This is a genomic window from Kitasatospora sp. NPDC094015, assembly GCF_040304075.1.
Lineage (GTDB): Bacteria > Actinomycetota > Actinomycetes > Streptomycetales > Streptomycetaceae > Kitasatospora.
In genome coordinates this window covers 1-57437 of sequence record NZ_JBEOUL010000019.1, presented here as the reverse complement: position 1 = coordinate 57437, position 57437 = coordinate 1, and the positions used below count along the sequence as shown (strand labels likewise).

46 protein-coding genes, 2 tRNA genes, 1 rRNA gene and 1 riboswitch (1 of these 50 running past the window's edge) are annotated in these 57437 nt (G+C 72.4%); of the genes, 12 read left to right on the top strand and 37 right to left on the bottom strand.

Features of this window, described 5'->3' with window-relative positions; genetic code table 11:
• The 5 genes from clpX to ABT014_RS22160 all read right to left on the bottom strand — a co-directional run.
• Positions 1 to 1165: the 5' portion of an ATP-dependent Clp protease ATP-binding subunit ClpX gene (gene clpX / locus ABT014_RS22180; RefSeq protein WP_350640740.1), read on the bottom strand. Its footprint begins 125 nt before the window's first position; the window shows 1165 of its 1290 coding nt (coding positions 1–1165); it begins with the start codon at positions 1163 to 1165; its stop codon lies beyond the left edge, outside the window.
• Between the two features lie 311 nt (positions 1166 to 1476).
• Positions 1477 to 2136: an ATP-dependent Clp protease proteolytic subunit gene (locus ABT014_RS22175; protein ID WP_033821850.1), complete on the bottom strand. Its 660-nt coding sequence runs from the start codon at positions 2134 to 2136 to the stop codon at positions 1477 to 1479.
• Between the two features lie 56 nt (positions 2137 to 2192).
• Positions 2193 to 2810 (bottom strand): ATP-dependent Clp protease proteolytic subunit, encoded by a 618-nt coding sequence (locus ABT014_RS22170; RefSeq protein ID WP_484624734.1) that lies wholly within the window; start codon positions 2808 to 2810, stop codon positions 2193 to 2195.
• Between the two features lie 318 nt (positions 2811 to 3128).
• Positions 3129 to 4526: a trigger factor gene (gene tig / locus ABT014_RS22165; protein ID WP_350640738.1), complete on the bottom strand. Its 1398-nt coding sequence runs from the start codon at positions 4524 to 4526 to the stop codon at positions 3129 to 3131.
• 406 nt (positions 4527 to 4932) lie between these two features.
• Positions 4933 to 5006: transfer RNA gene (locus ABT014_RS22160), tRNA-Pro, on the bottom strand.
• Between the two features lie 177 nt (positions 5007 to 5183).
• Here ABT014_RS22160 and ABT014_RS22155 point away from each other — a divergent pair.
• Positions 5184 to 5257, top strand: a tRNA-Gly gene (locus tag ABT014_RS22155).
• 63 nt (positions 5258 to 5320) lie between these two features.
• On the opposite strand, the gene ABT014_RS22150 is transcribed toward ABT014_RS22155, so the two are convergent.
• Both ABT014_RS22150 and ABT014_RS22145 read right to left on the bottom strand, forming a co-directional pair.
• Complete coding sequence (locus ABT014_RS22150) at positions 5321 to 5986, bottom strand: hypothetical protein (protein ID WP_350640737.1); 666 nt, start codon at positions 5984 to 5986, stop codon at positions 5321 to 5323.
• Positions 5987 to 6233: 247 nt separating this feature from the next.
• Positions 6234 to 7178 (bottom strand): M23 family metallopeptidase, encoded by a 945-nt coding sequence (locus ABT014_RS22145; RefSeq protein ID WP_350640736.1) that lies wholly within the window; start codon positions 7176 to 7178, stop codon positions 6234 to 6236.
• 3 nt (positions 7179 to 7181) lie between these two features.
• A riboswitch (cyclic di-AMP (ydaO/yuaA leader) is annotated at positions 7182 to 7344 on the bottom strand.
• 496 nt (positions 7345 to 7840) lie between these two features.
• Here ABT014_RS22145 and ABT014_RS22140 point away from each other — a divergent pair.
• Positions 7841 to 8578, top strand: a complete 738-nt coding sequence (locus ABT014_RS22140) for a DUF6348 family protein (RefSeq protein WP_350640735.1) — start codon at positions 7841 to 7843, stop codon at positions 8576 to 8578.
• 165 nt (positions 8579 to 8743) lie between these two features.
• Here ABT014_RS22140 and ABT014_RS22135 read toward each other — a convergent pair whose 3' ends face one another.
• Together ABT014_RS22135 and ABT014_RS22130 are read right to left on the bottom strand one after the other, a co-directional pair.
• Positions 8744 to 8938, bottom strand: a complete 195-nt coding sequence (locus ABT014_RS22135) for a hypothetical protein (protein WP_350640734.1) — start codon at positions 8936 to 8938, stop codon at positions 8744 to 8746.
• 472 nt (positions 8939 to 9410) lie between these two features.
• Positions 9411 to 10553 (bottom strand): PP2C family protein-serine/threonine phosphatase, encoded by a 1143-nt coding sequence (locus ABT014_RS22130; protein ID WP_350640805.1) that lies wholly within the window; start codon positions 10551 to 10553, stop codon positions 9411 to 9413.
• Positions 10554 to 10878: 325 nt separating this feature from the next.
• Between ABT014_RS22130 and ABT014_RS22125 the strand changes: the two genes are divergently transcribed.
• Complete coding sequence (locus ABT014_RS22125; RefSeq protein ID WP_350640733.1) at positions 10879 to 12159, top strand: GNAT family N-acetyltransferase; 1281 nt, start codon at positions 10879 to 10881, stop codon at positions 12157 to 12159.
• A gap of 61 nt (positions 12160 to 12220) precedes the next feature.
• Here ABT014_RS22125 and ABT014_RS22120 read toward each other — a convergent pair whose 3' ends face one another.
• Both ABT014_RS22120 and ABT014_RS22115 read right to left on the bottom strand, forming a co-directional pair.
• A complete protein-coding gene (locus ABT014_RS22120) occupies positions 12221 to 12706 on the bottom strand; it encodes a ribose-5-phosphate isomerase (RefSeq protein ID WP_350640732.1) in 486 nt (161 codons plus the stop codon).
• A 110-nt stretch (positions 12707 to 12816) separates the two neighbouring features.
• The gene (locus ABT014_RS22115) at positions 12817 to 13419 is read right to left on the bottom strand and encodes a biotin transporter BioY (RefSeq protein ID WP_350640731.1); all 603 of its coding nucleotides are present in this window, start codon (positions 13417 to 13419) and stop codon (positions 12817 to 12819) included.
• Between the two features lie 276 nt (positions 13420 to 13695).
• Between ABT014_RS22115 and ABT014_RS22110 the strand changes: the two genes are divergently transcribed.
• Entirely contained in the window at positions 13696 to 15105 is a 1410-nt protein-coding gene (locus ABT014_RS22110) for an amino acid permease (protein WP_502895063.1), read from the top strand.
• Positions 15106 to 15219: 114 nt separating this feature from the next.
• On the opposite strand, the gene ABT014_RS22105 is transcribed toward ABT014_RS22110, so the two are convergent.
• Positions 15220 to 15855 carry a mycothiol-dependent nitroreductase Rv2466c family protein gene (locus ABT014_RS22105; RefSeq protein ID WP_350640730.1) on the bottom strand — a complete coding sequence of 212 codons (636 nt, stop codon included), beginning with the start codon at positions 15853 to 15855 and terminating at the stop codon, positions 15220 to 15222.
• Between the two features lie 169 nt (positions 15856 to 16024).
• Here ABT014_RS22105 and pepN point away from each other — a divergent pair, with 169 nt between their 5' ends.
• Complete coding sequence (pepN, locus tag ABT014_RS22100) at positions 16025 to 18589, top strand: aminopeptidase N (protein ID WP_350640729.1); 2565 nt, start codon at positions 16025 to 16027, stop codon at positions 18587 to 18589.
• Between the two features lie 70 nt (positions 18590 to 18659).
• Here the strand turns inward: pepN and ABT014_RS22095 are convergent, their stop codons facing one another.
• The 5 genes from ABT014_RS22095 to acnA form a co-directional block, all read right to left on the bottom strand.
• The gene (locus ABT014_RS22095) at positions 18660 to 19604 is read right to left on the bottom strand and encodes a carbohydrate ABC transporter permease (RefSeq protein WP_350640728.1); all 945 of its coding nucleotides are present in this window, start codon (positions 19602 to 19604) and stop codon (positions 18660 to 18662) included.
• Positions 19605 to 19618: 14 nt separating this feature from the next.
• Positions 19619 to 20551 carry a carbohydrate ABC transporter permease gene (locus ABT014_RS22090; protein WP_350640727.1) on the bottom strand — a complete coding sequence of 311 codons (933 nt, stop codon included), beginning with the start codon at positions 20549 to 20551 and terminating at the stop codon, positions 19619 to 19621.
• 76 nt (positions 20552 to 20627) lie between these two features.
• Positions 20628 to 22034: an N-acetylglucosamine/diacetylchitobiose ABC transporter substrate-binding protein gene (ngcE, locus tag ABT014_RS22085; protein ID WP_350640726.1), complete on the bottom strand. Its 1407-nt coding sequence runs from the start codon at positions 22032 to 22034 to the stop codon at positions 20628 to 20630.
• A 370-nt stretch (positions 22035 to 22404) separates the two neighbouring features.
• Positions 22405 to 23724: a glycoside hydrolase family 18 protein gene (locus ABT014_RS22080; RefSeq protein ID WP_350640725.1), complete on the bottom strand. Its 1320-nt coding sequence runs from the start codon at positions 23722 to 23724 to the stop codon at positions 22405 to 22407.
• A gap of 170 nt (positions 23725 to 23894) precedes the next feature.
• Positions 23895 to 26543 (bottom strand): aconitate hydratase AcnA, encoded by a 2649-nt coding sequence (acnA, locus tag ABT014_RS22075; RefSeq protein WP_350640724.1) that lies wholly within the window; start codon positions 26541 to 26543, stop codon positions 23895 to 23897.
• Between the two features lie 285 nt (positions 26544 to 26828).
• Between acnA and ABT014_RS22070 the strand changes: the two genes are divergently transcribed.
• Positions 26829 to 27230: a type II toxin-antitoxin system VapC family toxin gene (locus ABT014_RS22070; RefSeq protein WP_350640723.1), complete on the top strand. Its 402-nt coding sequence runs from the start codon at positions 26829 to 26831 to the stop codon at positions 27228 to 27230.
• A gap of 173 nt (positions 27231 to 27403) precedes the next feature.
• A complete protein-coding gene (locus tag ABT014_RS22065; RefSeq protein ID WP_350640722.1) occupies positions 27404 to 28000 on the top strand; it encodes a superoxide dismutase family protein in 597 nt (198 codons plus the stop codon).
• 63 nt (positions 28001 to 28063) lie between these two features.
• Here ABT014_RS22065 and argF read toward each other — a convergent pair whose 3' ends face one another.
• From argF to ABT014_RS22050, 3 genes are all read right to left on the bottom strand, one after another.
• On the bottom strand, positions 28064 to 29062 hold the full coding sequence (gene argF, locus ABT014_RS22060; RefSeq protein ID WP_350640721.1) for an ornithine carbamoyltransferase: 999 nt from the start codon (positions 29060 to 29062) through the stop codon (positions 28064 to 28066).
• 268 nt (positions 29063 to 29330) lie between these two features.
• Positions 29331 to 31931, bottom strand: a complete 2601-nt coding sequence (locus ABT014_RS22055) for a polynucleotide kinase-phosphatase (RefSeq protein WP_350640803.1) — start codon at positions 31929 to 31931, stop codon at positions 29331 to 29333.
• A 122-nt stretch (positions 31932 to 32053) separates the two neighbouring features.
• Positions 32054 to 33667, bottom strand: a complete 1614-nt coding sequence (locus ABT014_RS22050; protein WP_350640719.1) for a 3' terminal RNA ribose 2'-O-methyltransferase Hen1 — start codon at positions 33665 to 33667, stop codon at positions 32054 to 32056.
• Positions 33668 to 33800: 133 nt separating this feature from the next.
• Between ABT014_RS22050 and dapD the strand changes: the two genes are divergently transcribed.
• Positions 33801 to 34790: a 2,3,4,5-tetrahydropyridine-2,6-dicarboxylate N-succinyltransferase gene (gene dapD / locus ABT014_RS22045; RefSeq protein WP_350640718.1), complete on the top strand. Its 990-nt coding sequence runs from the start codon at positions 33801 to 33803 to the stop codon at positions 34788 to 34790.
• A 263-nt stretch (positions 34791 to 35053) separates the two neighbouring features.
• On the opposite strand, the gene ABT014_RS22040 is transcribed toward dapD, so the two are convergent.
• From ABT014_RS22040 to ABT014_RS22005, 8 genes are all read right to left on the bottom strand, one after another.
• Complete coding sequence (locus ABT014_RS22040; protein ID WP_350640717.1) at positions 35054 to 36112, bottom strand: DUF6099 family protein; 1059 nt, start codon at positions 36110 to 36112, stop codon at positions 35054 to 35056.
• A gap of 187 nt (positions 36113 to 36299) precedes the next feature.
• Positions 36300 to 36731 (bottom strand): nucleotide pyrophosphohydrolase, encoded by a 432-nt coding sequence (locus ABT014_RS22035; RefSeq protein ID WP_350640716.1) that lies wholly within the window; start codon positions 36729 to 36731, stop codon positions 36300 to 36302.
• Between the two features lie 108 nt (positions 36732 to 36839).
• Positions 36840 to 38108: an AAA family ATPase gene (locus ABT014_RS22030; RefSeq protein ID WP_350640715.1), complete on the bottom strand. Its 1269-nt coding sequence runs from the start codon at positions 38106 to 38108 to the stop codon at positions 36840 to 36842.
• Between the two features lie 130 nt (positions 38109 to 38238).
• Positions 38239 to 39111, bottom strand: coding sequence for a putative RNA methyltransferase (locus ABT014_RS22025; RefSeq protein WP_350640714.1), 873 nt, complete (start codon positions 39109 to 39111; stop codon positions 38239 to 38241).
• A 42-nt stretch (positions 39112 to 39153) separates the two neighbouring features.
• The gene (locus tag ABT014_RS22020) at positions 39154 to 39573 is read right to left on the bottom strand and encodes a fic family toxin-antitoxin system, toxin component (protein ID WP_350640713.1); all 420 of its coding nucleotides are present in this window, start codon (positions 39571 to 39573) and stop codon (positions 39154 to 39156) included.
• Positions 39570 to 39812: a toxin-antitoxin system HicB family antitoxin gene (locus tag ABT014_RS22015; protein ID WP_350640712.1), complete on the bottom strand. Its 243-nt coding sequence runs from the start codon at positions 39810 to 39812 to the stop codon at positions 39570 to 39572. The genes ABT014_RS22020 and ABT014_RS22015 overlap by 4 nt, the downstream gene beginning before the upstream one ends.
• Positions 39813 to 40098: 286 nt before the next feature.
• Positions 40099 to 41394 (bottom strand): class I SAM-dependent RNA methyltransferase, encoded by a 1296-nt coding sequence (locus tag ABT014_RS22010; protein ID WP_350640802.1) that lies wholly within the window; start codon positions 41392 to 41394, stop codon positions 40099 to 40101.
• Positions 41395 to 41910: 516 nt separating this feature from the next.
• Positions 41911 to 43974 (bottom strand): APC family permease, encoded by a 2064-nt coding sequence (locus ABT014_RS22005; RefSeq protein WP_350640801.1) that lies wholly within the window; start codon positions 43972 to 43974, stop codon positions 41911 to 41913.
• Between the two features lie 255 nt (positions 43975 to 44229).
• Between ABT014_RS22005 and ABT014_RS22000 the strand changes: the two genes are divergently transcribed.
• Both ABT014_RS22000 and ABT014_RS21995 read left to right on the top strand, forming a co-directional pair.
• Complete coding sequence (locus tag ABT014_RS22000; RefSeq protein WP_350640711.1) at positions 44230 to 44898, top strand: potassium channel family protein; 669 nt, start codon at positions 44230 to 44232, stop codon at positions 44896 to 44898.
• On the top strand, positions 44898 to 45569 hold the full coding sequence (locus ABT014_RS21995) for a potassium channel family protein (RefSeq protein ID WP_350640710.1): 672 nt from the start codon (positions 44898 to 44900) through the stop codon (positions 45567 to 45569). Before ABT014_RS22000 ends, ABT014_RS21995 begins: the two co-directional genes overlap by 1 nt.
• 89 nt (positions 45570 to 45658) lie before the next feature.
• Here ABT014_RS21995 and ABT014_RS21990 read toward each other — a convergent pair whose 3' ends face one another.
• The 4 genes from ABT014_RS21990 to ABT014_RS21975 all read right to left on the bottom strand — a co-directional run bounded on the left by ABT014_RS21990 (position 45659) and on the right by ABT014_RS21975 (position 50213).
• Complete coding sequence (locus ABT014_RS21990) at positions 45659 to 46459, bottom strand: DUF3159 domain-containing protein (protein WP_350640709.1); 801 nt, start codon at positions 46457 to 46459, stop codon at positions 45659 to 45661.
• Complete coding sequence (locus tag ABT014_RS21985) at positions 46456 to 46866, bottom strand: OB-fold nucleic acid binding domain-containing protein (RefSeq protein WP_350640708.1); 411 nt, start codon at positions 46864 to 46866, stop codon at positions 46456 to 46458. Before ABT014_RS21985 ends, ABT014_RS21990 begins: the two co-directional genes overlap by 4 nt.
• A gap of 99 nt (positions 46867 to 46965) precedes the next feature.
• Positions 46966 to 47646, bottom strand: coding sequence for a response regulator (locus tag ABT014_RS21980; RefSeq protein WP_350640707.1), 681 nt, complete (start codon positions 47644 to 47646; stop codon positions 46966 to 46968).
• Positions 47643 to 50213, bottom strand: coding sequence for an ATP-binding protein (locus tag ABT014_RS21975; RefSeq protein WP_350640706.1), 2571 nt, complete (start codon positions 50211 to 50213; stop codon positions 47643 to 47645). Before ABT014_RS21975 ends, ABT014_RS21980 begins: the two co-directional genes overlap by 4 nt.
• 196 nt (positions 50214 to 50409) lie before the next feature.
• Between ABT014_RS21975 and ABT014_RS21970 the strand changes: the two genes are divergently transcribed.
• Positions 50410 to 51612, top strand: coding sequence for an ROK family protein (locus ABT014_RS21970; RefSeq protein ID WP_350640705.1), 1203 nt, complete (start codon positions 50410 to 50412; stop codon positions 51610 to 51612).
• Between the two features lie 121 nt (positions 51613 to 51733).
• On the top strand, positions 51734 to 53071 hold the full coding sequence (locus tag ABT014_RS21965; RefSeq protein WP_350640704.1) for an LLM class flavin-dependent oxidoreductase: 1338 nt from the start codon (positions 51734 to 51736) through the stop codon (positions 53069 to 53071).
• Positions 53072 to 53139: 68 nt separating this feature from the next.
• Here the strand turns inward: ABT014_RS21965 and ABT014_RS21960 are convergent, their stop codons facing one another.
• The 5 genes from ABT014_RS21960 to rrf all read right to left on the bottom strand — a co-directional run bounded on the left by ABT014_RS21960 (position 53140) and on the right by rrf (position 57403).
• Positions 53140 to 54024, bottom strand: coding sequence for a TauD/TfdA dioxygenase family protein (locus ABT014_RS21960; RefSeq protein WP_350640703.1), 885 nt, complete (start codon positions 54022 to 54024; stop codon positions 53140 to 53142).
• Positions 54025 to 54166: 142 nt separating this feature from the next.
• Positions 54167 to 55042, bottom strand: a complete 876-nt coding sequence (locus ABT014_RS21955; protein ID WP_350640702.1) for an ABC transporter permease — start codon at positions 55040 to 55042, stop codon at positions 54167 to 54169.
• On the bottom strand, positions 55039 to 55863 hold the full coding sequence (locus ABT014_RS21950) for an ABC transporter ATP-binding protein (RefSeq protein ID WP_350640701.1): 825 nt from the start codon (positions 55861 to 55863) through the stop codon (positions 55039 to 55041). Before ABT014_RS21950 ends, ABT014_RS21955 begins: the two co-directional genes overlap by 4 nt.
• A 4-nt stretch (positions 55864 to 55867) precedes the next feature.
• Positions 55868 to 56917: an ABC transporter substrate-binding protein gene (locus ABT014_RS21945; RefSeq protein ID WP_350640700.1), complete on the bottom strand. Its 1050-nt coding sequence runs from the start codon at positions 56915 to 56917 to the stop codon at positions 55868 to 55870.
• Positions 56918 to 57286: 369 nt separating this feature from the next.
• A 5S ribosomal RNA gene (gene rrf / locus ABT014_RS21940) occupies positions 57287 to 57403 on the bottom strand.
• Positions 57404 to 57437: the final 34 nt, after the last annotated feature.

The window sequence follows — 57437 nt, the reverse complement described above, 5'->3', positions numbered from 1 at the left end:
CGTACATCACGGACATCAGCACCTCCTCCATGATGGCGCGCAGACCGCGGGCGCCGGTGCCCCGCAGGATCGCCTGGTCGGCGATGGCCTCCAGCGCGTCCCGGGTGAACTCCAGCTCCACGCCGTCGAGTTCGAACAGCTTGCGGTACTGCTTCACCAGCGCGTTCTTCGGCTCGGTGAGGATCTGCAGCAGCGCCTCGCGGTCCAGGTTGTGCACGCTGGTGATCACCGGGAGGCGGCCGATGAACTCCGGGATCATGCCGAACTTGACCAGGTCCTCCGGCATCACCTGACGGAAGTGGTCGCTCGCGTCCTGCTCGCGCTTGGAGCGGATGTTGGCGCCGAAGCCGATGCCCTTGGCACCCGCGCGGCCCTCGATGATCCGCTCCAGACCGGCGAACGCACCGCCCACGATGAACAGCACGTTGGTGGTGTCGATCTGGATGAACTCCTGGTGCGGGTGCTTGCGCCCGCCCTGCGGCGGCACCGAGGCGGTGGTGCCCTCCAGGATCTTCAGCAGCGCCTGCTGCACGCCCTCGCCGGAGACGTCACGGGTGATCGACGGGTTCTCGCTCTTGCGGGCGACCTTGTCGATCTCGTCGATGTAGATGATCCCGGTCTCGGCCTTCTTGACGTCGTAGTCCGCCGCCTGGATCAGCTTGAGCAGGATGTTCTCGACGTCCTCGCCGACGTAGCCGGCCTCGGTCAGCGCCGTGGCGTCCGCGATCGCGAACGGCACGTTCAGCATCCGGGCCAGGGTCTGCGCCAGCAGCGTCTTGCCGGAGCCGGTCGGGCCCAGCAGCAGGATGTTGGACTTGGCGAGCTCGATCGCGTCCTCACGGCCGGTGCCGCCGCTGCGGCCGCTCTCGCCCGCCTGGACCCGCTTGTAGTGGTTGTAGACGGCGACCGACAGCGCCTTCTTCGCCAGCTCCTGGCCGACCACGTACTGGTCCAGGAACTCGTAGATCTCGCGGGGCTTCGGCAGCTCCTCGAAGCGCACCTCGGAGCTCTCGGCGAGCTCCTCCTCGATGATCTCGTTGCACAGGTCGATGCACTCGTCGCAGATGTACACACCTGGCCCGGCGATCAGCTTCTTCACCTGCTTCTGCGATTTGCCGCAGAACGAGCACTTGAGCAGGTCGCCGCCGTCTCCGATGCGTGCCACGAGGTGCTTCCCCTTCGCCAGGGGCCCCGCAGGAGTTCCGGGGCCTGGTGCTGTGGACCGGCTGCGCCGAACGGCGGCCGGTCTCGCTATCCGACGGTACTCTGCCGCGCCGGGAATTCCGTCGTCTTCGGCAGCTCTGCCCTACGCCCTGGGCGAATTGATACCGAACAGATGCCGTCCTGCGGGCATGGACCCGCACTGCAATTGTGCCGGGTCCGCGCCCCGACCGGAACGGCTCGGGGCGGGGCGCAAGGTCACATCCCGTACGGAGGATGCGCCCGCGACCCGCCCCGGAGCCGCCGGTGCGACCGTCAGTCGGTCAGCGAGGTCTTGCGGGTCGAGATGATCTGGTCGATCAGCCCGTACTCCAGCGCCTCCTCGGCGGTGAGGATCTTGTCGCGCTCGATGTCGTCGCGGACCTGCTCCACGGCCTTGTTGGAGTGCTTCGCCAGCATCTCCTCCAGCTGCTCGCGCATCCGGAAGATCTCCTTGGCCTGGATCTCCAGGTCCGACACCTGACCGCGGCCGGTCTCGGTGTACGGCTGGTGGATCAGGATGCGGGCGTTCGGCAGCGCCATCCGCTTGCCCGGGGTGCCCGCCGCCAGCAGCACGGCGGCGGCCGAGGCGGCCTGGCCCATGCAGACGGTGGTGATGTCGGGCTTCACGTACTGCATGGTGTCGTAGATGGCCGTCAGGGCCGTGAACGAGCCGCCGGGCGAGTTGATGTACATCTGGATCTCGCGGTCCGGGTCCATCGACTCCAGGCAGAGCAGCTGGGCCATGATGTCGTTGGCCGAGACGTCGTCCACCTGGGAGCCGAGGAAGATGATGCGCTCCTCGAACAGCTTGGCGTACGGGTCGTACTCGCGGATGCCCTGCGAGGTGCGCTCGACGAAGCGCGGGACGATGTAGCGGCCCTCGGCGCGGGCGCCGTAGTACTCACCGCGCGGCATGTTGGGGGTGGTGTTCATGGGTTGGTCCGTCCTCCGACGAAGCGTGCGGTCTGGGGGTCTCTTACGGGCGGCGCTCAGGCGCCCGTGCCGCCGCCGCCGGGAACGTCCGCGGCGCTGTGCATGATCTGGTCGATGAGGCCGTACTCCTTGGCCTCCTCCGGGGTGAACCAGCGGTCCCGGTCGGAGTCCGCGGTGACCCGGTCGAAGGTCTGGCCGCTGTGGTGCGCGATCAGCTCCGACATCCGCTTCTTGGTGCGGAGCAGCTGCTCGGCCTGGATCTTGATGTCGGTGGCGGAGCCGCCGAGGCCGGCCGAGGGCTGGTGCATCAGGATGTTGGCGTTGGGCAGCGAGAAGCGCTTGCCCGGGGTGCCGGCCGTCAGCAGGAACTGGCCCATCGAGGCCGCCATGCCCATCGCGATCGTGACCACGTCGTTCTTGATGTACTGCATGGTGTCGTAGATCGCCATGCCGGCCGTGATCGAGCCGCCCGGGGAGTTGATGTAGAGGTAGATGTCCTTGTCCGGGTCGGCCGCCAGCAGCAGGAGCTGGGCCGTGATCTTGTTGGCGATGTCGTCGTCGACCTGCTGGCCGAGGAAGATGATCCGCTCGTTGAGCAGCCGGTTGTAGACCTGGTCGCCCAGGCCGCCGAGCACGTCACCAGCGGCGGCGTGCGGCGCCATCAGGCCAGGCATCTGCATCTGCGGGAACGTCACTTAGCCACCTGCTCAGTCGATCTGCTTGTGTGTCGCTGTCTATGGACCCTAACGCGAGGGCGGGGCCGCAGAATCCCCCACGCAGAACTGTTCGCTGTGAGCGCAGGTCCGGTGGTGCCAACGGAGGACGAACGGCTGCGGACGCCCGGGGGCCGGGCGGTGAGCGGGCGGCGCACGCGGAGACCCGGCCGGCCGGGCACCCGGGCGGCCGCAAAACGAGCGGGCCCGGACACCGTGCGGTGTCCGGGCCCGCTACCGCCTGTCGAGCAGGCGTCACGCCGGGGTGTCGTTCGGGGCTCAGGCCTCGGTGGACTCGCCCGCCTCGGTCTCGGCAGCGGCCTCGGCCTGCTCCGCCGACTCCTCGGCCTCCTCGTCGTCCTCGAAGGAGACGACCTCGCCGTTGGTGTCCTTCACCGCGGCGGCCTCGACCACGAGGGCCAGCGCCTTGCCGCGGGCGACCTCGCCGACCAGCAGCGGGACCTGGTTGCCCTGGACGACCTGCTGGGCGAACTGGTCCGGGGTGAGGCCCGAACCGGCGGCGCGGCGGATCAGGTGCTCGGTGAGCTCCTCCTGGTTGACCCCGAGCTCCTCCTTCGCCACGATCTCGTCCAGCACGAACTGGGTCTTGATGCCCTTCTTGGCCTGCTCCTCGGTCTCCGCCAGGAAGTCCTCGAGGGACTTGTCCTGGGTGGCGAGGTACGCCTCCAGGTTCAGGCCCATGGGCTCCAGCTGGTGGTGCTCCAGGTTGTGGCGACGGGTCTCGATCTCGTCCTTGAGGAGCTTCTCCGGGTAGTCCATCTCGACCAGCCCGAGCAGCTCGTCCAGGACCTTCTCCTGCGCCTGGGTGGCCTGGTCGAACTCCTTCATGCGCTCCAGGCGCTTGCGGGAGTCGCCACGCAGCTCCTCCAGGGTGTCGAACTCGCTCGCCAGCTGGGCGAACTCGTCGTCCAGCTCGGGGAGCTCCTTCTCCTGGACGGCGGTCACGGTGACGGTGACCTCCGAGTCCTTGCCGGCCTGGGTGCCGCCCTTGAGGGTGGTGGTGAAGGTCTTGGTCTCACCGGCGGACAGGCCGATGACGGCCTCGTCGATGCCGTCCAGCAGGCGGCCGGAGCCGATCTCGTAGCTCACGCCGGTCGCGGTGCCGTCCTCCGGCACCTCGCCGTCGACCTTGGCCTCGAGGTCCACGACCACGACGTCCTCGGCGCCCGCGGCGCGCTCGACGTCCTTGACCGAGGAGAAGCGCTCGCGCAGCTGCTCCAGCGACTTCTCGATGTCCTCGTCGGAGACGACGACCGGGTCGACGACCACGCTGATCGAGGTGAAGTCCGGGAGAGCGATCTCCGGGCGGACGTCGACCTCGGCGGTGAACTTGAGGTCACCACCGTCGGCGAGCTTCTCGACACCCTCGATGTCGGTGATGTCGGGCTGGCCCAGGACGTCGATCTTGCCCTCGTCGACGGCCTGCGTGTAGAAGCGCGGCAGCGCGTCGTTCACGGCCTCTTCGAGCACCGCGGCACGGCCGAAGCGCTGGTCGATCACCTTGTTCGGGATCTTGCCCTTACGGAAGCCCGGGACGGTGACCTGCTGGTTGATCTTCTTGTACGCCGCGTCGAGGCTGGGCTTGAGCTCCTCGAAGGGCACCTCGACGGTGAGTCGAACCCGGGTCGGGTTCAGAGTCTCGACGGCGCTCTTCACGGTTAGGTCTCCTAGGGGCTTGCGGTCTGGTTGTCTCCGCCGGGACCGGGACGGCCGGGACGGCCGAGCTGGCTGGCGAGACGGGCGATGGGCGGTTGGAGCTGCATCTCCCGTACGGGGGTGGACGGTGAGCGTGACTCCTCGCCCTCGGGCGGCTGACCTGCGAGCATGCCACAGGTACTACCGCCAGCTGCCCATCCTACCGGTACGGCGAAAGCCCGACGCCAGGGCGCTGCCGCGGGGCCCCGCCGGAGGCCCGGACCGACCGGTCCGCGCACCCCTGGGCGGGCGGCCGTAGCCGCCGGGGCCGGGCAGGCCCGGTCACCGGGGACGGGCGGGCGCGACTGCCGGGCCGGACGACGAAACAGGGCCCCGTCCGCCGGACGAGACCCTGTCGCACACGATGTCGGGGTGACCGGATTCGAACCGACGGCCTTCCGCTCCCAAAGCGGACGCGCTACCAAACTGCGCCACACCCCGTAGTGCCGAGAGGAAGAGTACACGGCGGCCTCCCCCGGCCCGGCGCATTATGAACCCCCCGCCGGAGCGAAAGCGACGTGCACTCCACCGCCCCGACCAGGTACGCTAGCCCCGTCCTCCCGGCCGCACCCGGCCGAGGGGTCGCGTACAGTCGGACGTACCGTCAACTGCGCGCATGCGGGTGTAGCTCAATGGTAGAGCCCCAGTCTTCCAAACTGGTCACGCGAGTTCGATTCTCGTCACCCGCTCCACCACCTCGGCCCCGGGCCGGCGATCAACTCGCCGACCCGGGGCCGAAGTCGTGTGAGGGCCGGTCAGGTCTCCGGGCCCGTCCCGTGCCCGATCGGGCGGCCGTCGTCGCCGAGGTGCTCGCGACGCCAGATCTCCTTCCAGCCCCACGGGGTGGCCGGTACGAACCCGTGCCCGCGCCCGCACGGACACGGCGCCGGTGCCCATCCGCATCCGGCGCACAACTCGACCGAGCCGTGACCGGTCGGCAGCACCACCTGCGGCTCCTCGCTCCCGCAGGCCGGGCAGCCCGGTAGGTCGGCGCCGCCCAGGAGGGCGTTCTGCCGCCGGACGTAGTCGGGCAGCCGCAGCGACGGATGACGGCACGGATCGTCGTACCAGGCGCCGGTCGGGCCGCCCGCCCACCACCAGCCCCGCAGCCACCACGGCCGGGGCTCCGGTACGGCCCGGCGCCCGGCCCGCTTCTGCGCACGGCGCTGCGCCTCGAACTCCGCCGCCCGGGTACGCAACAGCTCCCGCGCCTCGTGCAGTTCCTCCACCGCCCGGACCAGCGCGGCCGGGTCCGCCGCCAGCCGCCGGGGGATCCGGGCGGTGAGCGTGAGGTGGTGGTAGGTCGCCCGCAGGCCGTACGGCGCGAAGAGGGTGAGGCAGGTGCGCAGCGCGCTGTGCCGGCGGTGGACGGGGAGCCGGGCGTCGTGCACGCGTGCCCGGTGGGTCAGGAAGCTGGTCATCCGCCGGGGGCTCCGGTCCTGACCGTCGGTGGATCGGTCAACTCGCCGGCCGGAGAGAGGAACTGGGACCTGGGTGGCATCACCCGGCGATCATGCCGGACCGGGACGCCGGCGCGCGACGGCATTGTGCTCCGCCCCGGCAAGGCCGTGCGCGACGCGGCGGCGGGTGTGCCGGAGGCCCGGCCCGGGACTTGGGGTCCTGGGCCGGGCCTGCGGCGGGTGTGGCGGGTGGGGTTCGATCCGGGGATCAGACCTTGACGCCGTGGGCGGCCAGGTAGGCCACCGGGTCGATGTCCGAGCCGTACGCCGGGCCGGTGCGGACCTCGAAGTGCAGGTGCGGGCCCGTGACGTTGCCGGTGGCGCCGGAGAGGCCGATCTGCTGGCCGGCGGTGACGGTCTGGCCGACCGTCACACCGATCGAGGACAGGTGGGCGTACTCCGAGTACTTGCCGTCGGCGTGCTTGATGACGACCTCGTTGCCGTAGGCGCCACCGTTGCCGGCGGAGACCACGGTGCCGGCCGCGATGGACTTCACCGAGGTGCCGGTGCCCACCACGAAGTCGACACCGGTGTGGTAGCCGGAGGACCAGTTGGAGCCGGCCTGGTGGTACGGGGTGCCGAGCGGGCCGTTGACCGGCGCGACGTAACCCGAGGTGGCGGGGGCCACGGCCGGGGCGGAGGCGGCGGGCGCCTCGGTCTTCGGGGCAGCCGGCTTGGGGGCGGCCGGCTTCGGGGTCTCGGCCTTGGGGGCCGGGGTGACCGGGGCGCGGTGCTCGGAGCGGGAGGCCGGGGCCTCGCTCTTCGGGGCGGCGGCCGGGGCGGCGGCCTGCTGGCCACCGACGGTCAGCTTCTGGCCCGGGAAGATCAGGTTCGGGTTGCCGCCGACGACCTGGCGGTTGTCCTGGTACAGCTTCTGCCAGCCGCCGTCGACGTGCTGGGCAGCGGCGATCTTGGACAGGGTGTCGCCGTGGACGACCTGGTAGCTGTGGTCGGCGGGGGCCTCGGCAGCGGCCGGCGCGGCCGGGGCGGCCTGCTCGGCAGCGGCGGAGACGGTGCCCTGGGCGTCGGCGGAGGTGTGGGCCGAGGCGGCGGTGACCGGAAGAGCGACGGCAGCGGTGACGACACCGGTGGCGACGGCAATTCGGGTCAGGCTGGACAGACGGGGACGACGGTGCTTGCCCTTACCGGACATTGAGCGGTTCCTCTCCGACGCCTACGAGGTGAGCTGTCGGGTTCGGACGGGAGATCGCCCGGCCGTGAAAAAGACACGGCTTCACCCCAAGCCGCACCGGAATTCCGGAAACGGCACTTACCTTGGGTCCCCCGCTCCTGCCGTGCACGGATGGTGTGCGTCGGCCCCGGGCAGCGGCAGGACTCGGCGTTCCACCCGGTGGCCCCGCCCGGCGTTTGCCGGGCAGGTCACGAAGCAAAACCTATGAGGCGCATACGGAGCAAGTGACGGCACGTAAGGAACGAAAGCGGACATAAGATCAACAAGGACGAAAGTCACGCTCTGCTGTGGCCGCAAGGCCCACCGCAGCCGAATTGCTCACCCGTCGCACATTTCCCGATGCACAGCGTGGCGAATTTCGCTTTCCGCACGTGCGGTACGACCGAGAGCGACGAAAACCCGCGGTTCGCGTGACTCCGGTCACCCCCTCCGGGCCCGGTCGGCCGCCGTCCACCGCTCCGCAGGCGCCGTTCGGAGCCGGTCCCGGCGCCCGCCGGCCCGGTTCGGGTTTCCCGCCGGGAGGCGGCGGCCGATAGCCTCATCGGTGTTCGATTTCCCCCACGCTTCGAGCTAGGAGCCGGCCTGTGGGCCCGCAGCACCGACTGGACGTCATACAGCGCAGCGTGATCCGCGAAATGGCGCGCTTCGGGCAGGGGTTCACCGTCGACGGCGAGCTGCTGCGGGGCCCCGGCAGTACGGCCGTCGCGGTCCGCGAGCACCCGGGCGACGGCGGCGCCGGTCATGTCGACCTCGGCTACGTGCTCCAACTCGGCCGCGCCGACGGGCCGGTGGTGTGGGACTGCGCGGCCGGGCTCGGGCGGACCGAGGAGGAGCAGCTCGCCAACGCCGTCCGGATGTGGGCGACCACCACCGCCGGCGCCGTGGTCGAACTGCTGGAGCGCCGGGGCGAGTACGCCGACCACTACCGGTCGGCGGAGCTGCCGGGCTGGCACGCGCTGCAGGGGCCGGCCGCCGTGTTCGGCTTCGGCTCCCGCGAGTTGGCCCACTGGCTGGCGGCGAACCAGCCGCTGACGGCGCTGGCCGAGAGCCTGCGAACGGAGCTGACCGGACCGCAGGTGAACGGGGTCAAGCTGTTCCTCGGCGGCCGGGTCGGCGAGGACGTCGCGGAGGTCCGGGTGAACGGGGTGGTCTGCGACCGCGCCTCGGCCGCGCTCCGCGCGCTGGACTGGCCCCGCGGCGAACGGCTGTGCTGGGCAAGGCTGTTCATCCTGCTGGTCGCGGAGGTGGCGGAGCAGCCGGCCGCTCGGCCGGAGCCCGTCGAGGTGCCCGGACCGACCGCCGTCACCCGGCGGGCGGGGCTGCTCGCCCGGCTGCGGCGGGTACGGCCGCAGCGCCGCTGAGGTCCGCGGCGCCACCGGCGTCCCCGTCGGTTCGGCGGTCCGCACCGTCCGCACCGGAGCACGCCGCGACCGTCCCGCGCGGGACGGCCCTGGACCGGGGCGCGGGCAGGGGGAAGGGCCGGACGGCACAGGCGCCGACCGGCTCGACAGCGGACCCGGGAGGGTTCAGCCCGCGACGGAGGAGATCGTCGAGGCCAGCTGGGTGAGGAAGTCCTGGATCGGCTTGGCCGCCGTGGACTGGCTCACCATGAAGCCGAACAGCGCCGCGATGATCGCGTGGCTCGTCTTCAGCTGCTTGTTACGGATGAAGATGACGACGATGATGCCGAACAGCACCAGCGCGGACACGGAGAAGGCCACCCGGACTCACTTCCTCATTTCATGGCGGGTTCGAGACGGAACCGGACGGTCCCTGGCGGACAGGCCGTCCCGCCGCGACCGGAGCGCCACAGGGGCGTCCGAGGTCGCCAGACGACAGCCGCGTGGCGCACGATTCGCCCCCCATCCCCCGAGTCTCGACCAGCCCACCCGGACTCAGTGTGGTCGCTCGTGCGGACTCCGTAAAGGACTTGTCGGAAGCCCAGGAGCAAGATCCCGCGATGTGGGACGAATTTCCGCCGTCCGCGACCTTAGCGGAGCCCTTCTGACGGTGCGTCGACGGGTGCCCGGGCATCGGCACCGGGCTGGGCCGCAGGGCGGCAAACCGGCAGGCCGACCGCACTGTGATCCACTCCGGCGGCCCGGGCGCGGGGAATGGCCGAAGATCACCACTCCTGATTGACAGTCCGGGCAGCGGTCCACCGGCGCGCCGAAGTCGGCCGGGGCTCCCGGCTCAGCGCCGCCAGAGCAGCAGCACGGCCCGGTCGTCGTTGACGTCCTTGGCGACCGACTCGATCAACCGGCCGGCCACCCCCCGGCTGCCGCTGCCGAACTGGGCGCCGGCCACCAGCCGGTCGGCCTCCCCCATCAGCCGGTCCATCCCCTCGGTCAGGTCGCGCCCCGGCACCTCGACCATGCCGTCGGTGCACAGCAGCAGCACGTCGCCGTGCACGAGCCGGCCGCGTACGCCGTCGAACTTGGCGCCGTCGTACACGCCGAGCAGCGGGCCCTCCGCCTCCTGGACCTCCCAGCGGCCGGAGCCCGCCAGCCGCTGCATGCCCGGCAGGTGGCCGGCCGAGAGCAGCTCGTACTCGCCGGTGTCCAGGTCGAGCACCAGGTGGACGGCGGTGGCGAAGCCCTCCTCCCAGTCCTGGCGCAGCAGGTAGCCGTTGGCGGCGGGCAGGAACTCGTGGGCAGGCAGCGAGCCCAGCAGGCCGCCGAAGGCACCGGAGAGCAGCAGCGCCCGGGAGCCCGCGTCCATGCCCTTGCCGGAGACGTCCGCGAGGACGGCCTCCAGGACCCGGCGCCCGGGGCCGGTGCGGGCCGCCACCACGAAGTCCCCGGAGAAGGACTGGCCACCGGCCGGGCGCAGCGCCATGTCGGCGTGCCAGCCCTCGGGCAGGGCCGGGATCCGGCCCTGGACCCGGATCCGCTCGCGCAGGTCGAAGAGCATCGAGCCGCCGCCGCGCCAGGGCACGCCGACCCGGCTGCGGAACTGGGCGACCAGGAGCCCGGCGACGCCGACCGCGCCGACCACCAGGGCGGCGCCGGGGGTGACCCCGTAGACGTACTCCTCGGGATGGTCGCTGGCGACCCGCTCGCCGGTGTGGATCAGGGACTCGGTGGACAGGCCGAGGGCGGCGGCGCCGTAGAGCAGGACCAGGGTGCCGGGGCGCAGCAGCATGGCGCCGGCCAGGATCGGCAGCACCAGGGCGGTCGGCGGGGCCCAGGCGGGGATCCAGACGTTGAGCAGCACCAGCAGCGGGATGGCGATCAGGAAGGCGGCGAAGGCGAGCCAGTCGGCGCCGTCGCCGCGGAAGTAGTCGACGCCGGCCCGGCGGATCCGCCGGCGGGTGCGGTACAGCCTGGCGCGCAGCAGTGCCGCGGCGGGCTCCGCGACCGTCGCGGCCGGGCCCGTCGCAGTCGTCTGGGGCGGTGCGCCCGGCTCTCTGCCAGCCATGGGGTCCGACCTTATCCACCGCTCGGGCCCGGCGTCGACGGGGTGGGGAGGCCGGGCCGCGGGGTCGCACCGGGGGCCGGGTGCGTTTCGGCCGCTCGCAGGGGCCGGTCCGGGGGCCTCGGGGCCGGCCTGCGGGAGCGTGCGGAGGGCCGCCGCGCGCCGCCCGCCGGGCGAGCGGTTTCGACCGGACATGTCGCAAAAGTCGGTCGCGCCCGCACGGCCGAGCTGATAGCTGTGCTGTATGACTGCCGACCCGTCCGCACGGCGGACCAAGGATGCATCGCAGGCCCTGACCGTCCGGCCGCTGGCCGCCGCCGAGTGGGAGACCTGGTACCGCGGGCTGGAGATCGCGTTCGGCGGCGAGGAGGAGCCACCGGAGGAGCGCGCGCTCTGGCAGGAACTGACCGAGATCGACCGTTCGCTGGCGATCTGCGACGGCTCCGAGATCGTCGGCGGTGGCAGCGCGTTCAGCTTCCGGATGTCCGTACCCGGCGGGGCGGTGCTGCCGGCCGCGGGCGTCACCATGGTCGGCGTGCTGCCGACGCACCGCCGGCGCGGGGCGCTCACCGCGCTGATGCGCCACCAGCTGGACGGGATCCGCGCCCGGGGCGAGGCGCTGGCCGTGCTCACCGCCTCGGAGCCGGCCATCTACGGGCGGTTCGGGTACGGGCTGGGCACCTGGCGGATGGCGGTCACGGTGCCGAGCACCAGGGTCACCGTTCCCGCGCTGCCCGGCCCCCCGCTGCGGCTGCGGCTGGCCGACCCGGTGGCATCGGGGCCGGAGTGCGAGCGGCTGTACGCGGCGCTGGTGCCGCGCCGGCCCGGGATGCTGGAGCGGCGGCCGGGGTGGGAGAAGCTCCCGCTGCTGGACGCCCCCGGCGCGCGCGACGGCGCCTCGCCGCTGCAGTGCGTGCTGGCCGAGGAGCAGGACACCGGCCGGCTGGTGGGCTACGCCCGGTACGCGGTGAAGGCCGACTGGGTCCGCAACAACGCCGCCGGTACGGTCCGGGTGCGCGACCTCGAGGCGCTCTCCCCGCAGGTGTGCGCGGCGCTCTGGTCGTACCTGCTGGAGCTGGACCTCACCGAGCAGGTCCACGCGGGCAACCGCCCGGTCGACGACCCGCTGCTGCACCTGGTGTCGGACCCGCGCCGGGTGGAACCACGGCTGCAGGACTCGCTGTTCGTGCGGCTGGTCGACGTGGCCGCGGCGCTCGCCGGGCGCGGCTACCCGGGGCCGGTGGAGCTGGTGCTGGAGCTGACGGACGGGTTCTGCCCGTGGAACGCTGGGCGCTGGCGGCTGCGCAGCGACGGTCCGGGCAAGGGCGCGAGCTGCGACCGGACCGACCGGCCGGCCGAACTGGCGCTGGACGTACGGGCGCTGGGCTCGGCCTACCTGGGCGGGGTGACGCTGGCCGCGCTCGGGGCGGCCGGGCAGGTGCGGGAGGTGCGCGAGGGCGCGCTGGCCGAGGCGTCGCGGGCGTTCGCCTCGGAGCCGGCCCCGTGGCTGCCGCACGGGTTCTGACGGCCCGTGCGGCAGCGGTCGTGAGGGTCGGAGGGTGGGGTGGTGCCGGAGGTGGAGCGGATCAGCCCTGGGGGTGGTGGGCCGGGATCGGCGGCAGCTCGCCGGTGGTCTCGTACTCGCTCAGCATCTCGATCCGGCGGGTGTGCCGGGCCTCGCCGCTGTACGGGGTGTTGAGGAAGATCTCGACGAACTTGGTGGCCTCGTCGACGGTGTGCATCCGGCCGCCGACGCTGATCACGTTGGCGTTGTTGTGCTCCCGGCCCAGGGCGGCGGTCTGCTCGCTCCAGGCCAGCGCCGCACGGACGCCCTTGACCTTGTTGGCCGCGATCGCCTCGCCGTTGCCGGAGCCGCCGATCACGACGCCCAGGGACTCGGCGTCGGCGGCGGTGCGCTCGGCGGCGCGCAGGCAGAACGGCGGGTAGTCGTCCTCCGCGTCGTAGATGTGCGGCCCGCAGTCGACCGGCTCGTGGCCGGCCTCCTTCAGCCACTCCACAAGGTGGTTCTTGAGTTCGTATCCGGCATGGTCGGAGCCCAGGTACACGCGCATGGGTATGAGTGTGGCATGCGGGTGCGGCCACTCCCGGCAGCGGGCCCGGCGGCGGGCGGCCGGGCCCGGCGGCACACGCCCGCGGGCCGGCCGCCGGGCGCGGCGGCGGGTCAGCGCCGGCCGATCAGCTTCCAGGTCAGCGGGAGGGCGCCGATCGCCAGCGCGGCCTTCAGCGCGTCGCCCACCAGGTAGGGGTAGAGGCCGAGTTCGGCGGCGCGGGCGAGCGGCAGGTGCAGCGCGAGGGCGAGGTACGGGACGCCGACGGCGTAGATCGCCAGGTTGCCCAGCACCATCGCGACGGCGGTGCGCAGCGGGCTGCGGTCGGCGCCGCGCCGGGCGAGGGCGCCGGTCAGGCCGGCCGCCAGGACGAAGCCGAGCACGTAGCCGAGGCTCGGCATGGCCCAGCCGGAGGTGCCGTCGGCGAACCAGGGCAGGCCGGCCAGGCCGGCGAGCAGGTAGAGGCCGAGCGAGGCGATCCCGCGGCGGGCCCCGAGCACCGTGCCGACCAGCAGCGCGGCGAAGGTCTGGCCGGTGACCGGGACGGGCGAGCCGGGCACGTTGACCGAGAGCTGGGCGGCCAGGCCGGTGAACGCGGCGCCGCCGGCCACCAGGGCGAGTTCGCGGGCCTGGGCCCCGAGGCGGGTGGCGGCCCGCGGCAGCAGGTCGGCGAGGACGACGGCGGACGGGGCGGAGGTGGCGGTGGCGGTGGCCATGGGCGGGATCTTCCGTTCGGACACGTCGGGGCTGGTGAACAGTTGTGAACCTATGCTCCGGACGGCCCGGGCGGGGGCGTCGGCATCCGACAAACCGTCAGGGCCGCACTTGTCGGTTCCGACCTGATTCGGACACATCTGCGCAGTCAGGTGCACACTTTCGGTCACAGCACCGTCCGGATGGCGACCGTTTCGCCGCGCTCCTTGGCCGGGCCACCGGTCGTACCGAATAGTGGCCCGAAGTCTCCGCTATCCGAACAGTCTGGATCCGACCCGATGTCGACCCCCTCCCGACCGCCCGTCCTGGACCGGTCCGACCATCCCGTCGCCTCCCCCGCCGAGGGCGAGCTCTCGCACGGCCTCAAGCCGCGGCACCTGTCGATGATCGCGCTCGGCGGCGTGATCGGCGCCGGCCTCTTCGTCGGCTCCGGCGCGGGCATCGCCGCCGCCGGGCCCTCCATCGTGCTCGCCTTCGCGCTCTCCGGCCTGCTGGTGATGCTGGTGATGCGGATGCTCGGCGAGATGTCGGCCGCCCACCCGGCCAGCGGCTCCTTCTCGGTGCACGCGGAACGCGAGATCGGCCCCTGGGCCGGGCTCACCGTGGGCTGGCTGTTCTGGACCCTGCTGTGCGTGGGCGTCGGCGCCGAGGCGATCGGCGCGGCCGGCATCATGGGCAGCTGGCTGCCCGGGGTGCCCTCCTGGGTCTGGGTCGCGATCTTCATGAGCTTCTTCTGCGCGACCAACCTGGCCGCGGTGAAGAACTTCGGCGAGTTCGAGTTCTGGTTCGCCGCCGTCAAGGTGACCGCGATCGCCGCCTTCCTGGTGGTCGGCGTGCTGGCCGTGGCCGGCGTGCTGCCCGGCACCTCCTCCCCCGGCACCGCCAACCTCACCGGCACCGGCGGCTTCTTCCCGCACGGCACCACCGGCCTGATCACCGGCCTGCTCGCCTCGGTCTTCGCCTACGGCGGCCTGGAGACCGTGACCATCGCCGCCGCCGAGTCCGAGGACCCGCGGCGCAGCGTGGCATCCGCCGTCCGCACCGCGATGTGGCGGATCGCGCTGTTCTACGTCGGCTCGATGGCCGTGATCGTCACCCTGGTGCCGTGGAACGACCCGTCGGTGGTCAAGCCCGGCCCGTACGTCGCGGTGCTCGACCGGATCGGCATCACCGGCGCCGGGCAGCTGATGAACGTGGTGGTGCTGATCGCGCTGCTGTCCGCGATGAACGCCAACATCTACGGCTCCTCACGGATGGCGTACTCGCTGGTCAGCCGCGGCCAGGGGCCGAAGGTCCTGGGCCGGGTGTCCGGCGGGGTGCCGCGGCCGGCGGTGCTGGCCTCCTCGGCGTTCGGCTTCCTCGCGGTGCTGCTCAGCTACTGGTGGCCGACCACGGTGTTCAGCTGGCTGCTCAACATGGTCGGCGCGGCCGTCCTGGTGGTCTGGGCCTTCATCGCCGTCGCGCAGTTGCGGATGCGGCGACGGCTGGAGCGGGAGGCGCCCGAGCAGCTGACCGTGCGGATGTGGGCCTTCCCGTACCTGACCTGGCTGGCGTTGGCCGGCATCCTCGCGGTGCTGGCGCTCATGACGCTGGACGCGGGCAACCGGGTGCAGCTCTGGTTCACCCTCGGCCTCACGCTCGCCCTGGCGCTGGCCGGCCGGCTGCGGCGCAAGGTCCGCTCCGCCTGACGGGCCGGGGACACCGGCCGACGGGACACCGGCCGATGGAGCCGGGCCGTGGACGGCGGACGGGCCCGGTACGCGAGATGCGTACCGGGCCCGTCCGTGTGCTGCCGGGCGCGGTCACTCGAAGGACGGGCCGGCGGTGCGGGTGCGCTTGATCTCGTAGAAGCCGGGGGTGGAGGCGACCAGCACGGTGCCGTCCCACAGCCGGGCGGCGTTCTCGCCGCGCGGGGTGGGGGTGACCACCGGGCCGAAGAAGGCGACCCGGTCGCCGTCCGGGCCGTCCACCGCGATCACCGGGGTGCCGACGTCCTCGCCGACCAGCGAGATGCCCTCCTGGTGGGAGGCGCGCAGCGCCTCGTCGTACGCGTCGGTGTCGGCGGCGTCGGCCAGCTCGACCGGCAGGCCGGCGGCGGTCAGCGCGGCCTCGATGGTCGCCCGCTCGTTGGGCAGGCCCTGGTTGTGGAAGCGGGTGCCGAGCTCGGTGTACAGCGGGCCGAGCACCTTGTCACCGTGCTGCTGGGCGGCCGCGATCAGGACCCGGACCGGGCCCCAGCCCTTGCCCAGCATCTCCTTGTACCGGTCCGGCAGGTCGTCGCGGTTCTCGTTGAGCACCGACAGGCTCATCACGTGCCAGCGGGTGTCCACCGGACGCAGCTGCTCGACCTCCAGCATCCAGCGGGAGGTCATCCAGGCCCAGGGGCAGATCGGGTCGAACCAGAAGTCTGCGATCTTGCGGGAGTCGGCAGTCGTCACGGACAGTGCCCTTCGGTGAGCGGGTGCGAGTGGGTCTGACGAAGGGCCTCAACACCGGGAATCAGCGGCTGATTCCGCCGGGGCTGTGCAATGGTACGTGGCGCCGAGCATGAAAGGATGCGCCCGGCACCCCAGCCTCACGAGGCGCGATACGGACAGGAGTACCACCGTGCCGGGCAAGAACCTGAGCCGCGAGGAAGCCCAGCAGCGGGCCGGTCTGATCGAGGTGGAGAGCTACCGCGTCCACCTGGATCTGACCTCCGCTCCGGACCCCGCAGCCCCCACCTTCCTCTCCACCACCACCATCACCTTCCGTGCCGCCACCCCGGGCGCGGACAGCTTCGCCGACCTGCTCGCCCCCGGCGTCCGCTCGGTCACCCTGAACGGCCGCGAGCTGGACCCGGCCCGGGTCTTCGACGGCACCCGGGTGGCGCTCGACGGGCTGGCCGAGCACAACGTGCTGGTGGTGGCGGCGGACTGCGCGTACAGCCGCACCGGTGAGGGCCTGCACCGCTTCGTCGACCCGGTGGACGGCGAGACCTACCTCTACACGCATTTCGAGCCGGCCGACGCCCGCCGGGTCTTCGCCAACTTCGAACAGCCCGACCTGAAGGCCCCGTTCACCGTCACGGTGACCGCGCCGGCCGCGTGGGACGTGTACGCCAACGCGGTGCACGACTCGGTCGAGCAGCAGGACGGCGCCCGGACCTGGCGGTTCGCCCCGACCCGGCCGATCTCCACCTACCTGACCGCCGTGGTGGCCGGCCCGTACCACGTGGTGCGCGACCACTACAGCCGCGAACTGCCGGACGGCACCAGGCTGGAGATCCCGCTCGCCGCGACCTGCCGCAGGTCGCTCGCGGAGCACTTCGACGCGGCGGAGATCCTCACCGTCACCAAGCAGGGCCTGGACTTCTTCCACGAGGAGTTCGACTACCCGTACCCGTTCGGCAAGTACGACCAGTGCTTCGTCCCCGAGTACAACATCGGCGCGATGGAGAACCCCGGCTGCGTCACCTTCCGCGAGGAGTTCGTCTTCCGCTCGAAGGTCACCGAGGCCGCGTACGAGGGCCGGGCCAACGTGGTGCTGCACGAGATGGCGCACATGTGGTTCGGCGACCTGGTCACCATGAAGTGGTGGGACGACCTGTGGCTCAAGGAGTCCTTCGCGGACTTCATGGGCTCCTACGGCCTGATCGGCGCCGGCACCCGCTACCGCAGCGCCTGGATCACCTTCGCCAACCGCCGCAAGGCCTGGGCGTACCAGCAGGACCAGTACCCGACCACGCACCCGATCACCGCGGACATCCGGGACCTCGAGGACGCCAAGCTCAACTTCGACGGCATCACCTACGCCAAGGGCGCCTCGGTGCTCAAGCAGCTGGTCGCCTACGTGGGCCGGGACGCCTTCTTCGAGGGCGCCCGCCGCTACTTCCGCCGGCACGCCTTCGGCAACACCGTGCTGGGCGACCTGCTGAGCGTGCTGGAGGAGACCAGCGGACGCGACCTGAAGGCGTGGAGCTCCGCCTGGCTGCAGACCTCCGGGGTCAACTCGCTCACCCCGCAGGTGACCTGCGACGCCGACGGCCGGATCACCGAGCTGGCGGTGCTCCAGGACGGCGACACGCTGCGCCCGCACCGGGTGGCGATCGGCCTCTACGACCGCGACGGGACGGGCGCGCTGGTCCGCACCGACCTGGTCGAGCTGGACGTGGCCGGCGCCCGCACCACCGCGCCCGAGCTGGCCGGACGGCCGCGGCCCACCCTGGTGCTGGTCAACGACGAGGACCTGACCTACTGCAAGGTCCGCTTCGACGAGGTCTCGCTGGAGACCCTGCGCACCGGCCTCGGCGACCTCTCCGCGCCGCTGACCCGCGCGCTGGCCTGGTCCGCGGTGTGGAACCTGACCCGGGACGCCCTGATGCCGGCCCGGGACTACCTCGACCTGGTGCTGCGCTTCGCCGGGCAGGAGTCGGACATCGGCGTGCTCCAGTCGCTGCACCAGCAGGCCAGGACCGCCGTCGACCTGTACGCCGACCCGGCCTGGCGCGCCGAGGGCGGCCGGCTGCTGGCCGAGTGCGCGCTGCGCGAGCTGCGCGCCGCCGCTCCCGGCAGCGACCACCAGCTGGCCTGGGCCCGCTTCCTGGCCTCGGCCGCCGACGGCGCCGAGCACCAGCAGCTGGTGGCCGGGCTGCTCGACGGCAGCGCCCGGATCGACGGGCTGGTGGTCGACCAGGAGCTGCGCTGGGAGTTCTGGCTCACCCTGGCCGCCACCGGCCGGGCCGGCGCCGAGCAGATCGAGGGCGAGCTGCGCCGGGACAACACCGCCAGCGGCAAGCAGCGGGCGGTCAAGTGCCTGGCCGCGCTGCCGACCGCGGGCGCCAAGGCGACCGCCTGGTCGGCGGTGGTGGACTCGGACGACCTGCCCAACGCCCTGGTCGAGGCGCAGATCGCCGGCTTCGCCCAGCCGAACCAGCGCGAGCTGACGGCCGGCTACACCGCCGCCTACTTCGAGCTGCTGGAGACCGTCTGGGCGCAGCGCAGCATCGAGATCGCGATGCGGATCGTCGGCGGCTTCTTCCCCCGGTTGCAGACCGAGCCGGCGACCCTGGAGGCCACCGACGCCTGGCTGGCCGGGCACCCGGACGCGGCGCCCGCGCTGCGCCGGCTGGTGCTGGAGTGCCGGGACAACCTGGCCCGGGCGCTGCGCGCGCAGGACTGCGACCGCGGCTGAGCCGTCCGGACCGCACGACGGCGGCCGCCCGGGATCCCGGGCGGCCGCCGTCGTGTCCGGACCCGCCGGGCTACTTGAGGGTGGCCGAGGTCAGACCGGCCTGCACCTGGCGCTGGAAGGAGAGGTACACCACCAGCACCGGCAGCATCGCGATGGTCATGCCGGCGAACAGCGCGGGGGCGTCGCTCTTGTACCCGGACTGCAGGGCCAGGTTGACCAGGCCCTGGGCGAGCATCGAGTGGTCCGCCTCGCCGGCCGTGGTCGGCTGCATCAGGGTGACCGGCAGGATGTACTGGTTCCACTGGCCGAGCACGTTGAAGATGGCGACGCTGATCAGGCCGGGCTTGGCCATCGGCACCATGATCTGGAAGAACGCCCGGGTGTGCGAGCAGCCGTCCAGCATCGCCGCCTCGTGGACCGCGGTGGGCAGGGTGCGGAAGAACGAGTACAGGAAGAACACGGTGAACGGCAGCGAGTACGCCACGTACACCAGGATCAGGCCGAGGTAGCTGTTCAGGCCGAGGATCGGCGAGATCTCACCGAGGTTGCGGACCATGAAGAACAGCGGCACCAGGGCCAGGTAGACCGGGAACATCGACCCGGCCACGAACAGGTAGTAGATCGCCTTGTTGCCCTTGAACTCGTACCGGGCCAGCACGTACGCCGCCATGCCGCCGAACAGCATGGTCAGGGTGAGCGAGCCGGAGAGCACGATCAGGGTGTTCAGGAAGAACCCGCCGATGCCCTTGGACCAGGCCCGGGAGAAGGCGTCGAAGGCGAAGGTGGCCGGCCAGCTCCAGGCGCTGCCGTTGATCTGCGCGTCGGTCTTGAAGGAGCCGAGGACCACCCAGACCAGCGGGAAGACGATCAGCAGGGCCCAGACGGCCAGGAAGCCGTGGGAGAAGACGTTGAGGACTCCCCCGCCCTCGCCGAAGCGCGCGGTCCGGTCGGCCTTCGGGCGCTTGGCGGCGCGCGGGGCCGGGAGGGTCGAGGTCTCTTCGATGCTAGTGCTCATGTCCATGGCCCCGCTCAGTACTCGATCCGGTCGCGCTTGGTGGCCCAGAGCGAGACGACGGACAGGATCAGCGTGAAGAAGAAGATCACCACACCCATGGCGCAGGCGTAGCCGGCCTCGCCGTTGCGCAGGAAGCTGCGCATCAGGTACGTGGAGATCAACTCGCTGTGGTGGTCAGGGCCGCCGCCGAAGTAGGCGCCGGGGGTGATGCTGGAGACCAGCGCGAAGGCGTCCATCGCGACGATCGCCAGGTACACCCAGGCGGTCTGGACGGTCTCCCAGAGCAGCGGCAGGGTGATCCGCAGGAAGGTCTGGCCGCGCTTGGCGCCGTCCAGCAGGGCGGCTTCGTAGATGTCCTTCGGGATGCCCTGCATGGCCGCGGAGAAGAGCACCAGGTAGAACCCGACGCCGGACCAGACCAGCACCGCCAGCACGCACCACATGACCATGTCCGGGTCGGACAGCCACTGGACCGGGTGGGCGGCGTCGGCCAGCCCGAGCTTGATCAGCACGCCGTTGGCCAGGCCCGCGCCGTCGGTGCGGTAGACCGCGCCCCACAGCACCGCGAGGATCGCGATCGACAGGACCTGCGGGAAGAAGAAGACCACCTTGTAGAAGGAGGCGCCGCGCACGCCCTGCACGCCGCCGGTGCCGCTGCGGCCGCCGACGTTGAGCATGAAGGCGAAGAAGAGCGCGATCAGTATGGTGAGCACCGGCAGCAGCACGAGCAGCAGCAGGTTGTGCCAGATCGCACCGAGGAAGACCTCGTCATCGAGGAGTCTCGTGTAGTTGTCCAGGCCGACGAAGTTCATCTCCTGGCTCTGTCCCGACCAGTCGGTCAGGGAGTATCCGAAGGTCTGCGCGTACGGCCAGAGCACCAGGCTCACGTACAGCAGGATCGGAAGAAAGAGGAACCCCACGATGAAGGGGTACTTGCCGTGACGCATCGCCACTTCTCCTGTCCTCAGGCAAGAGGCACCGGGGGCGGTTAGGGGCCCCCGGTGCGCTCCGGAACTCCGCCGGTCAGGCGGTCTTGTTCTTGGTGGCCGACTCCTTGGCGCGCTTGATCCACTCCGCCGGATCGATGCGCGCGGCCATCAGCTCGCCGGAGGCGTTCTGCAGGTCCTCGTCGAACTTGCTCGCGGTGTTCGGGTACTGGAAGTTGAAGGTGTTGGCACCGGCCGCCTTGAGCGCCACCACGGTGGAGGCGGTGCCCGGCTTCAGCTTGACCTCCGGGCCGACACCGTCCTTGAGACAGGTGAGGCTGTTGGCGGTCTGGGCGAACTTGCCCGAGGCCTCCTTGGTCAGCATCATCCGCAGGAACTCGATGCCGCCGGCCACGTTCTTGGCCTTGGACGGGACGATGAAGGGCTCGCCGGCACCGGCGCGGATCGCCTCGAACGGCAGCTTGTCACCGGGCAGCGACGGCATCGGCAGGAACGCCATGTCGAAGTCGGCCGGGGTGGTGGCGAGCTGCTCGTTCTCCAGCCAGGAGCCGGAGGGGATGAAGGCGGCCTTGTACTGGTTCCACGCGGTCTGCGACTCGGTGTGGGTCATGCCGTTGGTGCCGGGGAGCAGGAAGTCCTTGGAGACGATCTGGTAGAACGCCTCGACCGAGGTCTTGACCGCCGGGTCGTCCCACGCGGTGGCGTCCAGGCTGTCGATCCGCTTCATGAGGTCCAGGCCGCCCTGCTTGGCGATCATGTCCATCATGACGACGTTGATGTAGTACGGGTACTTGCCCTGGTGGGCGACGGGCGCGATGCCGGCGGCCTTGATCTTGCCGCAGAGGTCGATGAACTCGGCCCAGGTCTTCGGCGCGGTCCAGCCGTGGTCCTTGAACAGCTTGTTGGAGTACCAGAAGCCGAACACGGTGTAGACGTAGGACAGGTTGTAGACCTTGCCCTTGATGGTGCCGGACTCGACGGTCCCGGGCATCAGCACGTCGCGGATCTTCTTCGACGGGTCGTCGATGTAGGGCGAGTCCAGCAGCGGGGTGAGCTCGGTCAGCTGGTTGGAGTCGGCCAGCACGTCCAGCTTGATCTGCTTGGCGCCGGAGTCGTCGATGACGTCCGGCGGGCTGCCGGCGTTGAAGCGCGGCTGGAGCTTGCCGGTGACGTCCTTGTCGGCCTGGTGGTTGATCTTGGCGCCCGGGTAGCTCTTCGAGTAGATGGCCTCGAAGGCCTTGGCGTACTCGTTGCCGTAGCCGCCGTCGAAGATGAAGACCTCCAGGCCCTCACCGTCCTTGACGCCGAACGGGTTCTTGGCGTCGCTCAGGTTGAAGCCGCCCGCTCCCTTGGAGCCCTTGTCGCTGCTGCCGGTGCCACCGGCGCAGGCGGCGAGCAGCGAGCCGCCGCTCGCGGCGAGCACGGCGATGCCGGCGGCCCGCTTGAAGATGTCACGACGGTTGTACTCGGTTGCAGAGCCCATGAGTGCCCTAACCCCTCGGTGTCCAGAGAAGATGCAAGACAGGTCTGACGGACGGTCAATTCCTGTTGGATCAGGCGCGCCTAGCGGCAAAGGTGCCGGTCAGAGGCGGTTTTCTTCGATGCGCAAAGGTATAGTCCACTGTTCATCTGGCGGCAATAGCCCGACCGCCTGATGCCGGTGCTGACGGTCAAAGCGTTGTCGGCGGTGCAGCATGTGCAATGTGCAGGAAGCCTGCATATTGCGCGTGCGGCTCGACGATGACCGAAAATGTAGCGCGATCATGCGCGTTTGAACATAGAAACGCGCAGCTTCGCGCATCACGAGCCAGAAACGTGATGTGCGAAGCTGCGCGCCGCCGACTGCCGGAGGATCAGCGTCCGATCCGGCCGAGCCCCTTGTCCAGGGCCGTGACCAGGGATCCCTGGGCGTCGTCGTTGTCCAGCGACCAGGCCATCACACCACCCAGCCCGTTCCAGCGGGAGTACTGCGCCTTGCGGGTCAGCAGCTCCGGCGTGTCGTACGACCAGAACTCGGTCCCGTCGTACTTCCAGGTGGCGCCGTGCAGCAGGTCGTCGTGGACGGTACCGGGCAGGTCCTTGATCCGGTTGTACGGGAGGTTCCCGCCCTGCGCGGGGCCGGTGGCCGGCTGGTAGAGGCCGGCCTTGGTGCCGGCCGGAACGCCGGTCCAGCCGTAGCCGTAGAACGGCACGCCGAGCACGGTCTTGGCGGCCGGCAGGCCGGCGGCCAGGTAGTGCCGCACCACCCGGTCGGCGCTGTAGCCGCGGTTGTCGACGGCCGGGTCGGCCCGGTCGGAGTAGAGGTTGGCGTTGTGGTCGGTCGGCCCCTGGGCCTCCCAGGTGCCGTGCAGGTCGTAGGTCATCAGGTTCAGCCAGTCGACCGAGCGGGCGACCTTGCGGACCTCCAGCTGGTCCGCCCGGGCCTCGTTGGCCGGCACCGCGGCGGTGAGCAGGTAGTGGGTGCGCGACTTCGCGCCCAGCGCGTCCAGCTGGCGGCGGAACTCCTGCATCAGCAGGGTGTAGTTGCGGCCGTCCTCGGGGCGCACCACGTTGCCCGGGTCACCGCCGCCGCCCGGGTACTCCCAGTCGATGTCGATGCCGTCGAAGACCCCGGCACCGGCCGCCGCGCCGCCCTCGACCGAGCCGAGCTGCGGCAGGTTGCCGCGCAGGTAGAGGTCGAGGCAGGAGGAGACGAACTTCCGGCGCGAGGCGTCGGTGAGGGCGGCGTCGGAGAAGTACTTCGACCAGGTCCAGCCGCCGAGCGAGACCACGGCCCGCAGCTGCGGGTTGGCCGCCTTGAGCTTGCGCAGCTGGTTGAAGTTGCCCTTGAGCGGCTGCTCGGCGGTGTCGGCCACGCCGTCCACCGACTCCTCGGCCCCGACCGGCCGCTGGTAGTCGGCCCAGGCGTCGCCGACCCCGGCGCCGTTGGCCTCGAAGCAGGTGCCCTCGGCGGAGACGTTGCCGAAGGCGTAGTTGATCACGGTGAGCTTGCCGGCCTGCCCCGAGGTCTGCACCTTCTTGGCGGAGAACCCGCTGTAGATGCCCCACTGGGTGAAGTAGCCGACCCGCTGCCCCTCCAGGCGCGGGGCGCGGTCGTGGGCCTGGGCGACGGGGGCACTGAGGGCTGCGGCGACCGTGACGGCGGCGACAGCGGCTGCGGTACGACTGAGCATGCGCATACGAGAAGACCCGTGGCTCTCTCTGAATCAGCGTCAAATGGTCTGGACCAAGCTGAGACAGAGGTTTAGTCCAAGGGCGCCACCCGCACAAGGGGGTGCGCACAACGCGGACCGGGCCGCACCCCTTCGCAGGGGTGCGGCCCGGTCGCCGGACGGGGTGCGGGTCAGCCGTTGATCAGGCTGCGCAGCACGTACTGCAGGATGCCGCCGTTGCGGTAGTAGTCCGCCTCGCCGGGGGTGTCGATCCGGACCACGGCGTCGAACTCGACGTCGCCGGCCTTGACCTTGACGGTCTTCGGGGTGCGGCCCTCGTTCAGCTCGGTGACACCGGTGAAGGAGAAGGTCTCCTCGCCGGTCAGGCCGAGCGACTCGGCGGTCTGGCCGGCCGGGAACTGCAGCGGCAGCACGCCCATGCCGATCAGGTTGGAGCGGTGGATGCGCTCGTAGGACTCGGCGATGACGGCCTTGACGCCGAGCAGCGCGGTGCCCTTGGCCGCCCAGTCGCGGGACGAGCCGGAGCCGTACTCCTTGCCGGCCAGGACGACCAGCGGGATGCCGGCGGCCTGGTAGTTCTGCGAGGCGTCGTAGATGAACGACACCGGCGCGTCGGCCTGGGTGAAGTCGCGGGTGTAGCCGCCCTCGGTGCCCGGCGCGATCTGGTTGCGCAGGCGGATGTTGGCGAAGGTGCCGCGGATCATCACCTCGTGGTTGCCACGGCGCGAGCCGTACGAGTTGAAGTCGCGCTTCTCCACGCCGTGCTCGGTGAGGTACTGCGCGGCCGGGGTGCCCGGCTTGATGTTGCCGGCCGGGGAGATGTGGTCGGTGGTGACCGAGTCGCCCAGCTTGGCGAGCACGCGGGCGCCGGCGATGTCGTTCACCGGGCTCGGGGTGGTCGCCATGCCCTCGAAGTACGGGGGCTTGCGGACGTAGGTGGACTCGGCGTCCCACTCGAAGGTGTTGCCGGTCGGGATGGGGAGCGACTGCCAGCGGTGGTCACCGGCGAAGACGTCCTGGTAGCCCTTGTCGAACATGGCCTCGTCGATGGAGCCGGCGACGGTGTCGGCGACCTCCTGCTCGGAGGGCCAGATGTCGGCGAGGAAGACGTCGTTGCCGTCCGCGTCCTGGCCGAGCGCGTCCCGGGTGATGTCGACGTTCATGTTGCCGGCGAGGGCGTAGGCGACCACCAGCGGCGGGGAGGCCAGGTAGTTCATCTTGACGTCCGGGTTGATCCGGCCCTCGAAGTTGCGGTTGCCGGAGAGCACCGAGACGACCGCGAGGTCGGCCTCGTTGACGGCGGCCGAGACCTCCTCGGGCAGCGGGCCCGAGTTGCCGATGCAGGTGACGCAGCCGTAGCCGACCAGGTTGAAGCCCAGCTTCTCCATGTACGGGAGCAGGCCGGCCTTCTCGTAGTAGTCCATGACGACCTTGGACCCGGGGGCCAGGGTGGTCTTGACCCAGGGCTTGACGTGCAGGCCCTTCTCCACGGCCTTCTTCGCCAGCAGGGCGGCGCCCAGCATGACGGAGGGGTTGGAGGTGTTGGTGCAGGAGGTGATCGAGGCGATCACGACCGCGCCGTTGTCGATCTCGTAGGTCGAGCCGTCGGGCGAGGTGACGGCGGTCGGCTTGGAGGCCTCGGCGGCGTAGGTCGGCAGCGCCTCGGCGAACTTCTGCGCGGCCTCGGCCAGCACGACCCGGTCCTGCGGGCGCTTCGGGCCGGAGATCGACGGCACGACGGTCGAGACGTCCAGCTCGAGGTACTCGGAGAAGACCGGCTCGACCGACGGGTCGTGCCACAGGCCCTGGGTCTTGGCGTACGCCTCGACCAGGGCGAGCTGCTGCGCGCTGCGGCCGGTCAGCTTCAGGTAGTTGATGGTCTCGGCGTCGATCGGGAAGATCGCACAGGTCGAGCCGAACTCCGGCGACATGTTGCCGATGGTGGCGCGGTTCGCCAGCGGGATCGCGGTGACGCCCTCGCCGTAGAACTCGACGAACTTGCCGACCACACCGTGCTTGCGCAGCATCTCGGTGATGGTGAGCACCAGGTCGGTGGCGGTGGTGCCGGCCGGCAGCTGGCCGTTGAGCTTGAAGCCGACCACGCGCGGGATCAGCATGGAGACCGGCTGGCCGAGCATCGCGGCCTCGGCCTCGATGCCGCCGACGCCCCAGCCCAGCACGCCCAGGCCGTTGACCATGGTGGTGTGCGAGTCGGTGCCGACGCAGGTGTCGGGGTAGGCCTGGCCGCCACGGACCATGACCGTGCGGGCCAGGTGCTCGATGTTGACCTGGTGCACGATGCCGGTGCCCGGCGGGACGACCTTGAACTCGTCGAACGCGGTCTGGCCCCAGCGCAGGAACTGGTAGCGCTCCTTGTTGCGGCCGTACTCGATCTCGACGTTCTGGACGAAGGCGTCCGGGGTGCCGAAGCGGTCGGCGATGACCGAGTGGTCGATGACCAGCTCGGCCGGGGCCAGCGGGTTGATCTTGGAGGGGTCGCCGCCCAGCTCCTTGACCGCCTCGCGCATGGTGGCGAGGTCGACGACGCACGGCACGCCGGTGAAGTCCTGCATGATCACGCGGGCCGGCGTGAACTGGATCTCCTCACTCGGCTCGGCGTTCGGGTCCCAGCCGCCGAGGGCGCGGATGTGGTCGGCGGTGATGTTCGCGCCGTCCTCGGTGCGGAGCAGGTTCTCCAGCAGGACCTTGAGGCTGTACGGCAGCCGCTCGGAACCCTCGACGGCGGAGAGCTTGAAGATCTCGTACGACTCGTCGCCCACCTGCAGCGAGCTGCGGGCGTCGAAGCTGTTCGCGGACACGACTGACTCCTTCTAGGTCCACCCAGTGGTAAGGTAAGCCTTACTTGGCTCCGCCTCGCCACGATGGAAGGCGTGCGCCTCTCGGCAAGTATCTTGATGTCAAGATAAATCATAGTGCGTAGTTATCTCGACGTCGAGATAAACCATAGTGCATGCCCGTTCGCCGGACGACGCCAGGCGGGCCCGGGCATCCTCTCCAACCTTCCCCTGCCGACCGCCGCCCGCAACCGCAGCCGCGCTACCGTGGGCCCGGTCCGTCGAATCCGCAGGCAGGGAGCCCGTCCGGTGATAGTCGTCGATGCGTCAGCGCTGGTCCTGGCCCTGGCGGACGAGGGTGAACGCGGCGCGGCGGCCCGGGCCGAGCTCGCCGCCGACGGCGACTGGGCGGCCCCCGAGCACCTGCTCATCGAGGTGATGCAGTCGCTGCGCGGCCTCTACCTGGCCCGGCAGCTGACCCCCGAACGGGTCGCCGAACTGGCGGCCGAACTCCCCGGGATCGCCTTCCGCAAGGTCGAGCTGGGCGGGCTGCTCGGGCGGGTCTGGGAACTCAAGGACAACCTGACGCCGGACGACGCCGCGTACGTGGCCGTCGCCGAACACCTCGGCGCGCCACTGGTCACCGCCGACCTGCGGCTGATGCGGGCGAGCGGGCCGCGCTGCGAGATCCGGGGCATCGGGGGCGCCTGAGGTCGGGGGGCTCCTGACGGGGACTGGTGACGGGGACTCCTGGCGGGGGGCTCGGGGCGGCGGGGGCGGCTCCCCGTACGGGTGACCCGGCGGCACGGCGGCGTGCGGCCGTGGCGGCCGGACCGCCACGGTGGGCGGTGTCCAGCCCCGACCAGCCGGAAGGCCCCGCCCCGATGTCCGTCCCGTTCCCCCTCCCGCGCGCCGGACGCCTCCGCGGCCCGCGCTCCGGCACTCTCTCCGGCCCGCTCTCCGGTCTGGCCGGTGCCATGGTGCCGCTGGCCGTCCTGCCCGCCGCCGTCTCGCCGACCGTGGTGGCCGCCGACTTCGACCCGGCGACGGCCTTCGTCCCGCCGGCCGCCGTCAGCTACGCCCAGGACCTGGTGCCGTACGGCGCGCGGGTCCGGGTCACCGTGGTACGCGGCGCCGGCCGGACCACGGTGGCGGTGGCGCTGGCCTCGGTGGCGCCCGACCACACCTTCCCCGCCCACGTGCACACCGGCCGCTGCGGGGCCGACCCGGCCGCCTCCGGCCCGCACTACCAGCACCAGGTCGACCCGGTGCAGCCCTCCAGCGACCCGGCCTTCGCCAACGAGCGCAACGAGCTGCGGATGCAGGTACGGACCGACGCCACCGGGGCCGGTCAGGCCCGGACCACGGTGGGCTGGGAGTTCCGGCCGAACTCGGCCCACTCGGTGGTGCTGCACGCGGGCGAGGCCGCCGCGGGACACGCGGCAGGCGACCGGGTGGCGTGCGTGAACGTCGACTTCTAGTCACCCCCCTGCAGCGGTGCGCCCCGACCGCGGTCAGGCCAGGGGCAGGCTGGGCCAGCCGGGTCAGGCCAGGGTCGCCACCAGCACGGCCTTGATGGTGTGCAGGCGGTTCTCGGCCTGGTCGAAGACCAGCGAGTGGTGCGACTCGAAGAGCTCGTCGGTCACCTCGAGCTCGGTCATCCCGGTCGCCTCGTGCAGCTGTCGGCCGACCTCGGTACCCAGGTCGTGGAAGGCCGGCAGGCAGTGCAGGAAGCGCACCGCCGGATTGCCGGTGGCGCGGACGGTGTCCATCGAGACCTGGTAGGGCCGGAGCACCTCGACCCGCTCCGCCCAGACCTCCTTGGGCTCGCCCATCGACACCCAGACGTCGGTGTAGAGGAAGTCCGCCCCCGCCACCCCGGCGGCCACGTCCTCGGTCAGGGTGATCCGGGCGCCGGTCCGGCCGGCCAGCTCCTCGGCCGCCTTGCGCACCTCCTCGGCCGGCCAGAGCTGCTGCGGGGCGACGATCCGGATGTCCATCCCCAGCAGCGCCCCGGTCACCAGCAGCGAGTTGCCGGTGTTGAAGCGGGCGTCGCCGAGGTAGACCAGGGTGACGTCGGCCAGCGGCTTGGTGGAGTGCTCCCGGATGGTCAGCACGTCGGCCAGCATCTGGGTGGGGTGCCACTCGTCCGTGAGGCCGTTCCACACCGGTACGCCCGCGTGGGCGGCCAGCTCCTCGACGATCTCCTGGCCGTACCCCCGGTACTCGATGCCGTCGAACATCCGGCCGAGCACCCGGGCCGAGTCCTTGATCGACTCCTTGTGGCCGAGCTGCGAACCGGCCGGGTCGAGGTAGGTGGTCGCGGCGCCCTGATCATGGGCGGCGACCTCGAACGCGCAGCGGGTGCGGGTGGAGGTCTTCTCGAAGATCAGGGCGATGTTCTTGCCGCGCAGGCGGGGCTGCTCGGTGCCCGCGTACTTGGCGGCCTTGAGCTGCGCCGCCAGGTCGACCAGGTGCCGGAACTCCTGCGGCGTGAGGTCGAGCTCCTTGAGCAAGTGCCGGTTCCGGAGGTTGAAGGCCATGCCGGGCTCCTGGGTCGTCTGGCGGATCGGGGCACGTGTTCTCGGTCCCGTGATTGGCTCGGCGAACCGAGAGACGGGAAGTGTATACGACTGGCGGAATTTATATGCAGAGCGGGGGTAACGGCGGCCCCACGGCGCGCGGGACATCCCGAGAACACCGTGGGGCCGTTGCCGGTCGTGCCGCCACCCGGCGCCCCGCCCGGGGTCTCCCGGCGAGGCGGCCGGGGCTACCCGGCGACCTGGCCGAGGGCGGCCCGCCGGGCGGGCACTACAGCCGCGGGTCCACCGGCTCCGACTCCAGCGCCAGCACCGCGAAGACCGGCTCGTGCACCCGCCAGAGCGGCTCGCCGGCGGCCAGGCGGTCCAGTGCCTCCAGGCCGAGCGCGTACTCGCGCAGCGCGAGCGAGCGCTTGTGCCCCAGGAAGCGCTGGCGCAGCTGGTCCAGGTACTGGGTGTAGTCCGGCCCGTAGATGATCCGCAGGTACTCGCGGCCGCGGACCTTCACGCCCGGCTGCACCAGCCGGCCGTCGGCCCCGCCCCGGACCAGCGAGGCCAGCGGCTTGACCACCATCCCTTCGCCGCCCGCCGCGGTGAGCTCCTCCCACCAGGCGATGCCCGCGGCGACCGAGGCCTCGTCCGAGGTGTCGACCACCAGCCGGCCGGTGCGCTGCAGGATCGGCGCGGCCTGCTCGTCGGCCTCGACCAGCCGGTCGATCCAGCCGAGGTGCTGGTCGTGCGGGCGCACCGCGAGGTTGGCTCCCTCGGCGGCCAGCAGCTGGAAGGGGGCCAGCCGGATGCCGGACAGGCCCTCGGTGGGCCAGCAGTAGCGGCGGTAGGAGGCGGTGAACGCCTCCGCGTCCGCCGCCCGCTGCCGCTGCCGGGCGGTCAGCTCGGCCACGTCGAGGCCGCGGCCGGCGGCCTGGGTCAGCGCGGCCAGCACCCGGGGCAGCGCGGCACCGGCCGCGGCGCCCACCGCGGCGTACTGGCGGCGCAGCAGTTCGGCGGCCTTCAGCGACCAGGGCATCAGTTCGGCGTCCAGCAGCAGCCAGCCGGTGTCGAGCTCCTCGAACAGGCCGGCCCGCTCGGCGGCGGCCCGGACCCGGTCGAGGACGGCGCCGGTCAGCTCGGCGTCACCGAGGAAGGCGCGGCCGGTCCTGGTCCAGATCGCGCCCGGGCCGGGCAGGCCGAACCGCTTCTCCAGCGCCGCCCCGTCCCGGGCGACCAGCACCACCGCGCGCGAGCCCATGTGCTTCTCCTCGCACACGACCTGCCGGACGCCGTCGTGCGCGTAGCCGGCGAACGCCTCCTCCGGGTGCTCCAGGTAGCCGTCGCGGCGCGAGGTCGCGCACGGCGCCATGGTCGGCGGGAGGTAGCTGAGCAGCCGCGGGTCCAGCGCGAACCGGCTCATCACCTCCAGGGCCGCCGCCGCGTTCTCCTCCCGGATCGAGATCCGGCCGTGGTGGCCGGTCTCGACGATCCGACGGCCCGCCACGTCGCCGAGGTCCAGCGGGCGGCCCTCCCGGGAGCCCGGCGCATCGGTCTGCATCGGCCGCACCGGGGCGTACCACTCCTGCTCGGCGGGCACGCTCACCAGCTCCCGCTCCGGGTAGCGCAGCGCGGTGAGGCTGCCGCCGAAGACGCAGCCGGTGTCCAGGCAGATGGTGTTGTTGACGAAGCTCGCGGCCGGCACCGGGGTGTGGCCGTAGACCACCATCGCCTTGCCCCGGTACTCCTCGGCCCAGGGGTAGCGGACCGGCAGGCCGTACTCGTCGGTCTCGCCGGTGGTGTCGCCGTACAGCGCGTGCGAGCGGACCCGGCCGGAGGCCCGGCCGTGGTACTTCTCCGGCAGGCCGGCGTGGCAGACCACCAGGTCGCCGCCGTCCAGCAGGTAGTGGCTGACCAGGTCGCGCATGAAAGCGCGGACCTGGACGCGGAACTCCTCCGGCTCGGCGGCCAGCTGGTCCAGCGACTCCTGGAGGCCGTGCGAGACGGTGACCTTGCGGCCGGCCATCTGCCGGCCGAGCTTGTTCTCGTGGTTGCCCGGCACGCAGAGCGCGTGGCCGGCACCGACCATGCCCATCACCAGGCGCAGCACGCCCGGCGTGTCCGGTCCGCGGTCGACCAGGTCGCCGACGAAGACCGCGGTGCGGCCCTCGGGGTGGACCGCGTCGACCGGACGGCCCTGGTCGTCCCGGCTCAGGGTGTAGCCGAGGCGGGCGAGCAGGGTCTCCAGCTCGGAGCGGCAGCCGTGGATGTCGCCGACGATGTCGAACGGGCCGGTGAGGTGGCGCAGGTCGTTGAAGCGCTTCTCGGGCACGATATCGGCGGCCTGCACCTCGGCCTCGCCGCGCAGGATGTGCACCTTGCGGAAGCCCTCGCGCTCCAGGCCGCGCAGCGAGCGGCGCAGCTCGCGCTGCTGGCGCGGGATCACGTGCGGCGGCAGCTGGCGGTCGGGCCGGTGCCGGTTGCGCTCGGCGCAGACGGCGGGGGGCACGTCCAGCACGATGGCGATCGGCAGCACGTCGTGCTCGCGGGCGAGCGCGACGAGCTGGCGGCGGGCCTCCTGCTGGACGTTGGTCGCGTCGACCACGGTGAGCCGGCCGGCGGCCAGCCGCTTGCCGACGATGTAGTGGAGCACCTCGAACGCCTCGGCGGAGGCCGACTGGTCGTTCTCGTCGTCGGCCACCAGCCCGCGGCAGAAGTCGGAGGAGACCACCTGGGTGGAGAGGAAGTGCTTGCGGGCGAAGCTGGACTTGCCCGCGCCGGTGGTACCGATCAGCACCACGAGCGAGACGTCGGTGACGGGCAGCCGGCGGACGGCCGGAGCGGCGGCATCGGGGGCCGAGTCGTCCGGGGCGTCCGGGGCCATGGCCGCAAGGGCTTCGGGGTCGCGAGTCACGGCGTCGTCGTCGTGGGTCAGGGCGTCGGTCGGCGACGGGGTGGCTGCGGCGCCGTCGGGCTGCGCGGCCTCGGCGGGCTGTGCGGCGGCGGTCATCGGGTCGCGCTCCCTTCCTGGATGGCGGAGTCGGTGTCGGCGGCGGTGGTGTCGGATTGGTCGGCGGCGGCGGTGACGGCGGGGCCGGTGTCGGCGGGGGTGCCGATCCGGAAGAGGGCGAGCTGGGTGGGCGCGCCCACCTCCTCGTCCACCGGACCGACCGGGCGGAGGCTGTACGTGTACCCGTACTTCCGGGCCACCTCACCGGCCCATCCGGCGAACTCCGCGCGGGTCCACTCGAAGCGGTGGTCCGAGTGCCGGACGTGCCCGGCCGGGAGGCTCTCCCAGCGGACGTTGTACTCGACGTTGGGTGTGGTGACGACGACGGTGGACGGCCGGGCCGCACCGAACACCGCGTACTCGAGGGCGGGCAGCCGGGGCAGGTCGAGGTGCTCGATGACCTCGGAGAGCACGGCCGCGTCGTAGCCCTTGAGCCGGACGTCGGTGTAGGTCAGTGCGCCCTGGACCAGCTTGACCCGGGCCGACTGACGCTCGGTCATCCGGTCCAGTCGCAGCTTACGGGCGGCGGCGGCCAGGGCCCGGGAGGACACGTCCACTCCGAGCACCTCGGTGAAGCGCACGTCCTTGAGCAGCGCCCCGACCAGCTCGCCCTGTCCGCAGCCGAGGTCGAGCACGCGGGCGGCGCCGGTCTCGTGCAGCGCGCCGACGATCGCCTCCCGGCGCCGGACGGCGAGCGGAACGCCCTTCTCCGCAGCTTGCTCGGGTTGGCCCGCGGTCTGCTCCCCGGCGGCCTGCTGCTGGTGGGTCTCCTCCTCGGCGGTGTCGTCGACCGCGTTGTCCACCTCCTCGGCCTCCCGGTCGTCGGCCTCGGCCAGCCGGGCCAGCGCCAGCCGCTCCAGTGCGAGCCGGGTCAGCGACCAGCGGCGGGCCAGGTACCGACGGGTGATCAGCGAGAGCTCGGGGTGGTCGCCCAGCCAGCCCTCGCCGGCCGCGAGCAGCTTGTCGACCTCGTCCGGCGCCACCCAGTAGTGCTTGGCACCGTCCAGCACCGGCAGCAGGACGTACAGCTGCTGGAGCGCGTCCGACAGCCGCAGGGTGCCGGTGAGCCCGACCTTCACGAAGCGGGAGGCGCCCCACTCCGGGAAGGTCTCGTCGAGCGGGATGTCGGTCGCGTCCACCTGCCAGCCCAGCGGCTCGAACAGCCTGGTCACCATGGTCACGCCGCCACCGGCCTCGCCGGAACCGTTGGCGGGCACGGCGGGCAGCTCGATCCGCAGCGGCAACGGCTGCTCCGCCAGCCCCGGCCGCAGCTCGCAGACGCCCTTCATCGCGGACCGGAATACCGCCCGCAGCGCCACCGCCAGCAGCGAGGACGCGGCGTAGGACCGGTCGTTGACGTACTGGGCGAGCGCGAAGTCGGGCGAGCCGCCGCGGCCCTTGCCCCGGCCCTGGCGGACCAGCGCGATCGGGTCGATGTCGAGCAGCAGCACCGCGGTGCACGCCGCTTCGGTGGCTTCCGGGTAGAGGACGTGGGCCACGCCGTGGGAGGTCGAGAACCGCTGCACCTTGTCGGGGTGCTTGTGGAGCAGGAATCCCAGGTCGGTGGCAGGCCGCTCGGCCGTGCCTGTGGTGGAGATCGAGATGAACACCTGTCCGAGTATCGACCACGGCCGTCTCCGCGGTCACCGGGTTTTGGCCGGCCGAGCCGGCGGTGGCCACGCCGCGCCGTCCGGACGGTGGGCGTGTTCGGCAAGCCGGACGGGGATTGGCTAACGTGCACGTGTGACTGCTGATACCTCCTCCCTCGCACGCGGTGCCGTCGCCGCCGGTCTGGCCACCATCACCGCAGACGGCACCATCCTCGACACCTGGTACCCCGCGCCGGAGCTGGCCGACGCGCCCGGCCCGGCCGGCACCGTCCGGCTGACCGCCGAGCAGGCCGAGGCCGCGCTCGGCCCGGGCGCCTCCGAGGCGCTGCGCGCCGACGCGCGCCGGGGCGTCGAGGTCGTCGCGGTGCGCACCACGATCTCCTCGCTGGACGAGAAGCCGCTCGACGCGCACGACGCCTACCTCCGCCTGCACCTGCTCAGCCACCGCCTGGTGAAGCCGCACGGGCAGAACCTGGACGGCATCTTCGGGCTGCTCGCCAATGTCGCCTGGACCAGCATCGGCCCGGTGCCGGTGGACCTGGTCGAGCAGGCCCGGCTCGCCGTCCGCGCGCAGGGCGGCCAGCTCGCCGTGTACGGCATCGACAAGTTCCCGCGGATGACGGACTACGTGGCGCCGGGTGGCGTCCGGATCGCCCACGCGGACCGGGTGCGGCTGGGTGCCCACCTGGCCGAGGGCACCACCGTGATGCACGAAGGCTTCGTCAACTTCAACGCCGGCACCCTCGGCACCTCGATGGTGGAGGGCCGGATCAGCGCGGGTGTCGTGGTCGGCGACCACAGCGACATCGGCGGCGGCGCCTCGATCATGGGCACCCTCTCCGGCGGCGGCAAGCAGGTCGTCTCGGTGGGCGAGCGCTGCCTGCTCGGTGCCAACGCCGGTATCGGGATCTCGCTCGGCAGCGACTGCGTGGTCGAGGCCGGCCTGTACGTCACCGCCGGGACCCGGGTCACCACCCCGGACGGCACGATCGCCAAGGCGGTCGAGCTGTCCGGCCAGGACAACCTGCTGTTCCGCCGCAACTCGCAGTCGGGTGCGGTCGAGGTCATCGCCCGCTCCGGTTCCTGGGGCGGGCTCAACGCGGAGCTGCACGCGCACAACTGATCTCCTCTCGCCTCGCCGGGCCTCCGGCGCCCGCCGTCCTCGCGACGGCCGGCGCCGGGGGCCCGTTGTCGTACGGCCCGCCGCCCTCCCGCGCCCACGCTCGCGCCGGGCCGGCTCGTGCGGCCTAGCCCAGCGGGCTGCCGGGTCGCAAGCCCGGCTCACCCCTGGGGCTGACCCGCCGGACGGCAATGGACCTCAAAGGGTGGTCTGCGGTGACCGGCCGAGTCCGGGGCTCGTTGGACCGGCGGCCGACATCCGTCGCATCACACCGCACTACCGAGCTGGAGGGGCCCCCTCATGTCCGAGCCCTGGTCCGAGGCGCCCGCCGCGTCGCAGACGCCCGCCGCCCCCACCGCCCCCGAGGCGCCGAAGAGCCTGCTGGAGCAGATGCAGGAGCTGCTCGCATCGATCAGCACCGACCTGGCCGGGCTCGACGCCGACCTGCAGTCCTCCGGGGCGCGGGCGGCCAGACAGGCCCGCGCCGTCGAGGGTTCGGCCGAGGCCGGATCCGGCCGGTAGTCCCGGCCCGCGGGCGGCCCCAGCGGGACGACCAGTATCGGCGCCGCCCGCTCGGCCCGGCGGTCGCCGCCGCGTGCGGGCGCCGGGTCATCGGCCGGCCGACCGGATGCGGCCACCGACGGCTGCTGGACCGGGTCGAGATCCTCTTCGTCCGGGAGCGCGTCGACGGCCTCCGGGAGTTCGGCCGCCTCCGGCATCGGCGCTCCCGACTCCCGCCGGACCGTCCGCAACAGCTCGACCACCAGGTCCTTGCACTCGGCCCCGGCGTCCACCCCGTCGATGCACCGCCAGTAGACGCTCTCGGCCTCGGCCCCGCAGGCGAGCACCACCAGGGTCTCGGCGACCTCGTGGAGCAGGGTGCCGAGTGCCAGCAGGACGGGCTCGAGCTCGCCGAGTTCGCCCAGCCGCCCGGCCCGCCCGCCGCCGGACCAGCCCGCCGACCACGCCGCCCAACCGCTGGCCGCTTCCCGGCCTCCGCCGGCGCGGGCAGCACCCGCGCACCCGTCGCCGGCGCAGAGGTCGCCCTCGCAGGCCCCGTCCTGGCAGGCACCGTCCGTGCACGCGCCGTCGGCGCAGGCGGGATCGGCTTCCGGCGGCGGTTCGAGGCAGGCGGCGGCGTGGCTGCCCGCATCACCGAGCAACTGCCCGAGCGCGGCCCGCTCACCGCCCGTGGTCTCCGCGATCCGCGCCCCGATCGCCTCGGTCAGCAGACCCGCCTGCCACGCCTCCAGCAGCGCGTCCGGCACCGTCCTCGCCTCGGCCAGGGCGTGCCGGGCGGTCTTGATCAGTCGCAGCGCGTCCATCCCCGCCGCTCCCTTCGCTCGCGTCGGACCGCCGCCGGCGTGGCAGCGGATCACGACGCAAGAGTGCGGCCAGGACGGCCGTCCCGGCAGACCCCTCCCGATTCCTGTGGACAAGCCCGGCCTGTGGACAACTCAGGTCCCCCACACGGGTGAAGGGCAGCAAGCTCGTCGCCCACCACCCACCCCGTCAGCCGATGTCCGCCCCACCCGTCGCCCCGGCCCCGCCTGGCTCACCGGCACCGCCCGCCTCCCCGGCCCCGCCCGGCACCGGGAACCGCTGCTCGTTGCGTTCGATCTTCGCCGCCAGCGCCTCCAGCGGGTCCACCCCCACCGCCGAGCAGAACTGGAGCAGGTACGCCAGCACGTCCGCCACCTCGTCCCGGACCCGGTGGGCGGCCGCCGGTTCGGCCATCACCTCGGCGGCCTGTTCCGGGGTCAGCCACTGGAAGATCTCCAGCAGCTCGCCCGCCTCCACGCTGAGCGCGGCGGCGAGGTTCTTCGGCGTGTGGAAGGGCTGCCAGTCGCGGGCCGCCGCGAACGCCACCAGCCGCTGCTGGAGCTCCCCCAACGAGGGGACGGGCGGGGTGTCGGCCTGGCGGGTGCTCTGTCGATCGTTCACCCCGCCAGGTCTACCCCATCCGGCCGCCACCCACCGCCGCCCCCACAGCCACAAGCCGGGCAGCGCCCCCACCACTGCCCCACCCACGACCGCCCCGCCCGCCGACGCTCACGGCTGCCGCACGTCGACCGCCCCCTGCGCCGGCACCCGCGGCCCCTCCGACCGCAGCAGCACGCTGTGCCCGCTCGCCGGGTCGCGCCGGCACTCCACCAGCTCGACCCCGGTCACCTCCCGGGCCGCGGCCGGCTCCTGCAGCGCCCCCAGCAGGCGCACGTCCTCCTTGGCGCACACCTCCGAGGCCAGCCGCAGCAGCGAGGCGGCCTGCTCGACGCCGAGCCCGGCCCCCAGGTCCTCGGCCAGCACGGTCAGCTGACGGTGGGCCGGGGGTACCTCCTCGGCCGGGTCGACGTCCAGCACCCCGGCCCCGGTGAGCAGCACCGCGGCGAACGCGAGCAGCCGCAGCATGCCGTCCGAGGCCTGGTCGGCGCCGGTCCGGCCGAGCACGCCCTCGTCGAAGACCGCGAGCAGCCGCTCCTGCGGCGCGATCCCCCGGCGGGCCACGTCGAGACCGAGCAGCGGGTGCGGGGCGGCCGCCTGCACGGCCTTGAGCAGCCGCCCGTAGCGCCGGGTGCAGTCCCCCTTGAGGCGGGCCAGCACGGCGGAGATGTTGGCGGCGCTGCCGAGCAGCCGGGCCTGCGGGTCGGGCCTGGCCCAGCCGCGCATCACGGCCGGGACGGGGTGCAGTGGGAAGACCTCGCGCAGGGCGGTGAGCAGCTGTTCGGAGGCGGTCAGCACCTTGCGCTCGCCCGGTGAGGAGCCGGCCACCCGGAGCGGGATCTGGGCGGTGATCAGGCTGCCGCTGGGGAACGGGGCCCGGATGTCGCCCTGCCGGGTGTCGTTGTGCCAGGTGACGTTGATCCGGCCGTGCGGGACGTCCTGCTCGCCGGTCTCCACCAGCGTCTCGCCGTCCAGGGTCAGCCACTCGCGGGCGATCCTGACCTGGCCGTCGGTGCGCACCACGACCTCCAGCCGGATCGGCCCGGCGTGGGAGCGGACCGTGCAGCCGAGGATGATCGCGTTCCGTCCGTGCGGGACGCAGCCGGCCAGCCCGCCGCGCAACGGGGTCGCCAGCGGGCCGCTGGTGGCGCCGTTGCCGTCCAGCGAGGGGCGGATCTCCTCGCCCTGCGCGAGCCGGGAGAGTACCGCGAGGGCGTCCAGCGCGTTGGACTTCCCCACCCCGCTGGGCCCGTGCAGCACGGTGAACGGGGAGAGCCCGAGGGTGGCCCGTCGGTAGGACTTGAAGGACGTGAGCCGGAGCTCCTCGACGGTCGGGCGGAGCGTGGGACGGGGTGCACACTGGACGGCTTCGCTGGTCACCCCGAGGACCCTAGCCCCCGCCTGATCAGCAGAAACGTGACTCCTGCGGCCATTCACCCCATTGAGTCAGCCGGGTGCGGGGGCCCTCGGCGCACGCCCCGGCCGCCGGTACGACGGCCCGGAGGTAGATTCAGCGATAGGTCGACACCAGCACCGAGCCGGTCACCTCGACCGGCTCGGGCAGCGCGGCGAGCGCGCCGGCCAGCCGCTCCCGGTCGGTGTGCCAGGCGCTCGGCCCCATCCCGACCACGGCCGCCGCGTCCGCGTGCGAGAGCCGCAGCCGGAACTCCACCTCGGTGCGGGCGGCCCGGTCGAACCACGGACCGAGCTTCTCGTCGATCCGGCGCTCCTTGTCCTCGTCCACCGAGAGCAGCCCGAGGGCGGCGACCAGCTCGCGCAGGTGCCGGGAGGTCGGCGAGACCACCAGCAGCCGTCCGCCGGGGCGCAGCACCCGGCGCAGCTCGGGGCCGTTGCGCGGGGCGAAGACGTTCAGCACCAGGTCGGCGGAGCCGTCCAGGAGCGGGAGCGGCCGCCAGGCGTCGCAGACCACGGCGCCGATCCGCGGGTGTGCCTTGGCGGCGCGGCGCAGGGCGTACTTGGAGATGTCCAGTGCGGCGCCCACCGGTGCGGGCCGCCCTGCCGCGGCGGCGCCGTCGAGCCGGTCCAGCACGTGCGCCAGGTAGTACCCCGTCCCGGCGCCCAGGTCGGCCACCAGGCCGGTGCCGGGCCCGGCCTCCCCGGCAGCGTCGGCGTCCCCGGCGGCGTCCGCCAGCGCGTCGGCGATCGGCCGGTAGTGCCCCGCCGCGAGGAAGTCGGCGCGCGCGGCGACCATCTCCGCGGTGTCACCGGTGCCGGTGTGCGCGTCGCCGGGCAGCAGGCTGACGTAGCCCTGTCGGGCCTGGTCGAAGCTGTGTCCGGCCTCGCAGCGCAAGGTCCGGCCGTGCAGGACGAGGGGTCGCGCGCAGTGCGGGCAGGCCAGGGAGTGCTCGATGTCCTGCAGCAAGGTGGATCGTTCCTCGTGGTCCGGGGCGGGGGCCGCCCCAGCCTAGTCGTCCTCCTCCTCCTCGCCGCCGACCTCCTCGCCCTCGGCCTCGTCCACCACCCAGGCCGAGAGCCGCTCGGACACCCCGGTCACCCCGAGTTTGCCCTCCCGGATCGCGCGGGCCAGGCTGCGCACCTCGCGGGCGGTGGTCGCCACGCTGCAGCCGCTGGCCACCAGGTAGGAGTAGGCGACGGCGGTGGCGAACAGCTCGTTGCTGCGCTCCAGCGCGGGCACCCGGATCAGCTGGTGCATCAGGGCCGCGGCGCGGTCCTGCGGCTCGGGGTAGACCGCGATGTCGAAGATCTCGGCCTGGTGGCGGGCGACCGCGGCCAGCAGTGATCCGTAGTCGATGACCTGCGGATCACCGGGCGTGTACTGCTCAGCGGTCATGAGCAGCCACGAGAGGTCGACTTCGAGGTTCAACGGCGCCCGCCCTGGGTCTCGCCGGCACCGTGCTCGCCGAACTCGGCCAGGAAGGCCGTCTCGTACTCCTTCATGAACTGGGCCGCGGTGTCCACGAACAGGCGCCCGGCCTCGCCCATGTCCTGCTGCACGAGCCGTTCGATGTACTGGTTCATGCTGATCCCCTGCTGCTCCGCCCGCTCCCGGGCCATCTCCGCGGTGGTCGCATCCACCCTGACGTTCAGCTGCTTCTTGGCCATAGTTCAAGCTAGCGCCAAGGTGCTAGCACAGCAAGGGCGCATTCCGGCCGCCGCACTCCCCCTCCGTCCGGGACCCCTCCGGCCCCGCCAGACCCCCCGTCCGCGCTGGTCCCGCGTCGCGCTGCGATCCGGCCGGTGGCGCGGATCCGCTCGCATCACCAGGTATCTGCCCGCGCCACCCGTCCGAAAACTAACGGCGCGCCAGCAGCGGCCGAGGCGCGGGAAAGCAGGACGGCGGGTGCCGGAGTCACCTCCGGCACCCGCCGTCGTCCGCGTCCCGTCGCCGCTACTCCTGGACCGGCTCCAGGATGGCCACGCACTCGAAGTGGTGGGTCATCGGGAACAGGTCGAACGCCCGCAGCGACACCGGCCGGTAGCCGCCCTCGCGGAAGAAGGCCAGGTCGCGGGCGAGCGCGGCCGGGTCACAGGCCACGTACGCGATCCGGCGGGCCCCCAGGCCGGACAGGTGCGCGACGGTCTCGCGCCCCGCGCCCGCGCGCGGCGGGTCGAGGACGATCAGGTCGGTCTCGGTGATGCCGGTGCGCGGCAGCAGCGTCTCGACCTTGTCGCACTCGATCCGGACGTTCTCCAGCGCGGCCAGGTTGTGCCGGGCGTCCAGCACCGCCTGCTTGCCGGACTCGATGCCGAGCACCGCGCCCTCGTCGCCGACCCGCTCGGCCAGCGCGCCCGCGAACAGGCCCACCCCGCAGTACAGGTCGAGCGCGCTCTCCCCCCACTGCGGGTCGAGGCCCTCCAGCACGGCGTCGACCAGGGTGTCCGGCGCCTGCGGGTGGATCTGCCAGAAGCCGCCGTTGGAGACCCGCCAGGTGCGCTCGGCGGCCACCTCGCGGACGAAGGTGCGGCCGTGCACCCGGTGGAAGTTGTCGTGCTCGTCGATCCGGGAGATGGAGACCGGCCGGTCGAGCTCGACCAGCGGCAGCTGCGCCCCCGGGGTCGGGACCAGGATCACCTGGCGGTCCGAGGAACCGCTGGCGGCGACCACGTCCACCGAGGCCACGCCCGGCCAGCTGCGCGACTCGACGCCGAGCTCGGTGACGCCCTCGGCCGCGATCAGGCAGCGGTCGACCGGCTGGATGTCGTGCGACCGGTGCTTGCGCAGGCCGACCGCACCGCTCTGCGGGTCGACCGCGTACTGGACCCGGGTGCGCCAGGCCGGCACCGCGCCGGGCGGCAGCTTGCCGCCGACCGGCTCGACGCTGCCGTCCCAGCCCGCCTCCGCCGCGGTGAGCCCGGCGAGCTTGGTCAGCTGCTCGGTGAGCACCTGCCCCTTGAGCTTGCGCTGGCCGCCCGGGGTGACGTGCTGCCAGTCGCAGCCGCCGCACCTGCCCGGCCCGGAGAACGGGCACGGCGCGGCGATCCGCTCCTTGGCCGGCTCCAGGATCTCGACCGCGTCGGCCCGCAGGAAGCGCGACTTGGTGGTGCCGTCGGTGATCTCGGCGATCACCCGCTCGCCGGGCAGCGCGTGCCGGACGAACAGCACCCGGCCCTCGTGCCGCGCGACGCAGTGCCCGCCGCCGTGTGCCACCGGGCCGACCTCGACCTCGTACCGCTCGCCGACCAGCGGGTCGCCGGAGGGCGTGCGGACGGCCGGCTCGGCCGAGCGCGGCGCCCGGGCCGGGCGGGCCGGCTGCTTGCGCGGCCGGCGCTCGGCGCGCTCCCCGTCCTGGCCGGTGCCGGCGGCCTTGCCGGCGGCGCCCTTGCCCGGCGCGCCCTTGCCGGAGGTGCCCTTGCCCTGCGCGCCCTGGCCGGCGGCGCTCCGGCCGGCGGCCGCGGCCCCCTTGCCAGCGCCGGCGGCCTTGCCCGCCTCGCCCTTCGCCTTGGAGGCGGACTTCGGGCCGCCCTTGATCGCGGCCTTGGACACCGTGCTGGGCCGGGACTCGGACGGGTCCGACTCACCGGGCGCCAGCGGCGCGGTCTGGGCCGTGAAGCCGTCGCGGTCGGTGGCGGCGGGCCGGGCCGGCCGGTTGCCCCACCGCGGGTGGGCCACCTGCCCCGGCTTGGCGCCGGACCTGGCACCGGGCCGGCCGGGCCGGCCGGAGGAGCGGGGCGGGGTGTTGCGGGTCACTGGCATGCGTCCTTAAGCGAGCGGAGCGGAGTCGTTGCGCGGGCCGGAACCCGCGCGCTGCTGGTCGTCGGAGCTCTGCGCGGGCCGGTGCCGGGGCTCGCCGCGGCGGACGGCTCCCGGAGCGGACCATGCCTTCTGCGGCTTGCGCCGCTCGGAGGACTCCAACTGCCAGGGTACGGAAGTCACCATGACCCCGGGCTTGAACAGCAGCCGCCCCTTGAGCCGCAGCGCGCTCTGGTTGTGCAGCAGGTGCTCGTACCAGTGCCCGACCACGTACTCCGGGATGTACACCGAGACCACGTCCCGCGGGCTGGCGCGGCGCAGGTTCTTGACGTACTCCAGCACCGGGCCGGTGATCTCGCGGTAGGGCGAGTCGAGGACCTTGAGCGGGACCTCGATGCCGCGCTCGTCCCACTCGTCACGCAGCGACGCCGTGTCGACCGGGTCGACGTTGACGGTGACCGCCTCCAGGGTGTTGGCGCGGGCGAGCCGGGCGTACGCGAGGGCGCGCAGCGCCGGCTTGTGCAGCTTGGAGACCAGCACGATGGCGTGCACCCGGGTGGGCAGCACCACGTCGTCCGGCTCCTCGGCGGCGACCAGCTCGGCCGAGATCCGCTCGTAGTGGCGGCGGATCGCCTTCATCATCACGAACAGCACCACCATCGTGGCGATCGCGATCCAGGCGTGGCTGATCTTGGTGGCGAGCACCACGATCAGCACCGCCATGGTCATCACCAGGCCGAAGGCGTTGATCGCCCGGCTGCGCTGCATGTGCGAGCGCTTCTTCGGGTCGGTCTCGGTCCGCAGCAGCCTGGTCCAGTGCCGGATCATGCCGGACTGGCTCATGTTGAAGGAGACGAAGACGCCGACGATGTACAGCTGGATCAGCCGGGTCGGGTCCGCGTCGAAGGCCACGATGAACAGGATCGCCGCGCCCGCCAGCAGGATGATGCCGTTGGAGAAGGCCAGCCGGTCGCCGCGGGTGTGCAGCTGGCGCGGCAGGTAGCGGTCCTGGGCGAGGATCGAGCCGAGCACCGGGAAGCCGTTGAAGGCGGTGTTGGCGGCCAGCACCAGGATCAGGCCGGTGACGGCGGCGACGAAGTAGAAGCCCGGGGTGAAGTTGGAGAAGACCGACTCGGAGATCTGCGCCAGCGCGGTCTTCTGGTGGTAGTCCCCGGGGGCGCCGATCAGCTGCTCGGCGGGCTGCTCGGCCATCTGCACGCCGGTGAGGCGGGCCAGCCAGATGATGCCCATGAACATCACCACGGCGATCGAGGCCATCAGCAGCAGGGTGGTCGCGGCGTTCTTGCTCTTCGGCTTGCGGAAGGCCGGCACGCCGTTGGAGATCGCCTCGACGCCGGTCAGCGCGGCACAGCCCGAGGAGAACGCCTTGAGCAGCAGGAAGACCATCGCGAAGCCGGCCAGCGACTCGTTGCCGGGGGTCGGCTCCAGGTGGAAGCCGGCGCTCTCGGCGTGCATGTTCTGGCCGAGGCCGAAGTGCCGGAACGCGCCGTAGACCACCATGCCGAGCACGCCGACCATGAACGCGTAGGTGGGCACCGCGAAGGCGCTGCCGGATTCCCGGACGCCGCGCAGGTTGATGCCCATCAGCACGATCACCACGACGACCGACAGGATCAGCTCGTGGCCGCGCAGCGCCGGCACCGCGGAGACCACGTTGGCGACGCCGGAGGTGGTGGAGACCGCGACGGTGAGGATGTAGTCCACCAGCAGGGCGCTGGCCACCACCAGCCCGGAGTTCGGGCCGTGGTTGACGGTGGCGACCTCGTAGTCGCCGCCCCCGCTCGGGTACGCGTGCACGTTCTGCCGGTACGAGGCGACCACCGCGAGCATCACGACCGCGACGACGACGCCGATCTGCCAGGAGAAGTGGATCGCCGATGCCCCGGCGAGGGACAGCGTCAGCAGGATCTCCTCGGGGGCGTAGGCGACCGAGGAGAGGGCGTCCGACGCGAACACGGGCAGCGCGATGCGCTTGGACAGCAGGGTCTCCCCCAGCTTGTCACTGCGCAGCGCGCGTCCGATAAGGATGCGTTTCGGTAGGTCAGCAGGCATAGGCACACAGGAATCGTAGGGGCTACCACCTCCGGCTCCGACGACCGGTGCCCCCTTGGTCGAGCCTGCGTTCGGCCGACCGGCTAGCGTGTCGGATGATGAAGATACGGGCAGCACTCCAGTTGCCCCCGCAGTGGACCGGTACGTGCAAGATCAAGGCGTAGCCGACGGATCGCCCTCGAAAGCTGGGCGTGGAAGGATGATGAGCGGTGTTTGCGCAGGTCAAGAACCCAACGGACAGGGCGAGGTAGTCCCGTGCACATCGTCATCATGGGTTGCGGCCGCGTGGGCTCGGCCCTCGCCAGAGCGCTCGAGAAACAGGGTCACTCGGTCGCGGTGGTCGACCAGGACCCGACCGCCTTCCGCCGGCTCGGCGCCGGGTTCAACGGCCGCCGGGTGACCGGCGTCGGATTCGACCAGGACACCCTGCGCGAGGCCGGTATCGAGGAGGCGGGCGCGTTCGCCGCCGTCTCCAGCGGTGACAACTCCAACATCATCGCCGCCCGGGTGGCCCGGGAGAACTTCGGCGTCGAGCACGTCGCGGCCCGGATCTACGACCCGCGCCGGGCCGAGGTGTACCAGCGCCTGGGCATCCCGACCGTCGCCACCGTGCGCTGGACCGCCGACCAGATGCTGCGCAGGCTGCTGCCGAGCGGCGCCGAGCCGCTGTGGCAGGACCCGAGCGGCAGCGTGCAGATGGCCGAGGTGGCGTACTCCCAGGCCTGGGTCGGGCAGAAGCTGAGCGAGCTGGAGGAGGCCGCCGGCGTCCGGGTGGCGTTCCTCACCCGGCTCGGCGAGGGCACCCTGCCCACGCCGGCCACGGTGGTCCAGGAGGGCGACCTCATCCACGTCATGCTGCGCCGCTCCGAGCTGGCGTCGGTCGAGGCCGCGTTCGCGCAGGGCCCCGAGGAGGAGGGTCACTGATGCGAGTCGCCATTGCCGGAGCCGGCGCCGTCGGCCGCTCGATCGCGGGCGAGCTGCTGGAGAACGGCCACGAGATCCTGCTGATCGACAAGAACCCGAACTCCATCTCGGTGGAGCGGGTGCCGATGGCCGAGTGGCTGCTGGCGGACGCCTGCGAGATCACCTCGCTCGACGAGGCCGCCCTGCAGCGCTGCCACGTGGTGATCGCCGCCACCGGCGACGACAAGGTCAACCTGGTCGTCTCGCTGCTGGCCAAGACCGAGTACGGCGTGCCGCGGGTGGTCGCCCGGGTGAACAACCCGAAGAACGAGTGGCTGTTCAACGAGTCCTGGGGCGTGGACGTCGCCGTCTCCACCCCGCGCCTGATGTCGGCGCTGGTCGAGGAGGCCGTCAGCGTCGGCGACCTGGTCCGGCTGATGCGCTTCAGCCAGGGCAACGCCAACCTGGTGGAACTCACCCTCGCGGGCGACGCCGAGCTGGTCGGCACCCGGGTCGGGGACGTCGAGTGGCCGGTGGACACCGCGCTGGTGAGCATCATCCGCGAGGGCCGGGTCCTGGTGCCCGGCAAGGACGACACCCTGGAGGGCGGCGACGAGCTGCTCTTCGTGGCCGCGCAGGAGCGCGAGGAGGAGCTGGAGAGCCTGCTGTCCGCCGAGGCCGGCGCGCAGTAGACCCCGGCGGCGCGGCGGGACCGCGCAACGCCGAAGGGGCGGTACCCGGCCGGGTACCGCCCCTTCGCGTACGGCAGGTCGCCGTGCGGTCAGTCCTCGACCTCGGCCTTGATCGGCGGCGGGGCCTTCACCAGGATCCGCCAGGTCACGTACATCGCCAGGACCAGCGCCGGGATGCCCAGGGCGGTCTTGAGCCAGCCGAGCAGGCTGGTGTTGTGGGTGAAGTACAGCGGGAAGAGGATCACCGGCTTGATGCCCATGATCACCACCCAGGCCCAGGTCGCCTTGGTGTACGCGGCCAGCCGGCCGGGGTTCTGGGTCCGCCAGGTGAACATCTCGCCGGTGACCGGGCCGAGCATCAGACCCACCAGCGGCCAGCGGACCAGCGCCGAGACGGCCAGCGCCAGGCAGTAGCCGACGTTGTAGAGCAGGCCGGGCAGGTAGAAGTCCTCCGCCTTGCCGGTCTTCATCGCGATCCAGGCGCCGATCGCCACCCCGAAGACGCCGCTGAAGGCGTGCTGGATGGTCTCCCGGCGCACCAGCCGGACCACCACGAAGACCGCGCTCAGCCCGAGCGCGGCCCAGGCGGCGGCCGGGACCTGGTGGGTGATGTTGAAGGTGAGGATGAACACCAGGCCCGGGAGGGTCATGTCGACCATGCCCCGGACCCCGCCGAAGGCCTTCAGCACGGTGTCGGCCGCCTCCTTGGAGGCTGCCTCCTGCGCGGCCCTGCGGTCGGCCTCGGCCTTGCGGTCGGCCTCGGCGCTGTCCCACTCCTCGGCCGCCGACGTCACCACCGCCTCGGTGAGGGTGTGGTCGAGGTACCCGTCGAGGGCGCCGTCGCGGGGGGCCGTGCGGGCGGCGGGATCGCCGCCGGGCAGGTTGGTCACGCTGACTCGCTCCCGTGTCCGACCGGACGCAGCTCGTACCGAGGGTTGAAGAGCACGCGACGGCCGCGTGCGTGGCTGATCCGTCCGCTGGCGATGAGCCGGCGGCCCGGCTCTATGCCGACGATGGAGCGACGGCCGAGCCAGACCACGTCCAGCGCGTCGCTGCCGTCGAAGAGCTCCGCCTCCAGCGCGGGCACACCGGCCCGGGGCCGGAGCGTCACGGTGCGCAGGGTGCCCGCCACGGTGACCACCTCGCGGTCGCCGCAGCTCGCTATCGGGGTGCACCCGGACTCGGCGGTGTCCTGCCGCAGTTCCTCGGCCTCGAGCTCCTCCGGGGAGGAGGTCAGGCGGCTGAGCATCCGCCGGAACCGGCCCTGCGGCTGCGCGCCGTTGTTGTCACCTCTCATGCCGGAAGGGTACCGGTTTCGGCGCCCCCGGCGGCAGGGCTCCTGGTCAGGGCGGTCGCCCGAGCGGCCGCCGCCGGGGTGACGCGGGTCACCCGCGGGTCACGGCTCGAAGCGGTAGCCCATGCCCGGTTCGGTGATGAAGTGCCGCGGGTGCGAGGGGTCCGCCTCCAGCTTGCGGCGCAGCTGGGCCAGGTAGACCCGCAGGTAGTTGGTCTCCTTGTGGTAGGCCGGGCCCCAGACCTCCTGGAGCAGCTGGGTCTGGCTGACCAGCCGGCCCGCGTTGCGGACCAGCACCTCCACCAGGTGCCACTCGGTCGGGGTGAGGCGGATGTCGACGCCGTCCCGGTTGACCTTCTTGGCGGCCAGGTCGACGGTGAAGGTGTCGGTGGTGACCACCGAGTCGTCCTCGCCCGCGACCGGCTCGGCCCGGCGGACCGCGGCCCGCATCCGGGCCAGCAGCTCGTCCATGCCGAACGGCTTGGTCACGTAGTCGTCGGCGCCGGCGTCCAGCGCCTCGACCTTCTCGTCGGAGGCGTGCCGGGCGGAGAGCACGATGATCGGCACCCTGGTCCAGCCGCGCAGCCCCTTGATCACCTCGACCCCGTCCATGTCGGGCAGGCCGAGGTCCAGCACCACCACGTCGGGGTGGCGGGCGGCCGCGAGCTCCAGCGCCCCCGCACCGTCGTAGGCGGCGTCCACCTCGTACTTGCGGGCCTTCAGGTTGATCACCAGGGCGCGGACGATCTGCGGTTCGTCGTCCACGACGAGGACCCGGGTCATACCGGCTCCGCCTCTCGGGTTGTCGGTGTCGAAGGGTGGTCGGGCAGGTCGACGGCGGGCAGGGTGACCGCCATGGTGAGCCCTCCGCCGGGGGTGTCCTCGGCGGCCACGCTGCCGCCCATTGCCTCGACGAAGCCACGGGCGACCGCGAGGCCGAGGCCGACGCCGGCACCCCGCGGGGCGTCGCCGTAGCGCTGGAACGGGGCGAAGATCCGCTCCCGGGCCTCCTCCGGGACCCCGGGGCCGCGGTCCACGATCCGCAGCTCGACCCGGGGCTCGTCGCCCACCGGGTGCAGGGCGTCGGCCTTCACCAGCACCTGGCGGCCCTCGGGGCTGTACTTGACGGCGTTCTCGATCAGGTTGGCCAGCGCCCGCTCCAGCAGCCCGGCGTCGGCGTGGATCATCGGCAGGGTCTCCGGCACGTCCACCCGCACCCGCTCCAGCGGCACGCCGCCGAGCGCGTACGGCACCACCTCGTCCAGGTCGGTGGGCTGGATCAGCGGGGTCACCGTGCCGGTCTGCAGCCGGCTCATGTCCAGCAGGTTGTTGATCAGGTGGTCGAGCCGGTCGGCGCCGGACTCGATGCCGGCCAGCAGCTCGGCCTCGTCCTCCTCGTCCCACTCCACGTCCGCGGAGCGCAGCGAGGTGACCGCGGCCTTGATCCCCGCCAGCGGGGTGCGCAGGTCGTGCGAGACGGCGGCGAGCAGCGCGGTGCGGATCCGGTTGCCCTCCGCCTCCCGGCGGGCGGCGGCCGCCTCCCCGGCGAGCCGGCGCCGGTCCAGCAGCACGGCGGCCTGCGCGGCGAACGCGCCGAGCAGGCGGCGGTCCTCGGCCGGCACCACCCGGCCGCGCAGCACCAGTGCCAGCCGCTCGCCGACCGGCACGTCCACGTCGGCCTGCTCGGGGCGCTCCGGCGGTCCGACGCCGCTGACGGCCGTCAGCTGCCAGGGGGCGTGCGCGTCCGGGCGCTCCAGCAGCGCCGCGGCCTCCTGCTGGAAGGTCTCCCGCACCTGGTCGAGCAGCGCCGTCAGCAGCCCCTCGCCGCTCGGCGCCCCGCGCAGCACGGTGCCCGCCAGCGCGCTCAGGGTCTGCGCCTCGGCCTGGCTGCGGGCGGCCTGGTGGGTGCGCCGGGCGGCGAGGTCGACCACCGAGGCGACCGCGATGCCGACCGCGGTGAAGATTGCCACGGCCAGGATGTTCTGCGGCTCGGAGATGCTGAAGGTGTGCAGCGGCGGGGTGAACCAGTAGTTCAGCGCGCTGGAGCCGATCAGCGCCGAGGCGACCGCCGGGAACAGGCCGCCCACCAGCGCGGCGCACACCGTCAGCGACAGGAACAGCAGCATGTCGGTGGGCAGCCCGAAGGCGTGCACGTGGGTCAGCAGCAGCGCCAGCAGCGGCGGGCCGGCCACGCCGATCAGCCAGCCGGCCACCGTCCGCGGCCGGCCCAGGTCGGTGACCCGGCGGATCGGCAGCCGGCCGCGCCCGGCCGCGGCGTGCTCGTGGGTGACCATGTGGACGTCGATGTCGCCGGAGCCGCGGGTCACGGTGGCACCGACGCCCGGACCGTAGACGTACTGCCAGGGCCGGCGGCGGCTGATCCCGAGCACGATCTGGGTGGCGTTGACCCCGCGGGCGAAGTCCAGCAGCCCGGCCGCCGGCTCGTCGCCGAGGACGGTGTGGAAGCTGCCGCCCAGGCTCTCCACCAGCGCCCGCTGCTCGATCAGCGCCTGCGGGGAGCCGCCGGCCAGGCCGTCCGCGCGGGCGATGTGCACGGCCAGCACCTCGCCGCCGGCGCCCCGGTCGGCGATCCGGGCGGCCCGGCGGATCAGCGTGGCGCCCTCGGGGCCGCCGGTCAGGCCGACCACGATCCGCTCGCGGGCCTGCCAGGTGCCCTCGATGCCCTGCTCGGCCCGGTAGCGCTGGAGGTACTCGTCGACCCGGTCGGCCGTCCAGAGCAGTGCCAGCTCGCGCAGCGCCGTCAGGTTGCCGGGGCGGAAGTAGTGGGCCAGCGCCGCGTCGATCTTCTCCGGGGCGTACACGTTGCCGTGCGCCAGCCGGCGGCGCAGCGCCTGCGGCGACATGTCGACCAGCTCGATCTGGTCGGCGCGGCGCACCACCTCGTCCGGGACGGTCTCCCGCTGGCGGACCCCGGTGATGCCCTCGACCACGTCGCCGAGCGACTCCAGGTGCTGGATGTTGACGGTCGAGACGACGTCGATGCCGGCCGCCAGCAGTTCCTCCACGTCCTGCCAGCGCTTGGCGTTGCGGCAGCCCGGGACGTTGGTGTGGGCGAGCTCGTCCACCAGCGCGACCTCGGGCCGGCGGGCCAGCAGGGCGTCGAGGTCCAGTTCGGTGAAGTCCACGCCCCGGTGGGTCACGGTCCGGCGCGGGACGCTCTCCAGGCCCGTCACCAGCGCCGCGGTCAGCACCCGCTCGTGGTGCTCGACCAGGCCGACCACCACGTCGGTCCCGCGGGAGAGCCGGCGGTGCGCCTCGGCGAGCATGGCGTACGTCTTGCCGACCCCGGGGGCCGCCCCGAGGTAGATCCGCAGCCTGCCGCGTGCCATGTGCACCATTCTTGGTCCGGTCCGGGAGAGCCGCCTACCCCTGGACGCCTGTTCGCGCCTTCGACCCTACGGCCTTCCGGGTGAATATCCGCTGATCAGCCCGGTCCGGCAGCGGATTTAGCGCGATATTGACGGCACCGGAGCGCTTCACGCCGCCGCCACCGTGGCGCAACACCCCGCCCGGACAATCGACCGCATGCTCTCCCTGGTCGCTCCTCCCGCGCCCGGCCGTGCCCCGACGCCCACCGAGGGCGGCGGCGCCGGCGCCGTGCTGCGCGCGGTGCTGACAGGTGGTCCGCTGCCCCGGGCGGCGATCGGCCGCACCGCCGGACTCAGCCCCGCCGCTGTGTCCCGGCACACCGCCGACCTCAGCGCGCTCGGCCTGCTGCGCGAGCTGCCCGCCCTGGACGGGCCGCCGCGGGCCGGCCGGCCCCGGCTGCCGCTGGACATCGACACCCGCCACCACCTGGCGGCCGGCGTGCACATCGGTGTCCCCTGGCTGACCTTCGGCCTGCTGGACCTGCGCGGCCGGGTGGTCGCCCAGGAGCGGATCCCCCGCCGCGGCGACGCCGCCGCCGTGCTCCGCAGCATCCGCACCCACCTCCCCGGCTTCGTCCACCGCCGGGCCGCCGGCCGCTCCCCGCTCGGCCTCGGGGTGGTCACCGGCGGCTGGGTCGACCCCGAGCGCGGCACCGTGGTCGAGCACGGCCCGCTCGGCTGGCGCGACGTACCGGTCCGCGAGCAGCTCGCCGGCGTCACCCGGCTGCCCGTCCACGTGGACAGCCACGCCCGCGCGCTGGCCCGGGCCGAGCTGCTGTTCGGCGCCGGCCCCGGCGCCACCGAGCTGGTCCAGCTGTTCGTCGGCAACGTGGTGGACGCCGCCATCGCCACCGGCGGGACCGTGCTGCGCGGACGCGGGTCCCGGGCCGGGGACATCGGCCACCTCCCGGTGCCGGGCTCCACCGAACCCTGCAGCTGCGGCCGCACCGGCTGCCTGGAGGCCACCGTCGCCCAGGACACCGTGGCCCGCCGGGCGCACGCCCGCGGACTGCTCCCCGCCCCCGACTTCGACCTGCTGCTCGCGCTGGCCGCCCGCGGGGACGGCGGCGCGCTACGGCTGTTCCGGGAGCGGCTCGACCAGGTCGCCCCGGCCGCGGCGCTGCTGATCGACGTGCTCAACCCCGAGGTGCTGGTGGTCAGCGAGGCCGGGCTGATCGCCGTCCCCGCGCTCGCCGACCACCTGCGCCGCCAAGTGCTGCGCCACGCCAGGACGGCGCCCGCGCCGCTGGTCACCGGTGCCTCGTTCGGGCGGGAGGTGCTCGCCGTCGCGGCCTGCGCCGGGGTCCTGGACAGCGCCTACCAGCGGCCGATGGAGCTGCGGACGGCCCGGGCCGGCTGATGCTGCCGTGCGGTCAACGGCGCATTAATTCCGCGGCCCGGCGAATCGTTGTCCGCGCCCCCGACCGGCCGCGACGATGGCGGGAATCCCCTTCCCTCCTCCGCTCCCGGAGCTGCCCACCATGCCCAGCGCACCCGAACCCCGGCCCCGCCGGCTGCACTTCAACCTGTTCCTGATGGGCGTCGGCCACCACGAGGCGGCCTGGCGCCACCCGCGCACCGACCCCACCAGGGCCGCCGACATCGACCACTTCCAGCAGCTGGCCCGGGCCGCCGAGGCCGCGGCCTTCGACTCGGTGTTCCTGGCCGACGGTGTGGAGGCCCGCACCGACGGCGGCTGGGGCCTGATCAGCCACTTCGAACCGTTCACCCTGCTCGCCGCGCTGGCCGTGGCGACCGAGCGGATCGGCCTGATCGGCACCGTCTCCACCGGCTTCTCCGAGCCCTACAACCTGGCCCGCCAGTTCGCCTCGCTGGACCACCTCAGCCACGGCCGGGCCGGCTGGAACATCGTCACCTCGGCCGGCGACCGGGCCGCGCAGAACTTCGGCCGGGACGCCAACCAGGAGCACGCCGTGCGCTACCGGCGCGCCGACGAGTTCCTGCGCGTGGTCACCGCACTGTGGGACAGCTGGGAGGACGACGCGCTGCTGCTCGACCGGGCCGGCGGCGCCTTCGCCGACCCGGCCAAGGTGCACGAGATCGACCACAGCGGCGAGCACTTCAAGGTCCGCGGCCCGCTCAACATCCCGCGCAGCCCGCAGGGCCACCCGCTGCTGGTCCAGGCCGGCTCCTCGGACGACGGCCGCGCGTTCGCCGCGCGCTGGGCCGAGGCGGTCTTCACCGCGCAGCAGACCCTCGCCGAGGGTCAGGCCTTCTACACCGCGCTCAAGCGGCAGGCCGCCGACGCCGGGCGCGACCCGGCCGGCCTGAAGGTGCTGCCGGGCGTCGTCCCCGTGCTCGGCTCCACCGAGGCGGAGGCCAAAGCGCTGGACCAGGAACTGGACGACCTGATCAACCCCGAGCGGGCGATCTCCGTGCTGTCCACCGTGCTCGGCGTCGACCTGAGCGGCCATCCGCTGGACGCGCCGCTGCCCCCGCTGCCACCCGTCACCGAGATCAACGGCGCCAAGAGCCGGTTCGAGCTGATCCGCGACCTCGCCGAACGGGACGGGCTGACGCTGCGCCGGCTGGTCGGTCGGCTCGGCGGCGGCCGCGGTCACCAGGTCGTGGTCGGTACCCCGGAGCAGCTCGCCGACCACATCGAGCAGTGGTTCACCGAGGGCGCGGCCGACGGCTTCAACATCATGCCGCCGATCCTCCCCGACGGGCTGACCGACTTCGTCGAGCAGGTGCTGCCGATCCTGCGCGGCCGCGGCCTGTTCCGCGAGGAGTACACCGGGCGCACCCTGCGCGAGCACTACGGCCTGCCCCGCCCGGCCGGCCGCCGCGGCCACTGACCGTACGGCCGTGCGCCGCGAGGTCGGCAGGGACCTCGCGGCGCACGGCCGTACGGCACGGGCGGGGATCAGCCGGTGTAGTGCGCCGCCTCGTCGCCCTCGACCAGGTAGCTCGCCTCGCCGCTCACCGCGACCGGCACGTCACCCGCCACCGTCACCCGGTGCAGGCGGCGCGGCAGGTCGTCGTAGTCGTCCGGCGCGTAGTGCTGGGTGGCCCGGTTGTCGAACAGCACCACGTCGCCCACCGCCCAGCGCCAGCGCACCACGTTCTCCGGCCGGGTCACGTACGCCTGCAGGGTGCGCAGCAGGTCGCGCGAGGCGTCGCCGGGCAGGCCGACGATCCGGTCCGCGAACCCGCCGATGAACAGGCCGCGTTCACCCGTCTCCGGATGCACCCGGACCACCGGGTGCGCGGTGCGGTAGCGCCGGGCGGTGAAGACCCGCCGGCGTTCGGCGGCGGCCTCGTCCAGCGGCTTGCCCTCGGCGTAGTCGTAGTCGTTGGTGTGCTCGGCCCAGAGCCGGTCCGCGAACTCGCGCAGCACCTCGGGCAGGTCCTGGTACGCGGTCACGGTGTTGGCGATCAGCGTGTTGCCGCCGTACGGGGGCACCACCAGGCTGCGCAGGGTGCTGGCCTTGGGCGGGGTGCGGACGAAGGTGACGTCGGTGTGCCAGCGGTTCGCGCGGCCCTCCTCCCCGTCCACGGGCAGCACGTGGGGGCTGCCCTCCAGTGCGGGAACGGTGGGGTGCGCGGCGGTGAGCGCGCCGAACCGGCCCGCGAACCGGACCTGTCCCTCGTCGTCCAGCTGCTGGCCGCGGAAGAACAGCGCCTTGTGGGCGAGCAGCCCCCGGTTCAGCGCCGCCACGGTCGCGTCGTCCAGCGGCCCGGCGAGGTCGAGCCCGGTGATCTCGGCGCCGATCCGGCCGCCGACCTGGTGGATCTCGAAGCTGGTCATGGGGTGCGGTGTCCTTTCGCTGCTGGGGAGTTCGGACGTGCTGCGCGGGCGGCCGGTACGGGCCGGGCTCGGCTCCTCGGCCGCGGCGCTGCGGGGCGGCGAGCGCCCCACCGTCCTGATCCGACGGGTGGCCACGCGGGCCTCAGCCGCCGAGCGGCGCGCGCCAGGCGGTGAACCGCCGCTCCAGCGCCACCAGCAGCTGGTTGAACGCCACCCCGATGACCGAGATGGTGACGATGCCCGCGTACATCTGCGGGATGGCGAAGTTGTACTGCGAGGCGTTGATCAGATAGCCGAGGCCCGCCTTCGCGCCGACCATCTCCGCGGCCACCAGCACCAGGATCGACACCGCCCCGGCCAGCCGGATGCCGGTGAACACCGCCGGCACCGAGGCGGGCAGGATCACCTTCTGGAACAGCCGGGGCGCCGGGAGGTCGAGCGAGCGGGCCAGCCTGAGCAGGGTCGGGTCCACGCTGCGCACCGCGCTGATGGTGTTCAGCAGGATCGGCCAGACGCAGGCGTACAGCACGATGGAGATCTTCGAGGTCTCGCCGATGCCCAGGATCAGCACGAACACCGGTAGCAGCGCCAGCGCGGCCGTGTTGCGGAACAGCTCCAGCAGCGGGCCGAGCAGCCGGGCCACCGGGCGGTACCAGCCGATCAGCAGCCCGAGCGGCACGCCGACCACCACCGCGAGCGCGAAGCCGGTGAGCGAACGGCTCAGGCTGGCCTCGGTGTTGGCGGCCAGCTGGCCGTTCTCCAGCAGGCCGAACCAGGCGTCGAGCACCTCGCTGAACGGCGGCAGGAAGGTCCGGTCGACCAGATCGAGGCGCGGGGCGACCTCCCACACCCCGAGCAGCACGGCGATCGCCACGGTCTTGCTCAGGGCGCCGAGCAACCACCCCGCCACCCTGGCCCGGGCCGTCGGGGTGCGGGGCGTCGGTGCGGTGGGCGGGCCCGCCCGCGGCGCCGGGGGCGGGGGCGCGGTCTCCACGACGGTGCCGATGTCGGTGCTCATACCGGGCTGACCTCCCGCTCCAACTGCTGGGTGCGGCTGACCTCGTCGTGCAGCAGCCGCCAGATCTCGTGCCGGTAGCGGGCGAACTCCGGGCTGGAGCGCAGGTCCTGATCCGCCTGCCGGTCGCCGAGGTCGATCGGCACCACCTGCTTGATCCGCCCCGGGCGCGAGGTCATCACCGCGACCCGCCGGCCCAGGTAGACCGCCTCCTCGATGCCGTGCGTGATGAACAGGACGGTCTTGCCGGTGCGTTGCCAGATCCGCAGCAGCTCGCCCTGCAACGACTCCCTGGTCTGGGCGTCCAGCGCGGCGAACGGCTCGTCCATCAGCAGCACCTCGGGGTCGTACGCCAGACTGCGGGCGATCGCCACCCGCTGCTTCATCCCGCCGGACAGCTCGTGCGGATGCCGGTCCTCGAAGCCGGCCAGGCCGACCAGCTCCAGGTACTCCCGGGCCCGGGCGGCCCGGCGCCGGCGCGGGACACCGATCGCCTCGAGGCCGAACTCGACGTTCCCCTGGGCGGTCCGCCAGGGCAGCAGCGCGTACTGCTGGAACACCGTGCTGCGGTCCGGGCCAGGACCGGTCACCGGCCTGCCGTTCAGCAGGATCTCGCCGGAGCTCGGTGCGGTCAGGCCGCCGAGCAGGTCCAGCAGGGTCGACTTGCCGCAGCCGCTGGGCCCCACCAGAGCGGTGAACTCACCGGCGGCGATGTCCAGGTCGACCCGGTCGACGGCGAGGAACTCGCCCTGGCCGCGGGCCCCGGGGCGGCCCCGGACCGGAAAGGACTTGCTGACCGCCCGGAACGAGATCTGTGCACTCATCGGCTCAACTCCTGCTCGGGGAAGGGGGGACGACCGTGGACGGCGCGCCGCCGAGGCCGTTGAAGGCATTGGTGTAGAGGTCACCGGGCCGGACCTGACCGGCCTTGAGGTCGCCGTGCGGGACCAGCCAGTCGATCCACAGCTGGAAGTCCTGGTCGGAGATCCGCCCACCGGTGGCCGCCACGCCGAAGGACTTCCAGTACCGGAGGGCGGCCACGTCCTCGTTGCGCCCGCGCCGCCGGACGATCTCCACGCTGCGGGCGATCACCTCGGCCTTCGGGGTGCTCCGGCTCCACTCGATCGCCCGGGCCACGCCGGTGACGAAGGTCCGCGAGGTCTCCGGATTCCGGTCGAGGAAGCGGTCCGTCATCACGAAGCTGCCGGCGTTGAACGCCCCGAGCAGGTCGAAGTCGCTGAACAGCGGCCGGATCCCGCCCGCAGCCAACGCCTTGTCGCGCAGCACCCCGCCGAGGACGGCCACCTCGATCTGCCGCTGCCGCAGCGACTGCTCGGTGTTGACGGGCGGCAGCACGGTCGGCTCCACCTTCGCGATCTCGGCGGGGGACAGCCCACCGCGCTGGAGGTAGATGTCGAGCAGCGCCTCGGCGTGCGCGCCCAGCGTGTTCATCGCGACCTTCTTGCCGATCAGGTCGCGCGGCCCGTGGATCGGGCTGTCGGCCAGCACGTAGTAGCCGTTGTAGGCCTCCTGGTCGACGCCGTAGTAGGTGATCACCGACCTCACCGGGGCACCCGCGGCGATCAGCTTGACCACCGCGCCGTTGAAGGCCCCGCCGAAATCCGTCTGGCCCGTCGCGGCCGACTGGATGTCCTGCGGGCCGCTGATCGTGTTGCCGACCCACTCCAACTTCACATCGCCCAAGTAGCCGAGATCTTCGGCGAGTTCGGGCAGTGTCACCTGCCCTGCCCAGCCCTGGTACCTGATCCTTCCGGTCTCCTTCCCACCTCCTCCCGAGGCCGAGGCACGCCCGCAGGCCGCGGCGGCGGCCGCCAGGGCGGCGAGCGAGAGGAAGTGGCGACGGGAGGCTGCGGGCATGGCGGAGTCCTTCGCAGACGTGAGGATGCGCGCCGAACCGACGGGGTGCTCGGGCACCGGGTCGGACGTGCGGAAAAGATGGAACGGCCGGCGGGCGGGCGAAGCCCGATCAGCGGGAACGGTCGGCGGCCGGACACGGAACGGTCCGACCCGGCCTGGACCAGGTCAGCGGCAGACGGCACACAGGGCGCTCGCGTGCCGTCGAAGATCGACGTGCAGGCGGCCCACAAGGCTCTCGGCTTGACTCACGCCCATCAGCGTTCCAGCGCGGCCGGCATCGGTCAACGAAACTTCCCCTGCCGGAAGAAACCCTTCCCGGAAATGCGAAAAGCCCCTCCGGGTGACCCGGAGAGGCTTCTCTGAAAGATTGTTCGGCGGCGTCCTACTCTCCCACAGGGTCCCCCCTGCAGTACCATCGGCGCTACGAGGCTTAGCTTCCGGGTTCGGAATGTAACCGGGCGTTTCCCTCACGCTATGACCACCGAAACACTATGAAACTGTCAACCGCACCACACCCATG

Bases quoted from the DNA above. Each gene is read 5' to 3' on its own strand.
- ABT014_RS22175 (WP_033821850.1), bottom strand. From the start codon at position 2,136: ATGAACACCACCCCCAACATGCCGCGCGGTGAGTACTACGGCGCCCGC.
- ABT014_RS22005 (WP_350640801.1), bottom strand. From the start codon at position 43,974: ATGCCTGCTGACCTACCGAAACGCATCCTTATCGGACGCGCGCTGCGC.
- ABT014_RS22115 (WP_350640731.1), bottom strand. From the start codon at position 13,419: ATGGCCACCGCCACCGCCACCTCCGCCCCGTCCGCCGTCGTCCTCGCC.
- ABT014_RS22145 (WP_350640736.1), bottom strand. From the start codon at position 7,178: ATGTCCGGTAAGGGCAAGCACCGTCGTCCCCGTCTGTCCAGCCTGACC.
- ABT014_RS21960 (WP_350640703.1), bottom strand. From the start codon at position 54,024: ATGACCAGCTTCGAGATCCACCAGGTCGGCGGCCGGATCGGCGCCGAG.
- ABT014_RS22095 (WP_350640728.1), bottom strand. From the start codon at position 19,604: ATGAGCACTAGCATCGAAGAGACCTCGACCCTCCCGGCCCCGCGCGCC.
- ABT014_RS21965 (WP_350640704.1), top strand. From the start codon at position 51,734: ATGCCCAGCGCACCCGAACCCCGGCCCCGCCGGCTGCACTTCAACCTG.
- ABT014_RS21975 (WP_350640706.1), bottom strand. From the start codon at position 50,213: ATGGCACGCGGCAGGCTGCGGATCTACCTCGGGGCGGCCCCCGGGGTC.
- ABT014_RS22015 (WP_350640712.1), bottom strand. From the start codon at position 39,812: ATGGCCAAGAAGCAGCTGAACGTCAGGGTGGATGCGACCACCGCGGAG.
- ABT014_RS22110 (WP_502895063.1), top strand. From the start codon at position 13,696: ATGTCGACCCCCTCCCGACCGCCCGTCCTGGACCGGTCCGACCATCCC.
- ABT014_RS22080 (WP_350640725.1), bottom strand. From the start codon at position 23,724: ATGCTCAGTCGTACCGCAGCCGCTGTCGCCGCCGTCACGGTCGCCGCA.
- ABT014_RS21970 (WP_350640705.1), top strand. From the start codon at position 50,410: ATGCTCTCCCTGGTCGCTCCTCCCGCGCCCGGCCGTGCCCCGACGCCC.
- ABT014_RS21950 (WP_350640701.1), bottom strand. From the start codon at position 55,863: ATGAGTGCACAGATCTCGTTCCGGGCGGTCAGCAAGTCCTTTCCGGTC.
- ABT014_RS21995 (WP_350640710.1), top strand. From the start codon at position 44,898: ATGCGAGTCGCCATTGCCGGAGCCGGCGCCGTCGGCCGCTCGATCGCG.
- ABT014_RS22040 (WP_350640717.1), bottom strand. From the start codon at position 36,112: ATGGACGCGCTGCGACTGATCAAGACCGCCCGGCACGCCCTGGCCGAG.
- ABT014_RS21945 (WP_350640700.1), bottom strand. From the start codon at position 56,917: ATGCCCGCAGCCTCCCGTCGCCACTTCCTCTCGCTCGCCGCCCTGGCG.
- ABT014_RS22065 (WP_350640722.1), top strand. From the start codon at position 27,404: ATGTCCGTCCCGTTCCCCCTCCCGCGCGCCGGACGCCTCCGCGGCCCG.
- ABT014_RS22055 (WP_350640803.1), bottom strand. From the start codon at position 31,931: ATGGCCCCGGACGCCCCGGACGACTCGGCCCCCGATGCCGCCGCTCCG.
- ABT014_RS22090 (WP_350640727.1), bottom strand. From the start codon at position 20,551: ATGCGTCACGGCAAGTACCCCTTCATCGTGGGGTTCCTCTTTCTTCCG.
- ABT014_RS22170 (WP_484624734.1), bottom strand. From the start codon at position 2,810: ATGCCTGGCCTGATGGCGCCGCACGCCGCCGCTGGTGACGTGCTCGGC.
- ngcE (WP_350640726.1), bottom strand. From the start codon at position 22,034: ATGGGCTCTGCAACCGAGTACAACCGTCGTGACATCTTCAAGCGGGCC.
- ABT014_RS22150 (WP_350640737.1), bottom strand. From the start codon at position 5,986: ATGACCAGCTTCCTGACCCACCGGGCACGCGTGCACGACGCCCGGCTC.
- ABT014_RS21980 (WP_350640707.1), bottom strand. From the start codon at position 47,646: ATGACCCGGGTCCTCGTCGTGGACGACGAACCGCAGATCGTCCGCGCC.
- ABT014_RS22120 (WP_350640732.1), bottom strand. From the start codon at position 12,706: ATGCGCGTGTACCTGGGCTCCGACCATGCCGGATACGAACTCAAGAAC.
- ABT014_RS21985 (WP_350640708.1), bottom strand. From the start codon at position 46,866: ATGAGAGGTGACAACAACGGCGCGCAGCCGCAGGGCCGGTTCCGGCGG.
- argF (WP_350640721.1), bottom strand. From the start codon at position 29,062: ATGGCCTTCAACCTCCGGAACCGGCACTTGCTCAAGGAGCTCGACCTC.
- ABT014_RS22125 (WP_350640733.1), top strand. From the start codon at position 10,879: ATGACTGCCGACCCGTCCGCACGGCGGACCAAGGATGCATCGCAGGCC.
- ABT014_RS21955 (WP_350640702.1), bottom strand. From the start codon at position 55,042: ATGAGCACCGACATCGGCACCGTCGTGGAGACCGCGCCCCCGCCCCCG.